The sequence below is a fragment of the Coprobacillus cateniformis genome (assembly GCF_009767585.1).
Lineage (GTDB): Bacteria > Bacillota_I > Bacilli_A > Erysipelotrichales > Coprobacillaceae > Coprobacillus > Coprobacillus cateniformis.
This window is the reverse complement of the sequence record NZ_WSNW01000001.1, coordinates 1470475-1528145: the sequence shown is the minus strand read 5'-3', so window position 1 is coordinate 1528145 and position 57671 is coordinate 1470475. Positions and strand designations below refer to the sequence as shown.

Here is a 57671-nt window from a genome sequence, read left to right as displayed (position 1 = left end):
TTTTGATATAAATGAAAATATGAATAAACATTTTAAGCTAATGGTAACAAGTTTCTTTACCGATGTAACATTATGAACTTATTTTGCTATAATGGTTAATGAAGATTAACGAAAGAGATGAGACTATGAGCAAACATGAAGTTATAATTAACAAGGAAAAGTGTATAGGATGTCAAATGTGTATAAAAGATTGTCCTGCACATAACATTGAATTCAAAGACAAGAAAGCAGCAATTATTGATAAAGAGTGTATAATGTGTGGTCATTGTGTTGCTATTTGTCCAAAAAATGCAGTTATTATAAGTGGCTACACAGATCATCCTATAATAAGGGAGAAGGATGTAAACTTAAATCCCAATGATATTTTAAATACAATACGTTTTCGAAGAACAATTAGGCAATTTCAAAAGAAAAATATTCCACAATCAGTGTTAGAGCAAATTGTAGAAGCAGGAAGGCTCACACACACAGCCAAAAATATGCAGGATATTTCAATGATAGTATTAGATAAAGAAAAGTCAAGAGTAGAAAGAATGGCAGTTCAACTCTTTAGAAGAATAAAGCCATTTGCAAATCTATTCAGCTCTATGATAAAAAGAACGAATATAACTGATGATTTCTTCTTTTTTGAAGCTCCTATAGCAATAGTCATTGCCTCAAAAGATCCAATTAATGGTGCATTGGCTGCTCAAAATATGGAATTCGTTGCAGAAGCAAATGGTTTAGGTGTTTTATATAGTGGTTTTTTTTCAATGGCAGCAAATCATTCATGGCAAATTAAAAGAATTTTGGAATTACCAAAAGGGAAAAAAGTTATAACAACCTTGGTTTTAGGTTATCCTAAAGTTAAATATCAGAGAAGTGTGCAAAGAGAAAAGAGCGACATTAAATTTTTATGAGGTGAATATATGGAAAAAGAATGTCAAGAAAGATTAGAACAAATTACTTATGGATTTAAGGAATGTCAAAAAGCACTCATAGCAATAGGAGATGAAACAAGGCAAGTTATTTTACTTGTTTTATTACAGAGTGATTTATCAGGTATACGTGTTGGAGAAATAGCTAAAAAAGCTCATTTAACAAGACCATCAGTATCTCACCATTTACAGATACTGAAAGAAGCTGGAATTGTAAATATGAGAAAAGAAGGAACGAAAAACTTTTATTATATAAGTGGAGATGAAACACGTTGGAAGGAAATTGTTGATTTGGTTGAACTTATATATGAAGGCGTTTTGCATATTAAAAAATAGGGAGGAATAAATGATGATTTTATATTTTTCGGGTACTGGTAATAGTCAGTATGTTGCTCATATCATTAGTAAAGAAATACATGATGATGTACTTAATCTATTTGATAAAATACGTACTCAAGACTACACAGCTTTAAAATCTTCCAAACCATGGATCATTGTTGCACCTACATATGCGTGGAGAATCCCACGCATAGTAAATGAATGGTTAAAGAAAACACCACTTCATGGAAATAAAGATATTTATTTTGTGATGACTTGTGCAGGTTCAAAAGGAAATGCAGGATACTATCTTAAAGAATGGTGTCAAGATAAAGGACTTCAATATAAAGGTTGCACACAAATCATTATGCCAGAAAATTATATTGCACTTTATGATACAACTTCTCCAGAATTAATTCCTGAAATTTTGGAACAAGCATATCGTTGTGTTTTAAAGAGTGTTTACTATATTAAAGAAAATAAGTCATTCCCTGAATCATCAATAACACTAAAGGACAAAGTAAGTAGTGGAATTGTTAATGATCTTTTTTATCCTTTATTTGTACAAGCTAAAAAATTCTATGGAAATGATAATTGTATCTCATGTGGCAAATGTGAAAAACTCTGTCCTTTAAGTAATATAAAACTTATAGAGGGTCAACCTATATGGGGAAATCATTGCACGCATTGTATGGCTTGTATTTCTCGCTGTCCAAAAGGTGCAATTGAATATGGAAAGAAGACAAAAGACAGAATTCGATATGTTTGTCCAAAATAACAATTAAAAGTATTATATAAAAACGGAGGCTTGATATCTTATTTATCATTTCTCCGTTTTATTTTTAATATAAATATAAGTTCGTAAATGTTAACTTTTACGAACTTATAATTTTACCACTATATTCCCATATATTTACTAATATTTTATCCTATTTAACGTATTATTACAAGGTTTTTAAAAGTTAACAATTATAAACTCAATGTTTACGAAGGTTGTATAAAGTCTCATCAGAACTCAACATTTACACAAGGACTTATAATTTAAATATACACTATATAGACGACAAAGAGAGGAAAGGTAATATATGAGAAAAAAAGTTTTATTGAAAGTATCAGCTTGTTGTTTGGTAGTAATTATGTCCTTTAATGTATTGATTCAGGGAACATTAGCTACAAAAGAGAAATCTACAATACCAATATCTCATGATGATACAGAAACAGTTAGTCATAGCAAAAATACACCTAATCCAGAAACGGATTTTGATTTTAGTTCTTCTACAGGAACTATCACAAAATATAAGGGTTCTGCTGGAACAGTTATAATTCCAGATACAATTGGTGGCATTCCAGTGAAAGTCATAGGCGATGATGCCTTTAATTATGCTAGAATTAATAAGAAAGTTCTTTCTATAACATTACCATCAACATTAAAATCCATAGGCAATTCTGCATTTTATAATCAAGATATTTCATACATTGATTTTCCAAATGGACTTGATAGAATAGAAGGACAAGCCTTTTTAAATTGTACTCAATTAAAAGAGGTTATATTACCTGATTCAGTATCAACATTGGGGGAAAGTGCTTTTAAACAATGTGAATCTATTGAAAAGGTTGTGTTATCTAGTAACTTGACTGAGATACCGAATTCATGTTTTTACTCTTGGACAAAACAAGGAGCCCTTAATGACATTATATTTAAAGAAGGTCTAGAGGTCATAGGGGCAAATGCATTTATGAATCAAAGTCTAAAAAATGTACAGCTTCCTAATTCAGTTCGTATTATTGATCAACAAGTGTTTGCAAGGCAAGCAGACGCGAGTAATCATGGAGATTTTTATATTGGAACTGGCATTGAAGAGATTCGTTCCCAAAATGGTATTCCAAATATAGCAAATGCATTTTCAGGATGGAAAGGTAGAATTATATTTCCGCTTACAAAAGATGTCATAGACTCTAGAGGAGCAAATGCTATATTAGATTATCCCAATAGTTCATTCAAGGTGTTTTATGCAAATATTGTAGATTATAATACAAATGGTGGAAATCCAGCAAGTATACCAAGTGAAACAGTTTTATTTGAAGATACTATAAAAAGTATTCCTGTTCAACCAATTAAAGATGGCTTTTCCTTTGCAGGCTGGTACAGTGATAGTGCTTTAACTAATCCATGGAACTTTACAACTTCAAAGGTAACATCAGATATGACTTTATATGCAAAATGGGATGAATCAAATTCTCATTTAACTGAAATAGATGAAAATACTATAATTGTTACAAAACCATCTAATACAAACAATAACATTAACACATCAGATAGTACCAATACTCATTTATATATTTTTTTTACAGTTTTATCTCTTTTAGCTTTTGGTATTGTTATTTTTAAAAAGAAAAACATTTAAAATATGATATAAGCTTTGTTGATGGTATTCATATTGGTGAATTTGCAGATCATTAATACAACATACTGATTAATCAGTACTTTCGTTTGAAAGAATGAAACATATATATTATAATATATATAAATGAGAAAGAGAGAAAGTCATTCGGTAAAATGTCAAGAAAATAAATAAAATCTTTTTTAGATAAATCAAAAACCATCATCTAAAAAAGAGTACACTAAAAAGAAGTATGAAAAAATTTATGAAATTGACAAATTACTCAATGACTGTGTCATGAGACACAGAAACGTATAATTTACTGTCACGTAGCAAGACATAAATTAAACGAACTAGTTTTCTTGATGTAAGGACGAGTGCTCTACGATGCTTGTGTGTAGAGGCTTCGTTATACTTCTTACGATAAAAAGAAGTCGTATAATCAAAGCCATGCATCACTGACATCTGTGTGGATTGAGTTATGTAATATTTTAAATATTTATTACATGAATTCGCTGAATGTTTTTCATCAGCAATAAAATTGCCCGAGTCATTCTTCTTCCAATGGAAACCGGCATATTTAGCCAATGAAGCATCACTTTTGAAATAGGAAATATCACCAATTTCAGAAAGTATACCTGCTGCAAAGACAGGTCCGATACCTGTTATAGACATCAGAGATTGATATCCGTTAGGATAAAGACCTTTCATTTCCTTCTCAATGGCCTTATCAACCATCTTGATTTGAGATTCAATGCATTGAATCAGGTTGATAGAAGCAGTAATTGAGATAGTTATAGGGTCATATGCAGTTTTATCAAGTCTATAGGAAGAACGAATCGCTTTATCAAAAAGAGAAGCAATTTTACCATAATCATCACATCTGTTTTGAGAAGCAGATTTGAAATATTCAATGATTTCATCCAAAGGTTTTTCAGCCAAATCAAAAGGGGAAGCATAATCAGTTAAAAATTTCGTGTTGGAAGCAGAAAAATTATCACTGAAAGGCAAATCCTTATGAGGAAGGGTCATAAGACCAGAAACCTTTAAATAGATATTGTTGAGAACGTAATTCTTTTCTCTAATAAGCTGCTCAGCTAAATGATAACGTTCACGAGTGAGACGTTTAAGAGCGATATGTTGAGCAGCTTTAAAGGGACGAAGCTTTTTACAGCGACCAACACGAGCAAAATCTGCAATCAAAAAAGCATCACCCAGATCAGTTTTTTCCATTTCAATATAAGACTTCTTATAATTGGCAATGGATTTGGCATTAACAGAATATATGATGACAGAAGTGCCGACAATCGAAAGCTGAGATGAAAGATAAGCACAAATATGATAGTCATATATAGAAGTTGATTCAGTAACGATGATGATGGAATCGAACTTTTCTTTATCAACAAAAGCCAAGACAGATGTAATGAGAAGATCACATCCATCAGGGTTATTTGGAAAAGAGAGATTAAAGAAAACATCCTGATTAAAGTTAACAGCACAGACTTGATTATTTTTGGTTGAAACATCAATACCTACAAAGAGAGTGTTCATGGGATCACCACCTTTCAAAAAAGATAAAACTAGAAACAAAATATTGGAAAGACCTCCGTTCTTTAGACATGATGCGACCTCGCCATAAGAATAGAACAATACAGATCAAAGGCTACGTATCACAAAAGTATTGAACAAACAACATTCGGTAAGCAGAGACATTCTAAAGTTGAGAAACAGACTTTCTATAGAAGATATCATGAAGATACTTCAAGGAGAATTAGAATAAATTCCAATAATAGAGTGACTAGTAACTCTATTATAACTTAGGAAAATCCAATATTGAAATAAACTTGTAAAGATGACTAGTCATCTTTACAAAATATATTATACGAGGAGATTAATTATGGAAAAAGAAGTGCTAGACTATGTGATTGAAAAAACACATGAATTAATGAATGCATCATCTTGTTGTAATGAAGCAAAAGAAGCTGCTCAATCATGGTTGGACGCTATTGGAACAGAAGATGAAGGTATTGAAACAGAAAAGTATATTGCTGAGTTAGAAGAAGATATTGGAACTATTGATGGCTTGATAGATTTTGCTGGATCTGAGTATGGTATAAAACACTTTGGAGTTGAAACTGCTAAAAGTATTTTAGAACATGCGAAGGAAATAAAGGCTCAAGGTGCAAAGTATTGCGATTGTGCTGCATGCCAAGCTGTTGCTGCAATTCTTGAAAAGAAAGATGATTTACTTTATTTGATGAAAAAAGATTAATTTGATAATAGTCATGAAAAGAGTAAAATGATACATGAACTGCCTCCAATCTGTTAGATTTTTGGTCTAAGTTTTTGGGGGCAGTTCATACAGTGGTTTACTCTTTTTATTTATAAGTATAATTATAAAGTGTTTGTGAATATATGAGAAGTATAGTAAAATATGAAAAAATAGAAAATAATAGCGAGGTTAATGAATGAATAGAAAATATCCTAAAATTATTCTTTCCGAAGAGGGAGAGAAGTGGTTAGATAATGGTCAAATGTGGATGTATAAAAACAATGCAGTTGATATTGATGAAACAATTGAAAATGGATCATTGGTAGATATTATGACAACTAGAGGAAGATATATGGGAACAGGTTTTATTTCTAAGAATAGTCATATTACTGTTCGTATTTTATCAAAGAAAAGTGATGAAATCATTGATAGAGATTTTTTTAAGAAAAGAATCCAATTTGCATATGATTTTCGTAAGACACTAGAACTAGATAATATTGAGAATTGTAGACTTATTTTTGGTGAGGCAGATCAGCTGCCAGGATTAACTGTTGATAGATATAATGACATTTTGGTCACACAAGTGAGTTCATATGGATTAGATGTTATAAAAGACATGATTTATGAACTGTTGCTTGAAGTTTTAAATGAAGATGGGCAAGATATCAAAGGGATTTATGAAAGAAATGATATAAAGATAAGGGCAAAAGAAGGGTTGTCATTAGAAAAAGGTTTTTGGAGAAATGCTCATTTACCAACAACAACAATTATCAATGAAAATGGAATTTTATTACATGTTGATGTAGAAAATGGTCAAAAGACAGGATATTTTTTAGATCAGAAAGCCAATAGAGTTTTATTAAGAAAAATGGCACATGGTAAAAAAGTATTGGATTGTTTTAGTCATACAGGAGGTTTTGCATTAAATGCTGCATATGGTAAAGCAAAAGAAGTACACGCAGTTGATGTTTCTCAAACTGCTTTGAACCAGGCCTATGAAAATGCTAAATTAAATCATTTGGAGAATAAAATGAGGTTTATAAAAGATGATGTTTTTGATTATTTAGATAAATGTAAAGTCGGGCAGTATGATATTATTGTCTTAGATCCACCTGCATTTACAAAATCAAGAAGAACAATTGATCATGCTTATAATGGATATAAAAAAATTAATATGAAAGCTATGAAATTATTAGGTAGAGGTGGATATCTCATCACATGTAGTTGTTCACGTTTTATGGAAACTGATAATTTTGAAAAGATGTTGCGTGAATCTGCTCTTGAAAGCGGAGTGACTCTAAAACAGGTATCTGTGACACAACAAAATCATGATCATCCTATTCTTTGGACAATGGAAGAAACATCTTATTTAAAGTTTTATATTTTCCAGATTATTTAGTATATTTAAATAATGAAGAAGTTTAATGTATAAACTTCTTTTTTAATGGTGCATTTTAAAAAATTCTTTTCATGTGATTGAATCACAGAACTTATCAATATATTTATATAAAATATATTTGAAAAGAGGTTATAAAAATGTTAAAGACTTTAATTATTGGTGGAGTTGCTGGCGGAGCGACAACAGCAGCTCGTTTGAGACGTCGTGATGAAGAACGAGAAATTGTTATTTTAGAACGTGGTGAATATATTTCTTATGCAAATTGTGGATTACCTTATTATATTGGTGATGTTATTAAGAGTAGAGATACTCTATTATTACAAACACCAGAAGCAATGAAGGCAAAGTTTAATATTGATGTGAGAACACAACATGAAGTTATTAAAATTAATCGTCAGAATAAAAATGTTGTTGTTAGAGATTTAAAGAATGGGACAGAGTATATTGAAGAATATGACTCTTTGGTTATTGCGACTGGCTCATCTCCTATTCAACCACCTATTCCTGGTATTCATAATGAAAATATTGTTTCGTTATGGAATGTAAAAGATACTGATTTTATTAAGAATTATATTCAAGAACATAAACCAGAAAAGGTTACTGTTGTTGGTGGGGGATTTATTGGATTAGAAATGGCTGAAAATCTACACACTCTTGGAATGAAAGTCAGCTTAGTAGAGTTACAGAATCAAGTTATGGCACCTATTGATTTTGAAATGGCACAATTATTGCATGAGAATATAACAATGAATAATGTTGATTTATATTTGAGTCATGGAGTAAAGGAGTTTATTCAAAAAGATAAACAAACGATTGTCTGTTTAAATGATGGTCAGCAGATTATTAGTGATTTGGTTATTTTGGCATTAGGAGTGAAGCCAAATAGTTCATTGGCGAAAGAAGCAGATTTGAATATCAATGAACGTGGAGGCATTATTGTTGATGAATATTTAAGAACTTCAGATAAAGATATCTATGCAGTAGGTGATGTTATTGAAGTAGACAATTTTGTGTTAAAAAATAAAACAATGATACCGTTAGCTGGACCAGCAAATAAACAGGGAAGGATCTGTGCTGATAATTTGGTTGGTGATTGTAAGATTTATCAAGGAAGTTTAGGCAGTTCAGTTGCAAAGGTTTTTGATTTAACAGTTGCTAATGTAGGAGTTAATGAGAAAATGCTGCAAGCATTAGGAAAGAAAAAAGATAAGGACTATCTAACAATCATTATTAATCAAAAATCACATGCTGGTTATTATCCTGGTGCCACTCCATTGACTTTAAAATTAATATTTGATTTTGATGGACAAATATATGGTGGACAAATCATTGGTCAGGATGGAGTTGATAAACGAATTGATACTTTAGCTACAGTGATGCGTTTAAAAGGAACTATTCATGATTTGGCAGAATTAGAACTTTCATATGCACCACCTTATTCTTCAGCAAAAGACCCCGTGAATATGCTAGGTTTCGTGGCTGAAAATGTATTAGATAATTTGGTAAAATTCATATATCCTCATGAATTTGATCAACTGGTTCAAAATCATCCAAATGATCATATAGTGTTAGATATAACGGAAGATGTCGAAAGAATGGTATATCATATCAAAGATTCTTATCATATACCATTAGGGCAATTACATGAAAGGATTAATGAATTAGATAGAAATAAAACAATTATACCTTATTGTGCTATAGGTGTACGTTCTTATAATGCTGCTAGAATTTTAATGCAGAATGGATTTTCAAAAGTAAAAGTATTAGCTGGAGGAACTGCCTTTTATAAATCAATGCATTATCTAGAAAACAATTTATCTGTTCAACAACAAAAACAGGAAATTATTCCTGAAGATAAAGAACTTAGAATTCTTGATTGTACAGGATTACAATGTCCTGGACCAATTATGAAAGTTAACGAGGTTATGGCAACTCTAGAAGCTAATGAAGTATTAAAAGTTTCAGCAACAGATATGGGATTTATAAGAGATATTGGAACATGGTGTCAACGTACAGGGCATACATTGTTAAAAAGTGAACGCAAAGGAAAAGAGAATTTTGCTTATATTAAAAAAGATATAAATGAATGCCCAATTCATCAGGCAGTTGAGATTCCACAAGGAAAAACAATGGTTGTCTTTAGTGGTGATTTAGATAAGGTATTAGCATCATTTATTATTGCTAATGGAGCAGCTGCAATGGGTAGACCAGTGACAATGTTCTTTACTTTCTGGGGATTAAATGCACTTCGTAAAACTGAAAAGCAACATATTAAGAAATCATTTATTGAAAAGATGTTTGGAATTATGATGCCTCGAGGAAGTGAGAAATTAAAACTATCCAAAATGAACATGGCGGGTATGGGAACAAGTATGATGAAAAAAGTTATGAAAAATAAAAATGTGAATTCATTAGAAGAATTAATGAGTCTCGCCCAATCTAATGGTGTTAAATTGGTAGCATGTACTATGTCTATGGATATTATGGGGATTACAAAAGAAGAGTTAATAGATGGTGTTGAACTTGCAGGTGTAGCCAGTTATTTAGGTGATGCGGAAGAGTCAAATGTAAATCTATTTATTTAAAAAACTGGAATATTCCAGTTTTTTACTTTGTTAAATTCTTTAATTTTTGATAATCAATAATTTCAATCTGACCCCTAGATAATCTTACGAAACCTTCCTCACTAAAATATTTCAACATTCTTGTGACAACTTCACGTGCACTACCAATAAGTTTGGCAATTTGTTCATGTGTTGCTTTAATTATATAATTGTTACTATGATCAGCTTCTTCAATTAAAAAGAGCGCTAAACGTTGATCAAAACTCATAAACAGAATTTGTTCCATTGCCCACATCACTTTTGAAAAACGGTCAGTTGCAGTTTTATATGCAAATAATTCTACATGGGCGTTTTCATGTGCAATTTTACCAAAATCAGTTGAATTAATTTGTAGAGTTTTACAATCAGTATTTGCGTCTATATAAATATCAAAAGTAATATTTTGTAAAATGCAAGATGCTGATAAGACGCAAATATCACTTTCATATAATCGATAAAGAGTAATCTCACGTCCATCAGGAGACAACATATAGACTCTTAGACACCCGCTTTTAACAAGAATAACACCTAGACATTCTATGTCACCATTATAGAGTGTTGTATTTTTTAAGTATGTTTTAGAAAATGCTTTTTCTTCTATGTGATTCTTTTGTTCGGGAGTTAATTGCTTCCAAAAAGGAAAACTATTCATCAATAACTTTAAGTCACTTTTTTCTAACATGAAATCACCTCTAGACTAATCATAACCAATTCGTTCTCAAATAACAAGGTGTGTGAATTAAAGATTATATCTTTATAGAGAGAATCTACTATTATTATATATATGATTTGTGATTTATGATAGAATATGAAAGATAGAGGGGAAGTATAGGAGAGGTTAATATGCAAGTTTTACTGAGTTTATTAATTGGTTATGTTGCTTTATATATTGTTATTTATCTACATGAAGTTGGACATGCTATTTGGTATTGTCGATTTGGTTGTAAAAAGCATTGGTATCATGTCACTGTTGAACCCTATTTGTTTTTTTCTACACCTTTGCCAGTGGATATAGAAAAAGCTGATAATCTGAGTTCCAACAAGGATATCATTGTTTCTTATGGGGGTATACTGAATAATCTTATTTTTACTTTTATTGCATATTTCCTTATTTGTAGAATCAATATAATGGATTATTATCTATCTTTATTTTTGTGGATGTTTTATACATTACATATTTCAGAAATAGTAAGTTATATGTTTATTGGTAATCTGTATCTAGTAAGTGATATGAAGAATATTGCAAAAAGAAAACCTTTATTGCGTTGGGTTAATTTGGTCATAGGAATCATTTTAACATTAGGGTATGTATGGATATTGACAACAATTCCACAAGAATTATTTATATATATATTAATATATAATCTACTTACAATTGTATGCATGGGATTAGGACGGATAATTTTTACTATAAAACATGGTAAGGGCTCATAAAATTTGTTTTAAAGGAGAAGAAATAACTTTTATTACATGTATATCTTCACCTTATGTAGATTTTTATGCAAAAAACAGCCCTATTACGTGTTCTAGAAATTGATTTAAAAGATACATATAATAAGATTGTTGCTATTTTAGATGAAAAAGGTAATTTTCTAAATGAGAGTGACTATGTAGATTGTAGAAGTGTATGAAAAAAATTATTGTACTCTCTATTTAATGGAAAAATATATAAGGAAAGAGGATATATAATATGAAAACAGAAAGATTGTTAATAAGAAGATTTACACCAAATGATTGGGAAGATCTTTATGAGTATTTATCACAAGAAGATGTGGTCAAATATGAACCATATGATGTTTTTACAAAAGAACAGTCCAAAGAAGAAGCAATAAAACGTTCAAAAAGCCAAAACTTCTGGGCTGTATGTTTACTTGGTAGTGGAAAAGTTATTGGAAATATATATTTAGAAAAACAAGGATTTGAAACTTGGGAACTAGGCTATGTTTTCAATAAAAAGTATCAAGGAAAGGGATATGCGACAGAAGCCACAAAGGCTTTAATAGATGATATTTTTATGAATCATCATGCTCATCGTATATTGGCTATGTGTAATCCACTTAATACGGCTTCATGGAAATTGATGGAAAGATTAAACATGCGTCGAGAGGCTCATCATATTAAAAATAACTGGTTCTTTAAGGATGAAAACGGTAGTCCAATATGGCAAGATACTTATAAATACGCTATTTTAAAAGAAGAATGGCAAACAGATTATAAATAAAAAGCAAGTTGTTTATTTTCCAGTAAATAACTTGCTTTTCATGTTTAAATGACTAATAAAATTTTGGGTTTTTATGACAACATATCTTTCTTGATATGACCATTATTAACAACAGCTAGAACATCAAAATGATGATTAACAACAATAATATCTCCATCATAACCAACTTCTAATTTTCCTTTTGGTAAGTTATATAATTGAGCTGGATTTGTAGAAGCCATAAGAACAACATCATCAATACTACAACCACAAATACGCATCATATTTTGACAAGCTTGATTTAATTTTATTGTACTGCCTGCAATTCTTCCTGTTGCTTTAACACGTGCTTTTCCATCAATGATTTCTATCTCTTTTCCAGAAAAATGATAAATACCATCTGCTAATCCTTTACATGGATTGGCATCACAAATAAGGACAATTCTCTTTGATCCAATTGATTTATAAGTTGCTTTTATGACATCCTCATGAATATGAAATCCATCTACAATAAGTTCACAAAAAAGATCTGATATCATTGCACCTGTAACAACCCCAGGATCTCTATGAAGATGTTGTCCCATAGCATTATAAAGATGAGTAATTCCTTTGGCACCATATTGTTGTGCTTGAACAACTTGACTCGCAGAGGCACTACTATGACCTACATTCATAACAATCCCCTTATTATTACCATATGTAATTAATGATAATGCGTTAGGTAATTCAGGGGCAATTGTCATGGCTTTTATTTTATGAGAATGTTTTAAATAATCATTGAATATCTCTAGTTGAGGATCTTGAATACAGTCTTCTTTCATAACACCACAATTATTTTTATTTAAGAAAGGACCTTCAATATGTACACCTAATAGATTTGAAACATCACAGGATTCATATCTGTTCAATAATTCTAACATATAAGAGTGTGTTTCACATGTTAAACTTGCCATAAAACAAGTGACACCTTCTTCTATCAAAGCATCACTAATTTTCATCATATCTTGATTTTGGCAGGTATTAAAATCATAGCCTATAATTCCATGGGTATGTGTTTCAATCAGACCTGGTATGATATAATTCCCTTTAGCATCAATAACTTTATCATAGTCAATATTGTGATAATCTTTAAATATACCAGTGATAGTGTTATCCTCAACAAGAACAGCACCATTGTCAATTCTTTTATATCCATCAATAATGAGTATTCCATTTTTAATAAGAATTTTCATATATTAGTCATCTCCTTTAATAGCAGCACGATCTACAATGAGATATGCTTGAGGATGATTATTGATGATTGTCACTGGGCACATGATATCAATATCACCATTAATAACCCTTTGAATAGGTTCATGTTTCTTAGCGCCATTTGCTTCCACAATGACTATTTGGGATTCCATAAGTTGTTTTATTCCTAAAGTTATTCCCTGAGATAGAATTTCATTTGTATCAAAATATTTTTTTCCTACTGATTGTGTGATTTCGTCTAAATTAATAATATGTGCACAATAATTTGGATTGACACCAGGTTCATTAAAGCCAAGATGTCCATTTACACCAACCCCTAATAATGTTAATGTTAAACCATTGTGAGCTGAAATATATTGATTAGCTCTTTGACATTCTTCCACTAAATTTTTTGAAAGACTATTGAAAGCATGAATATGGTCTAAAGGAATATGCGCTGGTTCAAATAAATTCTTTTTAAGATAAGCAAGACAACTTCCTGAATTTGTTTGGTCCAAACCTACCCATTCATCTAATTCAATATAATAAGCTTGTGTCAAATCAATAAGTTTCTCTTCATGAGCTTTGCATAATAATTGTAGTGTTTTTACGGGAGTATCACCTCCTGCAAAACAATATAGACCATTAGGTTGAGACTGAAATGTTTTAATAATGATTTCAGTAGCCTGTTGACTCATTTCTTCATAATTTTCTGTAACTATTAATTTCATATTTTTCTCCTTGTATTCATAATTTTATAAGCATCTGATGATTATATGAGTACTATCTATTATTATACGATATTAGTCTTTAAAGTAAATATATGTAGATTGTTTCGATACATATGTTACACATTAGAAAAAAGTAACAATTATGTTACATATTGTAACATATTGGAAAGTTTGATAAAATATAAAAAAGGAGGTGTAAGGATGTTATTCTTAGAAAAAACACCACAGTTATCAGATACTGATATTAATATTTATCAATATATTGTTACACACTTAGAAAGTGTTCAATATATGCGAATTAGGGATTTAGCGCAAGCTACTTTTGCAAGTACAGCTAGTATTTTACGTTTTTGCAATAAATTTGAGTGTAATGGATATTCAGAATTTAGAGTTCGTCTTCAGTCTTATGTTCAATCACAACAAGAAAAATTAAAAAAAGTTGATGAAACAATCTTTATTAATTTTTTACAACGTACAAATGAGGCATTATTTCAAAAAAATATCAATGATGCAACTCAACTCTTAAAAGAAAAAGAATTGGTTTTATTTGTTGGACATGGCTCTTCAAATATTATAGCTGAATATGGAGCTTTATATTTTTCTTCACTTTGCAGTGTTGCTTTATCTGTAGAAAATCCTGCAAATTATCCAATAAATTTCATTTATCAAAATATTTCAAGTAAAATATGTGTTATTGTTCTTTCTGTATCTGGTGAAACAGAAGAAATTATTGAGTATCTGCAGCATTTTAAAAGGAATAACAGTAGTATTATTTGTATAACTAATAGTACAAAGTCGACAATTGCTAAATTGTCAGATGTATGTATACCTTATTATATTACAGAGGAATCATTTGAAGGTTCCAATATTACTTCACAAGTTCCTGCTCTCTATACAGTTGAATATCTGGCAAGACAAGTTCATAGTGCTAAGTTTTATACAACAAAGAGTGAGAAACAAGATGAGAATGAATAAGATGTATATATGGAAGAATGATATATAAGGAAATTAAGTAGTCATGTAGAGTTTTTTAATCATCAAGGAGATATGAGAAGTATTGAAAGAAATTTAAATTTATGGAAATGGATGTGGTGTTTAAATGTTAAGGTTGAATGTGACTAAAATTGGTAGAATTATATAATCGTTTTCTAAAAATGAAAAATTATGTCGAAATTGCTTGTAATTGTTATAATGTATACTCAAAGGAGTGTGTATTATGATTAAATGTATTGTATGTGATTTAGATGGAACACTTATTAAAACTGATGATACTATAGAAGAAAAGACATTAGTGACTTTAAAGAACTATATAGACAAAGGCGTAGAGTTTATCATTGCGACTGGTAGGGATCATAATATGGTTATAGATTTTCTTAATCGATATGATTTGGACTGTGATTTGATACTTAATAATGGAACACAGTATTGTAATAAAACTAAGACATTTAATGATATTTATCCAATGGATAATCATTCTTTTCAAAAGATTGCAACAATTCTAGAAGAGCGTGGTTATCTATTATCTATACATACAAATCAAGGAAAATATTCTTTTAAAGATGCAGAATCATTCTGGGAACAACATGTTCAGATTTTAAAATCATCGCCAGCGTATTTAAAGAAACCTTTACCAAAGAAAACTTTTACAACAAAGGATGGTTATTTAAGAGATTTCCATTATGCTTCAAATGCTAAAGAAATGATTAATAAGGGTGTAAAAGTTTTAAAAATTGATGCTAGACATTTAGATTCCTATTCAGTTAAAGGTATTAAAGAAGAACTGAATATAGAACATCTAGATATTTCATCTTCTTATGAAGATAATATGGAAATAACAACAAATAAAACAAACAAAGGATACTTATTAGAAAAGGTTATTCAAAAGAAAGGATATTTATTAGATGAAATCGCAGTCTTTGGTGATGGTGAAAATGATTGTTATATGTTAAAGCAATTTCCATATTCATTTGCTCCAAAAAATGCCTGTCAATTAGCTAAAGAATCTGCTCAGTATATATTGAGTCAAACTAATGAAGAAGGTGCAGTTTATGAGGGAATTCAATTATTGAGAAAATCGAATTTATTATAATGTATAAATATTTCATATAGTCAACTATACTCTATAGATTGAGTAAGAAACACATATCACGTTATCTATAGAGTATTTTTGTATACTTAAACTTAACACAAAAGAAATTTATTATAATTCTCAATTTATATGAAGGTACAAGGTAAATATGTATAGAAAAAAGTTTCACAGTTGAGAATCAAGAAATAAAGTAAAGGAGGAATATAGTATGAAGTGTCCTTATTGTAAACAAGATTTAGTAAAGGGACATATCCAGACAAGAGGAGAAGTTCTCAAATGGTTACCCTATGATAGACAGATTTCAAGGTTTGAACTACGTTGGAAAGTTAGAGATGAAGACATTAGATTAGGTGATTATAAATTTTGGCATGGTGGAGATGTTGATGCGTATTGTTGTCCAAACTGCCATAAAATTATTATTGATTATAAATAAGAAGGACTTCTTTTTATGATGACTCTACGGAGCGTTTATTGTTTTTTATAATAATATATTTTATTCTATACAGGAGAGGTGAAGGTATGGATTGTCAGAAAGTTGGAGATTTAATTTATCGATTACGAAAGGAAAAACAGCTTACTCAAAAAGAGTTGGCTAATCAGATTGGAATTAGTGATAAAACTATATCTAAGTGGGAAAGAGGATTAGGCTGTCCTGATGTGTCTTTATTAAAAGATCTTTCAGAAATCTTTCAAATCAATATAGAGAAAATATTAGATGGAAAACTCACTTCTAATATAAGAAAAGGAGGAAATATGAAGAGAATAGAATTTTATGTCTGTCCACTGTGTGGAAATGTATTAACATCATCTAATTATGTAGATATATCTTGTTGTGGAAGACAATTAGATCCTTTAACAATAGTTGATCATCAAATACCATTTCAAATGAAAAACATTGATGGGGAGAGTTTATTGACATTTGATTGTCAAATGTCAAAAGAAGATTACATCAGTTTTGTTGCTTATGTAGAATATGACCGCTATTATTTTATCAAGTTATATCCAGAACAAGCTCCAGAAGTACGTTTGCCAGAATTAAGAAGAGGAAAATTATATTGTTATAGTATAAAGGAAGGGTTCATGCTTTTGAAATAAGTATGAATTCTTCTTTTTTCATATTTTGATAGAATATAGATTTAAAGTAAAAATCTTGTTACTATAGAATTATAAAGGAGTGAGGTAAGCAAATGAAAAAAGCGATTATTTTTGATATGGATGGATTAATGATTGATAGTGAGAGAGTGACTTATAATGAGTATGTTAAAAAATTAAAAATTTTAGGTTATGATGATTTTACAGAGAAAATATATAGGCAATGTTTAGGAAAAAATAAAGAAGGTATATGTCAGGTGTTTTTTAATCAGTATGGAGATGATTTTCCAATGATAGAAGTATGGAATGATGTACATGACTGGATTGATGAAAGTTTAAGAAAATATGTTCCAAAGAAAAAAGGCTTAGATAATTTATTAAAGTATCTAAAAGAAAATAATTATTTGACAATAGTTGCAACTTCAAGTGGTCGTACTCGGGTTAATGAAATTCTAAAAAATGCTCATATTATAGAATATTTTGATGATAGCATTTGTGGAGATGAAGTTTCAAAAGGAAAACCAAATCCAGAGATTTTCTTAACAGCTTGTCAAAAACTTGGTGTTAAACCCGAAGAAGCCTTAGTCTTGGAAGATAGCGAAGCAGGAATTCGAGCAGCTTATGATGGCGAAATTGATGTTATATGCATACCCGATATGAAATATCCTGAACCTGAATTTGCATGTCAAGTTACCAAAATAATGGACTCATTAGAAGATGTTATATATTATTTAGAAGATTTAAAACTTCATTGTGAAGATAAAAAAGGAGGTAAATAATGAGACCAAAGTTACATTTTACAGCTCCTCAGAATTGGATAAATGATCCTAATGGATTAATTTATTTTAGAGGAAAATATCATATTTTCTATCAGCACTTTCCATATACATGTGAATGGGGAACAATGCATTGGGGACATGCAACAAGTAATGACCTGATACATTTTGAACATTTACCAATTGCTTTATATCCTTCAAAATCATTTGATCGTAATGGCTGTTTCTCTGGATCCGCATTGATTCATCAAGATAAGTTATATCTATACTACACATCAATTCAATATGCTCAAGAGAATCCAGATTATATTCATGTACAATATAGTGATGATGACTTGATTGCTTCTCAATCATTAGTGATATCTGATGATGGATATAATTTTGATAATCATTATCAGAAACATCAAGTTATTGATGTTATAAAAGATGAAAAGTTGGGAGATGTCAGACATACAAGAGACCCTAAAGTATGGATTGGAAAGAATGGACATATTTACATGATATTAGGAAGTAAAATTCCTAGTGATAAAGGATATGATGGTGAAGTTCTTTTCTATGAAAGTGAAGATGGACTTCATTTTACATATAAAAATAGGTTTATTGATTCTCAAGTTGGAGACATGTGGGAATGTCCAGATTTATTTGAGTTAGATAATCAGTATTATATGATTTTCTCACCAGAGAATATTGACTTACCGCCACGTCCCAATAGTAATGCAGTGATTATGCCAGTTGACTTTGATGAAGAAACATGTACATTAACACGTCTTGGTCATTATATGTATTTAGATTATGGTTTAGATTTTTATGCACCTCAATCTTTCTTGGATAAAGACAATCAACGAACAATGCTTGCCTGGTTAAGAATGAGAAAACCAATAACAAATGAAAAATGGATAGGTATGTTTACAATGCCTAGGGTCTTAACAAGTTATCATCATCATATTTATCAAAGAGTTCACCCAAACATTCAAAATCAATTTACAAAAGTAACAGAGACTCTTGATTTTCAAGAACCATTTCTTATGAAAACGATACTCAAAGATAATGAAGTAATTAATCTAGGTGGTTTAAAATTATATATTCAAGATGATTGTTTATGCTGTGATCGTACAAATATTTCTATTCAGCAAAATAAAGTCTGTAATATGAATCAAACCCCACAGTTAAATCATCAGTGTCAATTAGATATCTATTATGACCACAATATTTTTGAAATCTTTATTAATGATGGATACTATGTTCTTAGTCAAATTGTCTATAAAATTTTAGAAGAACAAACACAGTACAATAAAGAAATAACAACAATATTACAAATAAGATAATTCAGGACTTTTTAAGTCCTTTTTATAATGCAACCAATAATTGCTTTTATTCAAACTAGAATATGTTGTCGCAACCACTATGATTTTTCTAAAATAGAAGTGTCAATAAATCAGGAGGTATTTTATGAAACAGCAATATATACAAGTTTTTAAAAATAAGAATTTTATGAAATTATTTATTGCAGATATCATTAGTCGTTTTGGGGATTCACTAGATGCGATTGTTATGACAATTATTGTTTATTCAATAACTCAAAGTGCTTCATGGTCAGCACTGATATTTGCAGTCAATAAATTACCAACTATTTTTATACAACCATTAGCAGGGGCTTATATTGAAAAGAAAAATAAAAAAATGATTATGGTTATAAGCGATTTGATAAGAGCTGGATTAGTAGGAATAATAGCCACTCAGCTTATGTTTGCAACATTAACGAGATGGGATTTGTTAATTATTACATTCCTTATTTCTATTGTTGAATCTTTTAGACAACCAACATCTATGCCTGTTATGGCACAGATTTTACAATCAGAAGAAATGGAAGTAGGACTCTCTTTAAGTCAAAGTAGTTCTAAAGTTGTAGAATTCATTGGTTTTGGAGTATCAGGTGTTTTCATAGCAACATTAGGAAATCATATTGTTGTGTATATAGATATGATGACATTTCTATTATCAGCACTTATTATTTTGACTATGAGTATAAAACCAATTTTTAAGGATGTTCAAGAAAAAACATATTTCTTTACAGAATTTAAGGCAGGTATTCGTATTATCTTTCAATATCCAAAAATTAAGATTTTTGTTTTTCTTGCTATATTCTTAAATGCAATTATTACTCCTTTGAGTTCTTTACAAGCCCCCCTTGTTGAAGAAGTTCTTCATTCAACAGCAATCATGCTATCTGTTATTTCTACTGCTTTAACTTTAGGTATGATTGTGGGTTCAGTTATCTATCCAATGGTTAAAGAGAAGATGAATATCAAAATGATTGTTATTTTATCAGCTTATTCGATTACAGTTGCTTATATTGGAAGTTGTTTTTCAGGTATACTTATTCAAAATATCTTTTTGCTCTATATTATGATTGCAACAGTATTCTTTGTGATGGGATTAGGAATCTCTATGATAAATATGTTTGCATTTGTAGAAATGTTAAAAGTTATTCCGCAAGATTATTTAGCAAGAGTCTCATCACTTGTCACGTCATTATGTGTGTGTATGGTTCCAGTTGTATCATTTATTTTAAGTGGATTAGCATATACATTAAGTACTTTTTCAATATTTGTGATTGTTGGTGTTATTAATATTGTTATATTTATTCTATTCTTTCAAAAGAAATTAAATATATTATAAAGTAAGTTATGAAATATTTATGTGAAAGAGATATAAATATAGTATAATGTTTTTATAAAGGGGGTATTGAGATGATTGAAGTGAATCACTTAACAAAAAGGTATGGAGATTTTAAAGCAGTCGATGATGTAAATTTGGTTGCCGAAAGTGGTAAGATAACAATTCTTTTAGGACCAAATGGTGCTGGGAAATCAACGACAATTAAAAGTATAGCTAATTTATTAAAGTTTGAAGGAGATATTCGTATTTGTAGCTATCCAAATGATACTATTGAAGCGAAACGTTGTTTTGGTTATGTTTCTGAGACACCAATTCTTTATGATAATTTAACTGTTGAAGAACATATTGATTTTATTGGTAGTGCATATCAAATTAACGATTATAAAGCAAAGGCTGAGAAATATTTGGAATTATTTAAACTTACTGAAAAAAGAAAGAAAATGGCTAAAGAATTAAGTAAGGGAATGACTCAAAAATTAAGTATGTTGTTAGCATTTATGATTGAACCAACAGCTTTGTTAGTAGATGAACCAATGGTTGGATTAGATCCTGCAAGTATTGAAGATACATTAAAAATATTAAGAGGTTTAGCTGATCAAGGATGTGCTGTTTTGATTAGTACACATATCATTGATATTGTTAGTGATATTTTTGATGAAGCGTATATTATGAATAAAGGGCATATTATTAAACATGTCAAAAAAGATGATCTTCAAGATGAATCATTGAAGGAATATTTCTTTGAATTAACGGATGGTGAATAATATGAAGACGTTATTTTATCTTTGGTATTTAAAAACTAAGGGAACAATTCGTAATTTGATGAAAAAGCCATCTAGTGCGATTTTTACAGTATTTGTTGTGTTGTTATATGGTTTCATATTTGTGAGTTTATTTATGTTTAAAGATAAGAATCCAATGATCATTACCACAGGACTACACACATCTATATTGATTTTAATTGCTTTTTTAGCACTCATGTTATTTTCTACACTCATGTCATCAAAGAAAGCGCTGTTTTATGGAGAAGATGCTTATTTCTTATTTAGTGGACCTTTTACTAGAAAACAAATTATGGCTTATTTAACTTTTCAAACCGTTATTCAAGCCATTATGCTTGGGTTCTTTGCTATGATTTTCTTTGCAGGAACAGGTGGTGCAGGAGGCTCTTTTGATGGAATATTTATTCTATTAATGTTTGTTGGAACAATTCTTACAATTATGACTTTCTTAATACTGACAGATTATATTTATATTTTATCTATTGGCGATAGAAAATATAAAGTATTATCAAAATTAATTCCAGCTATATTTATTATAAGTATATTCATTATTTTAGGATTAACATATATACAAACAGGTCAATTAAAATCAATTATGGTTGATTTTATTCAATCACCACTATTTTATTATGTTCCTATCTTTGGTTGGTTAAAATTAACTCTTGTTTCATATGTTGCTAAAGATATGATTATGTGTCTATTAGGAATAGGTTTGTTATTGTTAGGACTTATTATTGTTTATATTGTTTTTATTAATTATAAAGGTGATTTTTATGAACAGGCGTTAGCTGATTCATTAGATTTATCTAAACGTATGAAATCATTTAAAGCAGGCAATCAAGATGCTATGCGAAATACAAAAGTCAAAACAAATGTTAGTGGTAAGTTTAAACAAGGAGCTTATGCTATCCTATCTAAAAATATTCTGTTAATGAAAAAAACAAATCGTTTATTAACAATTTCTGATATTATGTCAATGGGGTTATATATTGTTATTACTATTTTTAGTGACTTAGGTTATGGCTTCTTTATATATATGCTTGTTATTTATATATTTTCATCACTTCAGCAAAGTGAACTCTATAATGAATTACAAAATTATCATATTTATTTAATTCCTGATAAACCTTTTAAGAAGTTGATAGCTGTCATGATTCCAACATTTATAAAAGTATCATTAATGACAATTATATCTATAATTATTGTTGGGATATACTATCAAGCTGGATTTTCAATGATTATGATGTACATTATTAATATGTTAGGATACATTTGTGTATTTATGTCTTCAAGTGTTCTTTCTATACGTTTCTTAAAAAGTCGTTCTTCTAAAATATTTGAAAACATAATGAGAATGTTGTTAATGATAGTTTGTTCTATACCATCTATTGCGATGACTGTTTACATAGTTATGACTGGAAATGTGAACACAACAACACTCATGATTATGTCATATTCTTCACTGATCATGAACTTTGTTATTTCAGTTATTATTATTTATTTTTGTCAAGACATGATGAATGGTAGAGAATTAAAGAGTGAGTAGGAATTTTGAAGTGCACCCCATAATTTGGGCACAAGTGATATGTACCCTCTTTACTGGCCAAACCAGTAAGGAGGGTTTTTACATGAAATATGATTATGTATTTAAGTTGAATTGTGTTGAGCTATTTAGAAATATATATTTATGTCATTGATAATTATATTGTTTAAGTATAAATAAAAAGAAACTATCAGAAGATAGTTTCAAATATATTTTCATATAATTTCTTAAGCGAATTTCCTCATAATTGTTTCTTGTTAAAAATACTCATACTTAAGAATATATTAATAATAATGATAATGACTGTAAGACCTATTGATGGAATAAAGTCTGTTAATGATACAGATTTTGTCAATAAAGCTAAATTCTGATTTGTCAAATAAATAGGACTATATTGGGCAAGTGTCTCAAATATAGAAATAATCATACTTATCACATAAGCTAGTCCAGCTAAGAGAAGTCCCCCTGCCATATTTTTGGTAAGAATACTACCTAAAATAATAAAGCTAATCATTAACAATCCAAATAACCAAACAAAACTAACAGAAGCAAATAAGCAATATACAGAAGTATCAGTCCAGAACAATAGATTATACAGAAATGTTATAGCAAAACTTAAATAATAACAAAATGTCCAAACTAAACTTATAGTTATAAATTTTGATAAGACAACTGTATGTCTAGGTAATCCTTTAGATAACATGTTGATAAGTGTACCTTTATGAAGTTCATTGGCCACAATTCCACCAAATACAATTAAGAAAATAATTAATCCCATTTGCGGAACATTCTTGAAGAATTGAGTCCATGAATCAAGTACTGTAGGTGTAGGTATATTCATTACTCCTTCTGGCATTACTAATGATACGATTTCTGGCAGATATTTTGCAGAAATAGGATTTAAAAAGCCTAATATAAGAAAAATCATAATGCTGATAAAGAGTTTATAAGTTCTTAAATATTCAATAAATTCTTTTTTAGAAAATGCTATAAAAGATTTCATTTGACAACCTCCATAAAAAGATTTTCAAGAGTTGGTTCCTCAACAATTACTTTTTCTGCTTTGATATGATTTTGATATAAATAATGGAAAACTCTCATTTCTGTAGTATATATATCCTTTGAATGTATTGTAAGGCGATGATGTTCTTCTGGAATGATTTGAAGATCAGAAAAAGTATTCATAAAATCATCAATATGAAGATGGTCATAGAACTGAATAGATAAAGCATTTACTGAATGCTTAGCTTTTACATCTTCTAAAGATCCTTGAAAAACAATTTGACCTTCATTCAATATAGCAATCTCATCACAAACTCTTTCTACATCTGAAAGAATATGAGTTGAAAATATAATCGTTGTTTTATCTTTAACTTTTTGAAGAATATCCAATATATCTTTTCTACCAATTGGATCTAATGCTGAAGTTGGTTCATCACAAATAAGCAATTTAGGATTATTTAATAAAGCTTGAGCAATTCCTAATCTCTGTTTCATTCCTCTTGAGAAACCAGAAATTCGTTTTTTAGCATGTGCAGATAATCCTACTAATTCAATTAATTCTTGACTCTTAGTTAGAATATCATGTTTTGCCATATGAGTGACTTGTCCACATAGTTCTAGATATTCTAAAGGTGTCATAAAGCTATAGAACTCTGGAACATCTGGTAGATAACCAATATATTGATTGGTTTGATTGTTTCCATAGTTTATCTGTTCATTGCAGACAGTAATATTACCACCATCTATCTTCAATAAACCAAGAATGGCTTTCATTGTTGTTGTTTTTCCTGCACCATTTTGTCCAATAAAACCAAAAATAGTATGTTCTTTTACAGAAAAATGAACATCTTTTAAAACAGTTTGTTGTCCAAAACTTTTCTTTAAATGATTAATCTCAAGAATAGCCATTAGTCTTCACCTCTACCAAATATGAAATAAATAACTGGTCCAATAAATTGAATAAATAAAACAACTAAACTCCAAATGATTTTATTTCCAAATTTATAATGAGGATGACGCAATACATGTATAAATGAGAAAATAGCTAATGTTAACTCTATTACAATAACAGGTAATAGTACTGGTAAATATTTTATAATTGTATCCATATTAGTTCTCCTTTAATTTTTTTAATTGATGAAGACAAACTTGAAAACGTTTTTCATCTTTTAATGCTGTAAACATTGGTGAATTTAAAACATCAACAACAGACTCTTTAATTAATTGTGCTCCTCTGGGTGCATTTATTCCTAACATAAGATCATTTAACCAGGGAGTTATATCTGTAAAGAATTCATCACCATGTAAACTTAAAAAGTCGAGATCTGTTTTTAAAAGTAATGATGTATATTTTTCAATCATAAGTAAAGCTTGCTCATTGTTTTGACAGGTTGTATAAAAATGTGCGGCATTCAAATATACAATAGCTGTAATATTAAAGTGCAATTCTTCAATATGAAAAATATCAATGAGTTGAAAAATTCTATCTAATATTTTTTCACAATAGTCTTGTCGAGAAATATTTACATTTAATAATGATATAGAATTTTGAATAGTCATTAAAAGATGTTGATAGACATTTGATTGATAGATTTCATTTGCTTTCTCCAAATTCCCTAGCATTTGAAAAGCAGCTCCAATCATCTCACAATCTTGAGAGATAGGTCTTGCAGTTTCACCAAGAATATCTAATATTTCGTGTGGTTTTTGAATAACAGTGTATATTGTCAATTCTAATGAAACGGCATCTTTTACAAGTGTTGGCAAGTTACATTCAGTTTCAATACGTTTACAAAGTTGTAAACATTCCTCTATAATCTCATCTTTATTCTTAAAAAGAATATAATGATTAAGATAAAGAACGGCCATATAGTATAAGAGTTCAAAACATGAATAGTATTGCTTAATCAATTGTTGACACCGCTGGTATGTTTTGATTGGGTCTTTGGCCATATCTAGAGCAAGTTCGTTATAAAGTGACTTTATTCGCTCTTTTGAGAGTTGGGGAGAATATCCCATGAGTTCATCAACAGATATATTAAATAAAGCTGCCAATTGTGGCAATAGAATAATATCTGGAAATGTAAAATTATTCTCCCATTTAGAGACAGATGATTTTGAAACACCTATATATTCAGCTAATTGATCTTGTGTTAACCCGTTTTTTCTTCTGTAATAGACAATATTTTTACCTAAATTTAATTCATTCATTTTATCACTTCACTTTCTATACTCACATTATATGTTTTTAAAAATAAAATACAATGGATTTACTAGCAACACATTGAAGAAAAGTTTCCATTTAAGAAACTTTTTCAAATATAAAAAATTAAATTAAAGTGTAAATAAGTTTGACTTATAGAATGAGGCATGTTATGATGAGCAAGTAATAAAAGGCTACAAATTATAATTCACAATGGGGATTGTTATTGAGCACTTGATGTACAAATTCCTTCTGTGAATTTTTTATATCAATGCTTCCTTTTGTTAACACAAAAAAGGAGGTATTCAAATGAATACAGGTAAAGTAAAATGGTTTAATTCTGAAAAAGGTTTTGGTTTCATTACAGTTGATGGTGGAAAAGACATCTTTGTACATTTCTCAGCAATCGCTGGTAGTGGATACAAAACATTAGAAGAAGGACAAAACGTTAGTTTTGAAATTACTGAAGGTGACAGAGGTCCTCAAGCATCTAACGTAACAGTATTATAAGAATTGAAAACAAGAGAAATCTTGTTTTTTTATTTTATTATTTAACTTGACTTATTGTCTTATCCATGTTAATGTGAGAGAGTAATAGAAGGTTATAAATTATAATTCACAAAAAAGGATTGTATTTAGCACTTGATGTACAATTTCCGATTTTGTGGTTTTTTTATATCAGAGGCTTCCTTTTGTTAACATAAAAAAAGGAGGTATTCAAATGAATACAGGTAAAGTAAAATGGTTTAATTCTGAAAAAGGTTTTGGTTTCATTACAGTTGATGGTGGTAAGGACATTTTTGTTCATTACACTTCAATTGCTGGACATGGATATAAATCTTTAGAAGAAGGACAAAATGTTAGTTTTGATGTCACTCAAGGTGATAGAGGAGATCAAGCATCTAACGTAACAGTATTATAATTCCAAAAACCCCAAGATATGTTCTTGGGGTTTTTTTGAAAACAATATCACGTCTTGTTTTATCGACATGGTTTTTAGTATGAGTGTAACGAGTTAAAATCACTTTATTAGATATAGTTTCCAAATGTGCAACCATATTGTGCCACATTTAAGGCATCATTTGAATATATGAAAAGTCATTAAGTTTCAAAGTGAGTACACTTGAAAGAAGATATCTGTAATTTTCTTATGCTATTATATTCTTATTATAATAAAAAGACTGTTGTTTAAATACTATGTCAACAGTCAGAGCCATACTTATAAAAAGCATGGCTTTTTATAAGTTATAATTTTTGTTGTATTCCCAAAGGAATATCTTTTTTAGGAAGTTCTCTTTTGATTTGTTCACTTTTATCAATCATTGACTCTTCCTTTTTCTTTTCTTTACTATCTTTCATTTTATCACCATCCTTACTTTATCTTAACCAAAATAAGGATATATTAAACAATATAGAGTCATCATTCATTTTCATTCAATGTATATGAAGTGGAATGCCTTGATATTTCTAATTGTTTTGTTATAGATATTTTAGTATCTAGGTTTTTTTGATAATTATGTAAAAATACGCAAGAATAAAGAGTATTGAGAATAAGTTCAATAGAATACTCAGTTGTAAAATTAGCAATTTTAGAATGTAATTTCTCACGCGTTGAAATAGTTAATACACATTGTGCATATTTTTTAAGGGAGTTATCACCTAAACTCGTTATAACGATGATATAGCACAATCATGAGGAGATGATGAAAAAATAGTATACATTTGATTACCAAAAGTATTTTCTAGACTGACTTTCTTTTGTATACGTAACATTTTAAATTTAAAATTTTGAGCTATACAAAGATTATTTTCAATTGCAAACATATGAATATATTCAGCTTTTATTATAAGTTGTGTTGCTTTTTGTAAGGAGTCATGATGAATAAGATTGAGTGTGTCTTTTGAAGATTCATTCATTAAAGCACTCATAATTCCAGCAACCTCCATAATATTATTGTTCTCTGTAAAAGGAATATTAGAATCTATATCTATAAAATGAGCTTGGATATACTCTAATTCCTTAATATAATCTTCTTTTAATTCGTTGAATCCTTGATAACCGAGTTTCTTGGAAAAACGTACAATTGTTGCACTGGATGTAAATGTTTCTTTAGCGATATTACGTGTAGAAAGATCTCTAAGTTCATATTTATGAGCAATAATATAATCTCCGATATCCTTTTCACTAGAGGTGAGTTGAGCCTCATTTAATCTTTGTTCAAATAACATATATGTCCCTCCTTATATTTATTATATATGAAACACTGCTTCATATAAATGGGTAATTTATGAACCAATTATAAAGCGTTGTAACAACTTTGTGATAAAAGAATGCGATATATTGGGATTTGTAATATATTGTTGTTATTGAAAGGAGGTTATTTATGAAAAATAAATATATGTTAAAAATTTCATTATTATCTGTTTCGTTATTAATGGGAACAGCAGCAGCTATTAATGGTAATATACCTGCATTAGCAGATGCATTTATTAATATTCCATTATCATTAGTAGAGATGATTTCTACTTTGCCATCTCTTTTCTTAATGATTTCTGTGTTGATAAGTACAACAATTGCTAAAAAGATTGGATATAAAAGAACAATAGCTATAGGGATAGCCCTTGTTGCTGTAGCAGGATTTATTCCTGTTGTTGTTAATAACTTTTACATTATATTAGTATCTAGAGCAATTTTTGGTTTTGGTATCGGACTTTTTAATTCTTTAGTGGTTGCATTAGTAAACTATTTTTATGATAATGAACAAAGATCTAAGATGTTTGGTTTCCAAAGTGCTTTTGAAGGTATGGGAGGACTAGCTGTCACATTTATTTCTGGGCAATTACTAAATATAAGTTGGAATGCTTCGTTTCTTGCCTATATGATTGCTTTTCCAATCTTAGTCTTATTTATAACTTTTGTTCCAAAAGTATCAACAGATAAAATCACTGAAAAAAATAAATCTCAGATATTTCAAGAAAGACAAAATACAAAGGAAGATTTTCCTTTAATGGTTTTGGGGTATGTTGGAGCTATATTCTTCATTGCTATTTTCTTTATGTTAAGTGGAATAAAAGTAGCAGGAGTTATGCAGGCAGTTGGTTATGGAGAAACAAGTTCAGGCTCGTTTGTCATTATGATGATTGGTATAGGTGGAATGATAGGTGGGTTTCTATTTTCAAAGGTTTTACGATTCTGTAAAGAATATACAATAACACTAGGGTTAAGTTTACTTACAATAGCGATGTATATCATTGCTATTGCAACAAGTATTTTACCAACTTTATTTGCTGGAATACTCATTGGTATTGCTTTTCGATTTATTTTACCTTACTTTATTGATAAAATTAATAATAGTCAACTTAGTAATCCAGGTTTAGCAACATCTTTATTATTAGTAGGATATAACCTTGGTATAGCGATATCACCATATGGAGCCATATTCTTAGAAACAATTTGTATCTTTAGAGGTCCGAGTGCAATTTTTTATATGAATGCAATTGTTTTTTTAATTATGACTTGCATAAGTTTTTTTGTTATGTTAGTTTTTCATTCTCAAAAATGTGCATGAATACAAAGAAAAATAGACAGGTGTCATGAATAGACATATTAATAAAGAATTATGATTTCCTCTTTATAAGAGGAAATTTTTTGCTTGAAAATGGAAATTTTTGTGTAAGAAAGTATTGTATAATAGATTTGGTTATATTGAGAAAGGATATATAGGTTTTATGGAAAAGAAACGAATTATTAAATTATTAAAAATTTTAAGTCAAAGTCAATGTCCTATAAGTGGACCAGAACTTTGTACGAAGTTAGATATTACTGTAAGGACACTGAGGAATGATATTAAAGAATGCAAAAATGAATTTCTACAACATGGAATACAAATTATTTCTAAACATGCAGTTGGATATACATTACAAGTTATAAATGAAGAAAGTTATTATCATTATTTAGAAGATATGATGAAAGAAGAATCAGAGAATCAGATGCTTATACCTATTTATCCAGAAGAGCGAGTGAATTATTTAATTCGTATGTTTTTAACACAAAATGATTACATTAGGATAGAAGATATATGTGATATGATTTTTGTAAGCCGTTCTACATTAAGTAATGATTTAAAAGAAGTAAGAGAAAAATTAAATTATTTTCATTTAGAATTAGAGACCAAGCCAGCCTATGGCTTGAAAATTACAGGAAGCGAATTTCATAAACGTTCTTGTATATCACAATACTTTTATCATACCAATGGTAATGATGATATGTTTTTATCACAAACGAAATCTAGTCAGCAGCAAGAAGAAATATCAAAAATATTATATGAAACAATGGTTAATCAGAAATTTAAATTGACAGATATTGGATTTCACAACCTAGTTATTCATATCATGATAGCATTATTAAGACTGAAAGAAAAAGAACAACTCACTCACTATAAATATGATGAATCTATTAAGAATACTAAAGAATATGAAATTGCTATTCAATTATGTAGAGAAATTGAACACAGTTTTCATGTAATATTTCCTGATATAGAAATTTATTATATTGCTTTACATCTTTCAGGTAAAAAAGCAGTTCAATATAGTTCTAACTCTCTTTTTATGAATCATGAATATGAAATACTTATGACACAAATTATAAAAGAAATAAAAGATAAATATAATATTGATTTTACTGCTGATATGGATTTACAAACATCTTTATCATTGCATCTCCAACCAATGATGAATAGACTAAAATATGGTATGTATATTCAAAATCCATTATTAGAACAAATTAAAACAGAAAATCCACTAGCATTTGAAATTAGTGTACTCACAGCTAATATTATTGCAAAAAATTATCAGGTAGATGTCAGTGAGAATGAAATTGGTTATATTGCTCTACATTTTGCATTAGCTATTGAAAGATATCAAAAACAAGGCCCTAAGAAAAATATTATTATTATATGTGCAAGTGGGATGGGGAGTTCACAGATTCTTTTATATAAGATTAAACAAAAATTCAAGGAAAACATAAATAGTATCTATGTAACAGAACTATATGAACTCCCTAATATAGATCAAAGTTTATATGATTTTATATTAAGTACAGTCCCTATTCCTTTTCCAACACAAATTCCTGCAATACATGTACAATATTTTTTAGATAACCAAGATATGATCTCTTTAAGTGAGTTCTTTAAAAATCAAAATGAAATGTCATTTGTTGATCAGTATTTTCATGATAATCTTTTCTTTAATGATTTGAAAGGAAAAACAAAAGAAGAATTAATTCATGAAATGTGTACATATATTAAGCAAGTTAAAGATATTCCAAATGGATTTGAAGAAGAAATTTTCAAAAGAGAAAACTATTCTGTAACTGAATTTGGGAATATGATTGCCATGCCACATCCAATGGAACCAATGACCAATGAAACATTTATAACTGTAGGTATTTTAAAAAAACCAATAAAATGGAAACATCAACAAGTGAAGTATATCTTTTTATTAAGTATTCAAAAGAATTCAAAAGATGCATTAGGGTTACTCCATGAAACACTCTCTTCTCTTGTTTATGATAAAAAAGCTATGCAGGAGTTAGAGAAAGATTCGTCATTAACAAATCTTAAAAAGATTCTTAAGAGAATTGCAGAAGAGCAAAAGGAAAATGATATAGATACATTATTTGGTTAATAATTTCCTCTTTTATAAGGGAAATGAGTTCGATTTAAGTATTTTCTAATTTAATTATAATGAAAGTAGGTAGGCGAAAGCAATGAAAAGAATTCTATTATGTTGTGCTGCTGGGATGTCATCAAGCATTCTAGTCAAAAAGATGAGGCTGGCTGCAAAAGAACATGAAATAGATGTTGTAATAGCAGCAGTCAGTGGAAATCAAGTACCACTCTATGTAAGTAAAGTAGACGTCATATTAGTAGCACCAGCATTGGTTTATGAATTTGAAAGAATTAAAAAAATTGCTGCACCCTATAAAGTTCGTGTCTTTTTAATCGGCCGTGAAGACTACGGACAAATGAATGGAGAGATTATTCTTCTAAAACTTTTAAACAAAATCGAACAAATGAAACAGGAGGAAATCAAAATGGGTTCATTTACAAGTATCATTGAATCAAAGTTAATGCCAATAGCAGTCAAACTTGGATCAAATAGATTTTTAACAATCATTCGTAACTCAATGGTTGCATCAATGGCATTATTAATTATTGGAAGTATTGCAACGTTATTGGCTAATATTCCTTATGAACCAGTTGCTCATTTCTTAGCACCAGCCAACAACTTCTTTAATACAATTTCAAGTTGTACAACAGGAGTTATGGGTTTGTTTACAGCGGCATCAATGGGGTTCTATGCATCTGATGAATTAGGTACAAAACCATTCCAAACTGCTGTGACTACAGTTTCTGCATTCTTAATTACTCAGTATGATGCTGAAACAGGATTAAATGTAGCAGGGTTTGGTTCATCTGGATTATTTACTGCACTTGTTGTAGGTTTTACAGTCGTTTATACCTTGCATTTCTTTGAGGAAAAGAATATTGCGATTAAGATGCCTGAAGGTGTTCCACCAGCGGTCTCAGACTCATTCTCTGCATTATTACCTGCAACGGCAATCTTAAGTGTATGGACATTTATTTCAGTTGTCTTAGGATTTGATGTTAATGCACAGGTTCAGACATTAATGTCACCAGTTTCATCATTAATTGCTTCTCCATGGGGATATGGAATTTATCATATGTTATGTGGATTAGTATTCTTTTGTGGTATCAATAGTGCAGTTGTGTGTAATGTTGCTTATCCATTCATTGTTGCTAATGGTGCTGCAAATGAAGCTGCCGTATTAGCTGGAAATGCCCCAATCTTTGCAACAACTTATGGTACTGATACAATGATTTGGGCAGGAGGAACTGGTGCCACTATTGGTTTGGTTTTATTAATGACATTTATTGCGAAGAGTAAGTATTTTAAAACTTTAGGAAGAATGTCTGTTGGTCCTGGTATTTTCAATATTAATGAACCAGTTATTTTTGGTGCACCAATTGCATTTAACCCAATATTCTTTATTCCATTTGTATTCCTACCAGGTTTATTAGCAACGTCTACAGTATTATTGATGGAAGCTGGAATTATTGCAATGCCTACAATTGGTATGGTTCCTTGGACTTTACCACCAGGTTTAATTGGTTTCTTTATGACAGGTGGGGCTATCTCAACAACAGTTTGGTCAATATTAATTGTTGTTATTACAATTGTCGTTTACTATCCATTCTTTAGAGTGGCTGATAAACAACAATATGAAAAGGAATTACAAGAGTCAAAAGAATTAGATAATCAAACGATTTAATATAAAGGAGATGAATATTATGAATAAGTTTCCTAAAGATTTTTTCTGGGGAGGAAGTATCGCTGCTCATCAATGTGAAGGTGCTTGGCAAGAAGGTGGAAAAGGTCCAGGAATAATGGATTACTGTACTGCTGGAAGTTATGAGGTTCCAAGAAGATTTACCAAAGAACATGAAGAAGGCACATTATACCCAACTCATGAAGCCATAGACTTTTATCATAGATATAAAGAAGATATCAAGCTGTTTGCCAAAATGGGATTCACTGCGTTACGTATATCAATTGACTGGTCACGTATTTTTCCTAATGGAGATGATAATCAACCCAATCAAGAAGGATTAGATTATTATAAAGATGTTATCCAAACATTAATTGAATACAATATTGAACCAATTGTTACATTATTCCACTTTGAAATGCCTATTCATTTAGTAAGAAAATATAATTCATGGTTGAATAGAGATTTGATTAATTTCTATTTAAAGTATGTGAAGACAGTTGTTAGAGAATATAAAGGATTAGTAAAATATTGGGTGACTTTTAATGAAATGAATCATATTGATCCCCAAAGTGAAGCATCAGATTTCTTTGTCTATATGCTTGCTGGACTGACTTATGATGAGCTTCCAGGTGATAAGAGGGAATCATTAGCGACTATTGGCTACAATATGACATTAGCAGGAGTAAAGGCTACAAAGTTAATTAGAGAAATTGATAAAAATAATATTGTAGGATGTGTCTTTGGTATTCATCCAATTTACCCCAGAGATTGCAATCCTGTTAATGTTATGAATGCATTTAAGGAAATGGATAGGGACTATTATCAAATAGATGCTATGTGTAATGGAAAATTCCCAACATATAAAATGAAGGAATATGAAGATTTTGGTATTCACTTAGAAATAAATCATGAAGATGCACAAGCATTCGCTGAAGGGAAAATAGATTTTATTGGACTTAATTATTATCAGACGGGTGTATCAAAGACAGGTGAAGGTAATGAAAATGATGAAAAACTATTTGGTGGTGTTCAAAATCCATATTTAAAACAAAGTAAATGGGGTTGGGCTATTGATCCAGTTGGAATGAGATATTTATTAAATTATACTTATCGTAAATATGGCTTACCAATCATGATTACTGAAAATGGACTTGGAGCAGTAGATGAATTTATTGATGGCAGAATCAATGATGACTATCGTATTGATTATTTAAAACAGCATCTTCGTGAAATGAAAAAAGCAATTCTTGAAGATCATATTGAATGTATTGGTTATTTAATGTGGGGTCCTATTGATTTGGTGAGTGCCACAAATGGTGAGATGAAGAAAAGATATGGTTTCATCTATGTGAATAAATATGATGATGGTAGTGGGGATTTATCAAGAATTCCAAAAGATTCATTTTATTGGTATCAAAATATTATTCAAATACAGGGAGAGGAACTGTAAAAGGTTATTTGAAAATCACTTAAAATAAATTTGACGTTATTGAACCACTCTAGGTGGTTCTTTTTTTGTTTATCATATAATAAAGCAAGTTACTTGAATAAATAAAGTTACATGTTATAATATAAGTATAAAGTCATAAAGGAGGATATATATATGAGTTTAATAACAGTAACAAATAATAATTTAGAAGAATTAAAAAACAAAGAAGTCGTCGTTGTAGAATTTTGGGCACCATGGTGTGGATATTGTAAAAGATTAGCACCTGTTTTAAAAACAGTAGCAAAAGATATAGATATTATGCAAGTCAATATTGATGATTTTGAAGAATTGAGTGAGAGTTATAGAGTTGAGACAATTCCAACATTACTTGTTTTAAGAAATGGTATAGCTAGTGAACCTTTAATAGCTCCACAAGCAAAATCATTAATTACTGATTGGTTAAAAGATAATCAAGTCTTATAGAAGAGAGGAATATATAATGAAAACATATGATGTCGTTATTATTGGTGGTGGACCTGCTGGATACAGTGCAGCTTTATATAATGCAAGAAATGCAAGATCGGTTTTGGTTATTGAACAATTATCAGCTGGCGGACAGATGGCTACAACTGGTCAAGTAGACAATTATCCTGGATTTGATAAAGGTATTGATGGGTTTGATTTGGCAGAGAAAATGCAGAATCAGGCAGAAGGTTTTGGAGCAGAAACAATGTATGAAACAGTTACAGAACTGAAATTAGAAGAAAACCCTAAACAAGTTATAACAACAGGTGGTGTTATCTTAGCCAAAAGTGTTGTTATGGCAAGTGGTGCTCATCCAAGAGAACTAGGGATAGAAAATGAATCACAACTTAGAGGAAGAGGTGTTGCTTATTGTGCAACATGTGACGGAATGATGTTTAAAGATAAAGATGTTGTCATTGTTGGTGGAGGAAATAGTGCCATTGCAGATGCATTATATCTATCAAAAATATGTCATCATGTGACTTTGATTCACCGTCGTGATAGTTTACGCGCTTCTCGTGTTTATGAAGAGCAATTAAAAAAGAGTCATATACATTTCGTGTGGAATAGTCAAGTTGTAGAAATCTTGGCAGACAAGCATGTGACAGGTGTTAAAGTACAAAATGTAGTCACAAATGAAATGACCCAAATAGATTGTGATGGACTATTTGTTGCTATTGGAAGAATTCCTGATACAGAGATTGTGAAAGGTCAATTAGAATTAGATAAAAGTGGGTATATTATAGCTGATGAATCAACATGTACAAATATCCCTGGTGTTTTTGCAATCGGTGATGTCAGAACAAAAGCTTTAAGGCAGATTGTTACAGCAGCTAGTGATGGTGCAACATGTTCATATTATATAGAGCAGTATTTATTAGATAAGGAGTGATTTTCGTGAAAATGAAAGAAAAAGTTGTTATCATTACAGGTGGTGGCAAAGGGATTGGAAGAGGTGTTGCTGAAGCTTTTGGTGAAGAAGGTGCTAACCTTGTGATTACTGGTCGCCATCAGGAATCTCTTGATCAAGCAAAACAAGAACTAGAAAATGAATTTGGAATTCAAGTTCTTGCTATTCAAGCTGATGGGGCTGTTGAGAGTGATGTAAAAAAAGTTATTGAGCAAACAGTACAAGCTTTTGGACATATTGATGTTTTGATTAATAATGCAATGGCATCACGCTCAGGTAAATTATTAATTGAACATTCAAAAGAAGATTTTGCTTTATCAGTTGATACAGGCTTATATGCAACATTCTTCTATATGCGAGAAGCTCATCCATACTTAAAAGAAAGTCAAGGAGCGATTATTAATTTTGCTTCTGGTGCTGGATTTTCAGGACGTATTGGACAATCTTCATATGCGGCTGCTAAAGAAGGTATTCGAGGATTAAGCAGAGTTGCAGCAACTGAGTGGGGAGCAGATGGTATTAATGTTAATATCATTTGTCCTTTAGTTGAGACAAAACAAATGTTACAATGGAAGAAGGAACATCCAGACCACTATGAGCAGACAATTAAAGGTATCCCATTGGGTCGTTTTGGTGATGCTAAAAAAGATGTTGGTAGAACTTGTGTATTCTTAGCAAGTGATGATGCAAGTTTTATTAGCGGTGAGACAATTGTTTTACAAGGAGGTAGTGGTCTTAGAGCATAATAAAGAAAGAACATATGATATGTTAGAGGTAGATATTTATGATTCAAGAGTTAATGAAGTTTTATAGTGAACGTTCTGATTTTCTTCTCCCTTTAATATTAGAACATTTACAAATATCAATTATTGCTATTATTATAGCAACAATGATTGGTATTGCTTTAGGTATATTTATAGCAGAAAACAAGAAAACGTCTCCGATTGTATTAGGGATTGTGAGTTTTTTATACACAATCCCTTCTATCTCTATGTTAGGTTTTTTAATACCAGTAACTGGAATTGGAAATAAGAGTGCAATTATAGCTTTGAGTCTATATGCTTTGTTACCCATTATCAGAAACACATATACAGGTATTCAAGGTGTTGATAAAGATATATTAGAAGCCGCAAAAGGAATGGGAAGTACTAGAAAACAGATTCTTTTTCAAATTAAACTCCCTTTAGCTTTTCCTGTTATATTATCTGGTTTTAAAAATATGACTGTGATGACAATTGCCTTAGCAGGTATTGCTTCTTTTATTGGAGCTGGTGGTTTAGGGGTTGCTATTTATCGTGGTATTACAACAAATAATATAACAATGACTTTAGCTGGCAGTTTAACTGTGGCTATTTTAGCGTTTTTAGCAGACTTCTTAATTGCCTTGTTTGAACGTTATATTCAAAATCGTCGTCACAGTAAGAAGAAAAAACAAAAAGTCGTCATTGTAGTATTGAGTGCTATGATTGTTTTTGCAGCAAGTTTGTTTTATGTACCCCATAAAGATAAAACAATCCATATTGCTACAAAACCTATGACTGAGGAATTTGTCATTGGTGAAATGCTGAAAATGCTGATTGAACAAAGAACAGATATTGATGTAGAACTTACAAAAGGTGTTGGAGGAGGGACAAGTAATATTCATCCTGCTATGTTAAGTGGTGAATTTGATATTTATCCTGAATATACTGGAACAGCATGGAATTTTGTGCTTAAAGAAACAGCTTTTCCGGATGAAGAAACATTGTATAAACAGTTGGTAGAAAAGTATCAAGTTCAATATCAATTAGATTGGGTTGGATTATATGGTTTTAATAATACATATGGTTTAGCAGTCACAAAAGAATTGGCTAATCGTTATAACTTAAAATCGTATTCAGATTTAGCAGCTATTTCAAGTCAATTGATATTTGGTAGTGAGTATGATTTCTATGAGCGTGATGATGGCTATAAAGCTATGAGTGAAGCTAATGACTTCCATTTTAAAAAGACAGTAGATTTAGATATTGGATTAAAATATGATGCTTTACGTAAAAATCAAGTTGATGTTATTATTGCCTTTACAACAGATGGGCAATTAAGTGATTCAGAAATTGTTTTATTAGAAGATGATCAGCATTATTTTGAAACATATTATGCTGGAAGCGTTGTGAGACAAACTGTTTTAGAAGAATATCCTGAATTAAAATCAGTTCTTATGTTAATGGATGGATTGATTAGTGAAAAAGAAATGGCAACAATGAATTATCAAGTAGAACAAGAAAAGAAAAATGATAAGGATGTTGCAAAAGCATTCCTTCAAAGCAAAGGATTATGGGAGGAGTCAAAAGATGAGTAGTATACGTTTGGAACATATTGATAAAGCATATGATGATAATCAAATTTTAAAAGATTTCTCAGTTGAGATTGACTCCCATGAAATGATTAGTGTTATTGGAGGAAGTGGTAGTGGAAAAACGACAATGTTAAAGCTCATTAATGGTTTGTTACTGCCTGATCAGGGACACGTTTATATTGATGGTATTGATATTCAAACAATCAATCAAAATGAATTAAGAAGACATATTGGTTATGTTATTCAAAATATAGGACTTTTCCCACATATGAACATTGAAGACAATATTTCTTATGTATTAAGACTTCAAAAAACAGATCCTCAAATGATTAAAGAAAGAGTTCATGAACTGATAGTTATGATGGATTTGGATCAAGATATCTTAAAAAGGTATCCTGATGAACTAAGTGGTGGACAAAAACAACGTATTGGTATTGCAAGAGCTTTAGCAGCTAATCCTCAGATTATTCTGATGGATGAAGCTTTTGGAGCTGTTGATGAAATTACCAGACATGGCTTACAAGATGAACTTTTACGTATTCATCAAAAAGTTCCATTTACACTTGTTTTTGTTACTCATAACATACAGGAAGCTCTTCGCTTAGGAGATCGTGTTATGATTATGAAAGATGGTCATATTGAGCAATTTGATACAAGCCAAAATATTTTAGATCATCCTCAAACTGACTTTGTCAAACAATTATTATCATATTTATAGAAACAAAGGTCCAATAGCCTTTGTTTTTTCTGTTATTTAACCTTATATTCTTTAATTATTATTTTTTCTACTGAATATCTTGGTTGGATATTCAATATATAGTATAATAAGTATAGATATGAATGCTTTACAATCATAAAATGAGGTAGAAAATCTCTAATGAGTAAGAGGATATTGGAAGAGGAGTATATGGCGCCATGCTGATGGCTGACTCTTTATGTGATTAGAGATTATTTCTAACCCAATATTAATCTATGCAAACTTTAAAAATATGTGAGTCATAATAAGAGGGTGAAAAAATGAAGAAACTTATTTATGGAATAGGATTTGCAATAGCTATTATCATTATAGCTATTTATATGATGATACGAATACCAAAAAACACTGAGATGAACTGGTATTCATCAGTTAAAAACTTTCAATCAAGTCTAGGAGATGACTTTTATGATTTCTATCATCCTAAGTCATATTTTGATAGTTCTGTGCTAAAGAAAACATTATCTGAGATTGATAATATAAGATTTTATGGTACATTTAAGGGTCAAGATCATTCATATTATTTTTGGTTTGATGAGAATAATGATCAATTTGGAACTCTTAAAGTGAAGTATACTGTTTCTAAGAATCATAAAGGTTATACACACCCACAAAGAAGTGATTATCAATTAATAGATAAAGAGTCAGGAATTTATTATACTACTCAAGGAGAATCAGATATAGAACTTTTACATCGTTATAATTCTAAACACTTTATAGAAGTTGCTATTGATTTTGAAAATAAGCAAAATAATGATATGAAATCCTTAAAAGATATTGCACTTGATATGATGAAAGATAGTATTCAATTAAATAAAAATAATGAACATATTGATTAAGTTTTGCATATATTTTAATAACTTCTTTTCTATAATGAGTGATAAATAATAAATTAATAAAATATTTTTTTATTGACAATTTGTTTTATCTCATTTATAGTAGTAAAAAATAAACCATTGATGTGGAGATAAAAATAGATCGTGCACTACTAGAGAGCTTGGATGGTGGAAACAAGCAGAACGCAGCCTATTAAATGGACCACTGAGGGCAAAATGAAAAGCAAATGCTGAGTATCTTTTGACGTAAAGACTTACGTTAGTAGTCAGGAATGTGATAGCATTCTATATAAAGAGTATGCTTTTTTAGCATAAAACAAGGTGGTACCGCGGGTTTATATATTGTCCGTCCTTGACAGAATTTTTCTGTCGGGACGGATTTTTTGTTTTATAAGGAGGAAGAAAATGAGTTATTCAATATTATCAGAAATTCAAAGTTATCTTGAAAAAGGTGATTATGATATCGTACCAATCTACAAAAAGTTTCCTGCAAAGGATTTAACGCCAATGAATATTCTTAAAGAACTCAAGGGAAACAATCAAGAATGTTATTTATTAGAAAGTGCTGATCATCAAAAACGTTGGAGTCGATATTCTTTCTTAGGCTATAACCCAGTTATGTCAATAGCTTGTTATGATCATCAAATCATTGTTGGTCAGGAAAAATATAGAGTTGATCACCCACATGATTATCTCCGAAATCTTTTATCCCATTATAAAACTCCATTTATCCCATCATTGCCACCTTTTACAGGGGGACTGGTTGGCTTCTTTGGGTATGAGTATTTTCATTATAATGAGCCGACATTAAAGAGGGATAAAGATGATAATGAAAAGATTCCTGATATGTATTTAATGTTATTTGATACAGTCATTTGTTTTGATCATCAGGAACATATGATTCAATTGGTCACTCATGTTCCCATTCAGAATCTAGAAGTTGAATATCAAAAAGGAATGCAAAAACTTGAAGAACTTCATTGTATGATTCAACAAAATCAAAAATCATTGATTCCAGCACTACAAATAAAAGAACCATGTCTATCCTTATTTTCAAAAGAGAAATACTGTGAAATCGTTGAACAAGCAAAAAAGCATATTTATGAAGGTGATATCTTTCAAATTGTTCTTTCTAATCGATGGGAGATTGAAGCAAAAGGAAGTCTCATTCAAATCTATGAGAACTTGAGAGAAACAAATCCATCACCCTATATGTTTTATCTTTCTACTGAGGATTTAGAGATAGTTGGTGCTTCTCCAGAAACATTAGTAAAATTAGACGATAACAAATTATATACGTATCCACTAGCAGGTACAAGACCTAGAGGTAAAACGATAGAGGAAGATAAACAAAATGAAACAGATCTATTAAATGACCAAAAAGAGTTGGCAGAACACAATATGCTTGTTGATTTAGGAAGAAATGATATAGGGAAAATCAGTCAGTTTAAGAGTGTTCGAGTTGAAGAGTATCTGAGTATTCTCAAATATTCTCATGTTATGCATATTGGTTCGACAGTGAGTGGTAAAATTTTACCAGATAAAGATGCAATAGATGCGATCGATGCATTATTACCAGCTGGAACTTTATCAGGAGCACCAAAAATCAAAGCCAGTTCTCTGATTTATGAATTAGAAGGCCATAAACGCTACCTCTATGGTGGGGCTATAGGATATATCGGCTTTTCTGGGCAAATGGATACATGTATTGCCATTAGATTTGCTTATAAAACGAAAAACAAAGTATATGTAAGCAGTGGAGCAGGCATTGTTGCTGATAGCCAGCCAGAGAAAGAATTCCAAGAGTGCTGTCAAAAAGCAGCAGCTATTATGGATGCTTTAAAGTGTTCTCAAGGAGGGAAATTATGATTTTACTGATTGATAATTATGATAGTTTTTCTTATAACCTATATCAGCTTATAGGAACTATTGAGTCAGATATTCAAGTTGTTAGAAATGATGAATTATCTCTAGAAGATATTCATAAATTGAATCCTCAAGCTATTGTGCTTTCACCAGGTCCAGGACATCCACATGAAGCAGGTATTATAGAAAGTGTTATTAAACAATTTTATCGTTCTGTACCAATATTAGGAATTTGTTTAGGTCATCAGGCAATTTGTGAAGTCTTCCAAAGTGAGATTACCTATGCAAAAGAATTAATGCATGGGAAAACATCACTCATTTATTTACAAGATGATGTTCTATTTCAGGGCTTAGAGAAATCCATTCAAGTCGCAAGATATCACTCTTTAATAGTCAAGAATATATCAAAAGATTTGAAAGTTATAGCGAAAACAAGTCAAGGTGAGATTATGGCAGTGAAGCATAATCTTTATCCTGTTTATGGATTGCAGTTTCATCCAGAATCTATTTTAACAAATGATGGATTAAGAATTATACAAAATTTTATAGGGGGAATGAAAAAATGATTAAAGAAGCGATTCAGTTATTAGCACAAGGAAATAATTTATCAAAACAACAGGCATATGAATGCATGAATGAAATTATGGCAGGTGAGGCATCACAGATACAAATGGCAAGTTATTTAACAGCACTAAGTTTAAAAGGTGAAACAATTGATGAAATCACAGGAAGTGCAGGAGGAATGCGTGAACATTGTATTAAAATATTAAACGATGAAGATGTATTAGAGATTGTTGGAACAGGTGGAGACCATTCAAATTCATTTAATATTTCTACAACGTCTTCACTTGTTATTGCAGCAAGTGGTATCAAAGTTGCAAAACATGGTAATCGGGCAGCAAGTTCAAAGTGTGGTGCAGCAGATGTATTAGAAGCATTGGGAGTAAAAATTGATATATCACCAAAACAGAGCGCAGATCTTTTGAAACAAATAGATATATGTTTTCTCTTTGCTCAAAACTATCATATTGCAATGAAATATGTTGCCCCTGTCAGAAAAGAATTGGGAATCAGAACAGTTTTTAATATTCTCGGGCCATTAACGAATCCAGCAGGAGCATCAATGCAAATCATGGGAGTCTATGATGAGACATTAGTTGAACCCCTCGCAAGAGTGCTTAATAATTTAGGAGTCAAACGTGCAATGGTTGTTTATGGAGAAGATGGCTTAGATGAGATTTCTTTATCTTCTTCAACACAAATCTGTGAGATTCATGATGGACACTATACATGTTATAAAATAACACCTGAACAATTTGGGTTTGAGCGTTGTTTAAAAGAAGAACTGGTAGGAGGGACTCCACAAGAAAATGCAAAAATCACATTAGATATATTAAAAGGACAAAAAGGTCCTAAACGAGATGCTGTTTTAATGAATGCAGGAGCAGCAATTTATATAGGCGGTAAGGCCCAGGACCTACAGGAAGGGATTGCAATAGCAAGACAAATGATTGATGAGGGGAAAGCTTTGAAGAAATTAGAGGATTTTATTCAAGCTTCACAGGTAGAAGTATGATTCTTGAGCAGATAGTCGAAAAAACGAAAATAAGATTACAAAGACAAAAGGAATTGCTTTCACTTGATATTTTAAAACAACAAGTCGAGGCTTTGGAAGTGACTCAACAATATTTATTTTATAAAGCACTACAAAGCAAAGATATGTCATTTATTCTAGAAGTGAAGAAGGCTTCGCCTTCTAAGGGATTAATCGCAAAAGAGTTTGACTATATAGAGATTGCTAAAGAGTATGAAAGAATTGGAGCAAGTGCTATTTCAGTATTAACTGAACCAACTTTCTTTCAAGGAGATAACCAATATTTAAAAGAAATTAAAGAATATGTTCATATTCCAGTTCTTCGTAAAGATTTTATTATTGATGAATATATGATTTATGAAGCAAAACAAATTGGAGCAGATGCTATTTTATTAATCTGTGCAATTCTTAATGATGAACAATTAAATTCCTATATTCAATTAGCAGAAGTCTTAGGGTTAAGTGTTCTTGTCGAGACACACAATAAACATGAGATAGAAAGAGCTATCAAAGCAAACGCCAAAATCATTGGTGTTAATAACCGCAATCTTAAAGATTTTACAGTTGATTTTCATAACAGTATAGAACTGCGAAGACATGTTCCTGAACATATCCTCTTTGTATCAGAAAGTGGTATTCATACACATGAGGATATAAAACTCTTAAAACAAAATCATGTGGATGCAGTTTTGATTGGCGAGGCTATTATGAAAGCTGAAAATAAAGAAATTGCATTTCAGCAATTAAGAGGTCAATATGAAAATTAAAATATGTGGTCTTTTTAGAAATGAAGATATTGATGCAGTCAATGAGGCTATGCCTGATTATATTGGATTTGTTTTTGCTAAAAGTCGTCGTCAAGTCACGAAAGCAGAAGCAATGAATTTAAGTCAAAGACTTCATCCTAAAATTAAAAAAGTAGGAGTTTTTGTAGATAGTGATATTCATGATATTGTAATGCTTGTACAGGAAAATATTATAGATATGGTTCAACTTCATGGACATGAGGATCAAAGTTATATCTCGAATCTTAGAAAAAATATAAATATACCTATTATAAAAGCAGTCAATGTTGATAATTTTAACTTATACACAGATATTGATTATTATCTCTTTGATTCAATAATTGCAGGAAGTGGACAATGTTTTGATTGGAGAAAGATTCCTCAAATGAAATTACCTTTCTTTTTAGCAGGTGGAATTGATTTGAATAATATTGATGATGCATTAAAGGTAGATTGTTTAGGATTGGATATAAGTAGTGGTGTAGAAACGAATGGATATAAAGATAAAGAAAAAATAAAAAGAATAGTGAGGAAAGTGAAATATGGAAACAGGTAGATATGGAATACATGGTGGACAATATATTCCAGAAACACTTATGAATGAGATTCATAAAGTAGAAGAAGCATATGAATTTTATAAAAATGATAAAGCCTTTCAAGAAGAATTAACTTTTTTGTTAAATGAATATGCAGGAAGACCTTCTTTATTATATTATGCTCAAAAAATGACAGTTGATTTAGATGGCGCAAAAGTCTATTTAAAACGTGAAGATTTAAATCATACAGGTTCACATAAAATTAATAATGTATTAGGGCAAGTATTGATGGCGAAGAAGATGGGAAAAACAAGAGTTATTGCTGAAACAGGTGCTGGACAACATGGGGTTGCGACTGCGACCGCTGCAGCGTTGCTTGGTTTGGAATGTGATATCTTTATGGGAAAAGAGGATACAGATAGGCAATCACTTAATGTCTATCGTATGGAGTTATTAGGAGCAAGGGTGCATAGTGTAACAACAGGAACAATGACATTAAAAGATGCAGTGAATGAGGCTATGCGTGAATGGACAAAGCGAGTCGATGATACACTTTATGTTTTAGGGTCTGTCATGGGACCACACCCTTTTCCAATGATAGTTCGAGACTTCCAAAGTGTTATTTCTCAGGAGGCTAAGGCTCAAATATTAGAGAAAGAAGGAAAATTACCAACTGTTGTTATGGCATGTGTTGGTGGAGGAAGCAATGCTATGGGAATGTTTGCTCATTTTATTGATGAGCCAGATGTACAATTGATTGGTTGTGAAGCGGCTGGTAAAGGCGTTGATACAGCATTAACTGCAGCAACTATAAATACTGGAACATTAGGGGTGTTTCATGGTATGAAATCATACTTTTGCCAAGATGAATATGGTCAAATTGCTCCAGTTTACTCAATATCTGCAGGATTGGATTATCCAGGTATAGGACCAGAACATGCTCATTTACATGACATCCATCGTGCTCAATATGTACCTGTAACTGATGATGAAGCCGTTGAAGCCTTTGAATATCTAGCAAAGACAGAAGGAATTATTTGTGCAATTGAGAGTGCTCATGCAGTTGCATATGCAAGGAAAATTGTCCCAACTCTTGCAAAGGATGATATAGTTATGATTTGTTTGTCAGGTAGAGGAGATAAAGATGTTGCTGCCATAGCAAAGTATAGGGGGATTGAGATCAATGAATAGAATAAAAAATGCATTTCAGGATCAAAAAGCATTTATTGCTTTTTTAACAGCTGGGGATCCAACTCAGGAAAAAACAGTGGAGTATATTTTAGAAATGGAAAAAGCTGGAGCTTCACTGATTGAAATTGGAATACCTTTTAGTGATCCCGTAGCTGAAGGTCCAGTCATTCAAGCGGCAAATATTCGTTCTTTAAAGAATAAAATGACAACGCACCAAGTATTTGATATTGTTATAAATGTCCGTCAATATTCACAAATTCCCATTTGTCTCATGACATATTTAAATCCTGTCTTTCACTATCAATATGATAAGTTCTTTCAAAAGTGTCAAGAAGTAGGAGTAGATGGTATCATTATTCCTGACTGTCCTTATGAAGAGTGCCAAGAAGTTAAAAAGGTTGCAAAAGTATATGGTATTACAGTCATTTCCATGATTGGTCCAACATCTCAAGATAGAATTAAAATGATTGCTAAAGAAGCAGAAGGATTCATTTATTTAGTTTCATCAATGGGAGTCACTGGTGTACGTCAAGATATTCATACAGATGTATCAAAGATTGTTCATGATATTAAAGCTGTTACTGATATCCCTGTTGCTATTGGATTTGGCATTCACAGTCCTGATCAAGCTCAGGAAATGAGAAAATATGCTGATGGTGTCATTGTTGGAAGTGCTATAGTGAAAATCATTGCTCAGTATGGTGAACATGCTCATAATGCGTTATATGAATATGTAAAAAGTATGCTTATTTAAAATAAAAAAGGATTCACTCCAGTATATAGGAATAAATCTTTTTTTTGATGATAAAGTTTGTATCATAACAGTTTTTGTATTTATGTCTTCATAATCACATTGCTGTGAGATGTATAGTCATGTATAAATTTGTTTGTGAGAAGATATATAAATACAGATATTAAAGATGTAATTATAGATATTTTATATAATATAGCAACGATGTCTGCATTAAAATGACATTCCATAAATTGAAGAATAACAAATGTAGGATAAAAGAGAAAGCCTTCTCCTAATAGCATTGTTATAAATTTAAGTGAAAAAGGAATATATTGATACTTTTTTTGATGTTTATAAAGAACTTCTAAATGACAAACTTTCTTACCAGGTGTTTGGCCATTGTTATAAATTGGGATAATTGCATAATATATAAAATAAACAAATAAACATATACTTATAATCATAATTCCTTGATAAAAAGAGATTTGATAAAAGTCAATTCTTGTTGTTTTGGTTTGAGTTATCATTGAATAATAAAGTAAAGTTATAAAACTATATATAAGTGAAGAAATAAACCAGTCTATAAGATAAGCAGTTAATCTTTTCGCTTTATACTTCATTTGATTCTTCCAAAATATATTTCTTATCTAATGATTTAATAAATGGATAATATATCAATCCTGAAACTATCAAAACAACAACTTGTAAAACACCACCACGCCAGTCATTACACATTAACCAGCCAGATATAGGGGCAGGTGTTGTCCAAGGAATTGTGACACCAGTTGGATAAGGAACGAGACCAGCATACATTGAAAGATAGGCAATAAGAACAGAGCATGTTGGGGCAAGAACAAATGGAACTAACATCATTGGATTTAAAACAATTGGCATCCCAAATATAACGGGTTCATTAACATTAAATAATCCTGGTAGAATAGATAATTTTCCAATTTGTTTTATACGCTTTGATTTACATTTGTAAGCCATAATAATTGTTAAAGGTAATGTAATACCAGAACCAGTTAAAAAGACAAAGAAATTAATAAAGTCCATTGTAACTATATAGGGTCTTGCTGCTGTCACAGCAGTTTGATAAATAGCTAGATTTTCTGCTCGCGTTGCATACCAAATTGGGTCCATAAAAGAATCAACTACAGATGAACCATGAATTCCAAAGAACCATATAAATGAATTCAAGAAAGAAGCAAACAATGTTCCAACTAATGATGTTGTTATACTAGCCAGTGGCATCTGTAGAACTTGAATAATAAAGTTTGTCACTGTATCATAAGGTGTTAATGAAACAACAAGACGAATAATTAAGAAAATAGGTAAAACAACAGCAGCTGGTATCAAAGCATTAAATGATCTTGAAACAAAACTTGGAACACTTTCAGGCATTTTAATAATCCAATTTTTATGAACAGTATAACTATAAATTGAAGTTGCGATTAAAGCTGTTATCATAGCTGTAAACAAGCCTTGAGCTTCAAAATTAGAAACAGCAAAACCGCCATCTTCCATCTGGGCTAATAAGATAAAGTAAGCAGATACTGAGATACCTACAGCAGATAGAGGTTCAACTTTATTTTTAAGAGCTAAGCTATTAGCAATTCCAATAATAGATAACAATGATACCAATCCAGTTGTTGCAGGAACCATAATATCCCAACACCATTGACTCCAAATATCTCCTAGTAAAGATGTCATTGTTTCTTGAAAAATAGGTAATGGAAAATCTCCTATAATAATACAAACAGATCCAACGATTAATATCGGCATAGAAAACATCAAACCATCTTGTAAAGCAGCTAAATATTTATTATTAGATAATTTGTTAGATATAGGCATTAATGTTTTATCTAACAAATGTGTTAATTTATCCATAAATTCACCTCCTATTTCAATTTAGGAAAATAGTCTTTATTCACAGAAATATAATCATCTAAAATCTTTCTTGCTAAATCTGTATCAACAACAGTTCTATTGACAACTAAAGCTTGTAAAGCTTTTTGATAAGAGCCTTCTAAAGTTGCATCAACCGTTAATTTTTCATATGCATACTGTCCTTCTAGAAGGCCTTTTTCAAAAGTTGGGACATCGCCAACATGGAAAGGCTCAGCACCATGATTTCCAACTTGGCAAGCAACTTCTAGCATCATACCATCATCCAAATTATTGACAATTCCATTGTTTTTTACCATTAATAAAAATGTATCTTTGCGATTATAAGCAATACTCATAGCAAGTTCAACAATATATGTCGCATGAGCATCATTATGAGCAACTGTAGCTTGTTCAATACCATCATGAGATTCTTGAGCATATTTTTTATCTAAATCATATTGTGTTCCTCTTATTGCATGTAAGTCTATAATACTTTGACAGTATTCTTTCACTCGTTTTTCTCTACCATCTATAACTTCATTGGCTCGTGTATAATTGGGATCTATATGATTGACCATTGTATTTGGGTAGAGATAATATTGTAAGTATGTATTGGGTAATGAGTATGGGTAGTCTTGTACCATCTTCTCTAGGTGTTTAAATGTAAAGTTCCAATAATCATCATTTTTATCAGTATAATGTAATTCATCATCACAATGACCATTCTTTAATTTATCTAACAGAACTGGTAGAACATCTTTTCCAGTTTCTTTATTATATAAATGGGTAAACCAACCAAAATGATTTAATCCAAAATATCTGGGTTCAACATCAGTACGTTTTAAACCTGCTAAAGGTGCAAAGATATCCATAATAGAAATAGGCATATCACAAATATTAAGAATTCGATAATCATCTGGAAATATTCTCTTTGTAGCTTCAGCAACAATAGCAGCAGGGTTTGAATAATTTAAAATCCAAGCATCCTTTGAGTATTGTCGAATATCATGAATCAATTCAATCATTCCTAAAACACTTCTTACACCATAAGCAAATCCTCCTGGTCCACATGTTTCTTGACCAATGACACCATATTTTAATGGGATTTTTTCATCTAGTTCTCTCATTTCTAATCCACCTTGCCTAATCTGTACTAAAGCAAAGTCAATATCAGTAAAAGCAGTTTCTTTATCACATGTAAAAACATATTCATCTAACTCTGAGTAATATTCTTGAAAAAGAATGGAACCAAATTCACCTATAGGTTTCTGTCTTTTTTCATCAATATCATATAAGACTATCTTACGTAAAGGAAATTCTTTCTTTACAAGACATAACATTTCCATCATATCAGGAGTATAAGTACTTCCACCTCCAACAATACAAATAGAAAATCTCTTACTATTCATTTTTTTCTCCTCCATTTTCTCTCAAAAATTGGCCTCTCTTTGATAGTTTCATTGTAGCAAACAAAAAACTGGCTGACAATGCAACCAGTTGATTAAAAAATATGTTAAGTATGAAAAAAACATGTTAAGATGATTCTTTTTTTAGGACCTCCGTTAATATATTTTCTATAACAAAAATAGCAGTACCTACATAATAATCAGGAGTTTCAAAAAATTTATTTTGTTGAAACTGTAACTGAATATGGTAATCAGAAAGCTTAGCTATTGTAGATTTTTGTGTTGCTGTCATAGCATATATTTTATGTCCCATCTTCTTTGATAAATTAATAATTTGGATAATATCCTCTGTTTCTCCACTCTTTGAAAAAATAATAACAACAGAAGGTTTGCTTCGAGCATTTATACAATCAATAGGAGCACCTTCATATGCAAAGATATCGAATTCTGCTAATCTTTTAAGAAAATATCCTGTAATCATACCTGAAAAACCTATTCCTACAAGATATATTTTTTGATCTCTATATGTATGAATATCATTAATGAGTTGTTGCATAGTATCCATATCTTCTTTATGAATAAACTCCTCTAATGAGTGATTGTTATGGATAGAAACCTGTTTATGAATATTATCATTAAGTATATATATCATCTGGCTATAACCAATAAAGCCTAATTTTTTAGCAAGATTTATAATTGTTGTTGTGGAAACAAAAGTTTTACTTGCTAATTCTCTAATAGAAATACGTTCATTTCCTATTGCTAATTCATTCATAATTGTTTCTACAATATTTAATTCTGTATCATTCAAAACATATCGCTTGGCTATATCTCTTAAATTCATAAAATCACTCCTTGTGATATATTGTAAGCGACATTGTTTTTCTTGTAAACACAAAGGTATATATTTAACACAAGAATTAAAATTTTTCTAACTCACACGGAAAAGTAGATAAAGTATAGTCACTTCATGATATCCTTATAAAGGATTTTTCTTTATACAATCTTAATGTCATTATCTTTTTTATTAACACCATCTTAAAATCACTTCGCATATACTATGGATATCAAAAGAAAAAGGGGGAAAAGATGATGACAATCATGATTTCAATTATTGGTTTGATTGCTATGATTTTATTATTTTACTATGTGTATATCCTTATGAAGGGAGATCAACAAAAATGAAGTCAACTCTTATACAGTATGTCCTATATTTCATTGCTCTTATTATCTTAGCTATTCCAGTAGGAGCGTATATTAAAAAAGTCATGAATGGAGAAAAAACATTTTTATCTCGAATGTTAGTTCCTTGTGAAAAAGCAGTTTATAAGATCATGCATATTGACTCACAAGAGGAAATGACTTGGAAGAAATATACAGTCAGTGTGTTAGTATTTTCACTTATTGGTTTTGTTTTCTTATTCTTATTACAATTGTTACAGGGTTATTTGATGGGAAACCCACAAGGATTATCAGGTGTAAAGTGGGATTTATCATTAAATACAGCAGCCAGCTTTATTACCAATACAAATTGGCAAGCTTACAGTGGTGAGTCAACACTTAGCTATTTGACTCAGGCATTGGGACTTACAGTTCAAAATTTCGTTTCAGCAGCGACAGGAATTGCTGTGTTATTTGCACTGATTCGAGGGTTTATGAAAGTGGAGGCTAAAGGATTAGGAAGTTTTTGGGTCGATATAACAAGAACGATTATCCACGTTTTGATTCCATTGAACTTGGTTATCTCTGTTTTATTAGTTGCTGGTGGGGTTATTCAAAATCTTGAACCTGCACAGACTGTATCATTGGTAGAACCGATTGCAGTGAATGTTGATGGTGAAATTATAGAAAATGCGCAAATAGATATTGCATCAAAAACAGTAACAGTCAATGGACAAATGGTTCCACAAGCTAAAATAATCACTGAACAATTTGTACCTATGGGACCAGCTGCTAGTCAAGTTGCGATTAAGCAAACGGGAACAAATGGTGGTGGATATATGGGTGTGAATTCAGCTCATCCATTAGAAAATCCCAACGCATATACGAACTTTATTGAAATGACATCTATATTATTAATTCCAGCAGCTTTATGTTTTGCATTTGGTTCAATGATTAAAAATAAAAAACAAGGAATGGCAATCTTTTCAGCTATGGCTATTTGCCTTGTTCTAGCAATGGGCTCTATAGCAGTAAGTGAGCAATATGCAACACCACAGTTGGCTCAAAATGGCAATGTTGATATTGGTATGGTAGAACAGTCAGGTGGAAATATGGAAGGAAAAGAGTCACGTTTTGGAATTGCCACTTCAGCAACTTGGGCAGCTTATACAACAGCCGCTTCCAATGGATCTGTGAATTCTATGCATGATAGTTATACACCTATAGGTGGAATGGTGACAATGCTATTGATGCAACTGGGTGAGGTCGTGTTTGGCGGTGTTGGTTGTGGTTTATATGGCATGTTGGCATTTGCAATACTGACTGTCTTTATTGCCGGATTAATGGTTGGACGAACTCCAGAATTCTTAGGTAAAAAAATTGAGCCATATGAAATGAAATGGGCAGTTGTTGTCTGTCTTGCAACACCAGTTGCCATATTGGTTGGGAGTGGTATAGCGGCTGCTTTACCAAGTACTGTTGATAGTCTCAACAATACTGGAGCTCATGGATTATCAGAAGTTCTTTATACGTATTCATCATGTGGTGGAAACAATGGTTCAGCTTTTGCAGGATTCAATGCGAATACAGTCTTCTTTAATGTTTCTTTAGCACTTGTGATGCTTTTTGCAAGATTTGTACCTATTATAGGAACACTTGCTATTGCAGGACATTTGGTAGAAAAAAAGAAAATCGCTGTAACAGCAGGAACACTTTCAACGACCAATGGAATGTTTGTCTTCTTATTAATTTTTATTGTTTTATTGGTAGGTGCATTGAGTTTCTTTCCAGCGTTAGCTTTAGGACCACTTGCTGAATTCTTTGGTATGTTATAGAGGGGGAAGAATTATTATGGAAAACAAAAAGAGAGCAATTGCTGATAAATCAATGATTATGCGTGCTATTAAAGATTCATTCACTAAACTGAGTCCAAAAACACAAGCTGAAAATCCAGTTATGCTTTTGGTATATATATCAGCTATATTAACAACTTTGTTGTGGCTTGTTTCTTATACTGGTTATAAAGATGCTGCATCAAGTTTTACATTTGCTATTGCACTTATCTTATGGTTAACAGTTTTATTTGCCAATTTTGCTGAAGCGATTGCTGAAGGGCGTGGAAAAGCCCAAGCAGATTCTCTAAGAGCTGCCAAGAAAGATGTAGAAGCACATAAAATTGAATCTTTATCAAATAAAGAAGAATTTGTTGATATTCCTTCAACATCTCTTGGTAAAGGTGATTTTGTTATTGTCAGAGCTGGTGAGCAAATTCCAGCAGATGGTGAAGTTATTGAAGGGGCTGCATCAGTAGATGAAAGTGCCATTACTGGTGAATCTGCACCAGTTATTCGAGAGAGTGGTGGAGACAGAAGTGCGGTCACAGGTGGAACAACAGTTTTATCTGATTGGATTGTTGTGGAGGTCACTCATGATCCAGGAGATAGTTTTTTAGACAAGATGATTGCTATGGTCGAAGGTGCAGCGAGAAAGAAAACACCTAATGAATTAGCCTTACAGATCTTTTTAATCGCACTATCTATTATCTTTATATTGGTCACTGTTTCTCTTTACACATACTCATCTTTTTCAGCAGCCCAAGTTGGGATTGATAATCCAACATCTGTTACAACGCTAGTTGCCTTATTGGTATGCTTAGCACCAACAACAATCGGAGCCTTGTTATCCGCTATTGGAATTGCTGGTATGAGTCGATTAAATCAAGCCAATGTTTTAGCAATGAGTGGACGTGCTATTGAAGCAGCAGGAGATGTTGATATCTTAATGCTTGATAAAACAGGGACAATCACTTTAGGAAATCGACAAGCTTATGAATTGATTCCAGTAGATGGTTGTCATCCTCATGACTTAGCAGATGCTGCTCAGCTTTGTTCATTAGCAGATGAAACGCCAGAAGGACGAAGTGTTGTTGTTCTTGCAAAAGAAAAGTTTAATATTCGAGCAAGACGTTTAGAAGATAAAAATATGAAGTTTATTCCCTTTACTGCAAAAACAAGAATGAGTGGTGTTGATTTTGCTGGTCATGAAATTCGTAAAGGTGCAGCAGATTCAATCAAGGAATATGTATTGGGTTATGGTGGAACATATAGTCATGAATGTGAACAGGCAGTCAACATGATAGCTAATCAGGGAGGAACTCCTTTGGTTGTTGCTAAAGATCATAAAATCATGGGTGTTATTCATTTGAAGGATATTATTAAAAGTGGAGTTCAGGAAAAGTTCTCGGATTTAAGAAAAATGGGAATTAAGACAATTATGATTACGGGTGATAACCCACTTACTGCTGCAGCAATTGCAGCAGAGGCAGGCGTTGATGACTTTTTAGCAGAAGCGACTCCTGAAGGTAAATTAGAAATGATTCGTGATTTCCAAGCCAAAGGGCATTTGGTTGCGATGACAGGTGATGGAACAAATGATGCTCCTGCTCTCGCTCAGGCTGATGTTGCTGTTGCCATGAATAGTGGAACGCAGGCAGCCAAAGAGGCAGGGAACATGGTGGATCTAGATTCTTCTCCAACGAAATTAATTGATATTGTGCGTATTGGTAAGCAATTATTAATGACACGTGGAAGTTTAACAACTTTTTCAATAGCCAATGATGTGGCAAAATACTTTGCGATTATTCCAGCCTTGTTTATTGGCTTATATCCTGAATTACAAGCATTAAATGTCATGTCTTTGCATTCTTCTCAAAGTGCTATTCTATCAGCAATTATTTATAATGCATTGATTATAGTAGCTTTAATTCCTTTGGCGTTAAAAGGTGTGAAATATCGTGAAGTATCAGCCAGTAAGTTGTTATCAAGAAATTTATTAGTATATGGGATTGGTGGAATTATCACTCCGTTTATATGTATTAAGGTCATTGATATGCTACTAGTTGTATGCCATTTGGTATAGGAGGGTTATAGAATGAAAATGGTTAAGAATGTATTTCCCAAAGCAGTTCTTATTTTTGTTATCTTTACAGTGTTATGTGGTATTATTTATACAGGTGTTATTACAGGCATTGCACAAGTCTTTTTTCCAGAACAGGCAAATGGCAGCATTATAGAAATCAATGGAAAAAAATATGGAAGCGAGTTATTAGGTCAGCAATATACTGATATTAAGCACATGTGGGGTCGTATCATGAACATAGATGTAACAACATATGTTGATGATAAAGGACAACCTGTTATGTATGCCTCACCATCAAATTTAAGTCCAGCAAGTGAACAATATCAAGAAATTGTAGCTGAACGTGTTGAAAAAATACGTGCTTCACATCCTAATCAGGGGAATATGCCTATACCTGAAGATTTGGTAACATGTTCAGGGAGTGGGTTAGATCCTCATATCTCTGTAGCCGCAGCAAAATATCAAATTCAACGTATTGCAAAAGCACAGGATATGACAGATTCACAAGTTCAAGAGATTGTTGATAAATGTACTGATGGACGTTTCTTAGGCATATTTGGTGAGGAGACTGTTAATGTTTTAAAAGTGAATCTAATGCTTGATGGTATTTTAAAATAGAACCTATTATGAGGTTCTTTATCTTTAAAATCTTTATACTATTTTAATAGGAAGAATGCTAGAATGATGATGGGGTGATAGATGATGTTTCAAAGAACTGAACCAGATGAAATTTTAAAAAAAATTCATGATGAAGAAAGAAAACAAGGACGTGGATATTTAAAAATATTTTTTGGTTATGCTGCGGGAGTTGGAAAGACATATACAATGCTAGAAGCTGCTCATACAGCAAAAAGCCGTGGTGTAGATGTCGTTGTCGGATACGTAGAACCACATGCCAGACCAGAAACAACAAGACTGGTTCAAGGATTAGAAAGCTTATCTCCAAGAATTATTGAACATAATCACATTCAACTCAAGGAATTTGATTTAGATGCAGCACTTGCAAGAAAACCAGAGTTAATTCTTGTTGATGAATTGGCTCATACAAACGCAACTGGTTTAAGACATCATAAGCGTTATCAGGATATTAGAGAATTATTAGCAGCTGGAATTAATGTTTATACCACTGTAAATGTTCAACATATTGAAAGTTTAAATGATATGGTTGCATCTATTACTGGTGTTTTGGTTAGAGAACGTATTCCTGATTATGTTTTTGATGATGCAGATCAAGTTGAATTGGTAGATATAGAACCTAATGATTTGATTGAAAGATTAGAAGCAGGTAAAGTCTATCAACCAAATCAAGCCAAAAAAGCTTTATCAAATTTTTTTAATAGAGATAATCTCATTGCATTAAGAGAAATAGCGTTAAGAAGATGTGCCGATCGTATTAATAAAATGACTGAACTTGCAAAAGCAGATAAGGGGATAGATTATTTTACTGGGGAACATATATTGGTATGTATTTCATCTTCTCCAACCAATGCGAAAGTTATTCGTACAGCTGCACGTATGGCAGCTGCTTTCAAAGGGCGTTTAACTGCATTATATATTGAAACTTCAGATTACATCCGTATGGATCAAAAAAGTTTAAATACATTAAGTGAAAATATGCATTTGGCACAACAATTTGGTGCACGAGTTGAGGCAGTATGTGGTGATGATATTGCTTATCAGATTTCAGAGTATGCACGTTTATCTAATGTTTCAAAGATAGTCTTGGGAAGAAGTCAAACAAAAAAGCATCTTTTTTCAAAGCCATCACTCGTTGAACAACTCACTTTTGCAGCTCCTAATTTAGATATTTATATTATTCCAGTCAAAGGAACATCGGTTTATCGTTATCAAAAATATAAAGAAAAACCTCAATTTGTATTGAAAGATTTCCTGATTTGTATTTGTGTGATTATAGCTATTACTTTCATAGGATACTTATTTCAAAATTTTGGATTTAGTGAAGCTAATATTATAACTGTTTATATATTAGGTGTTTTAATGATTTCAATTATGACATCCCAAAGAATTTATAGTATTGTTTCTTCATTTTTAAGTGTACTGGTTTTTAATTTCTTTTTTACAAATCCTTATTTTACATTTCAGGCATATGATTCTGGTTATCCAGTAACTTTTGTGATTATGTTTTTAGCGGCTTTTATTACAAGTGGTTTAGCAGTTCAAATGAAAAACAGTGCGAAACGTGCCGCACAAACAGCATATCGCACAAAAAT

55 protein-coding genes and 1 other annotated feature (1 of these 56 running past the window's edge) are annotated in these 57671 nt (G+C 31.0%); of the genes, 42 read left to right on the top strand and 13 right to left on the bottom strand.

Annotated features, from left to right (window positions below):
• Nucleotides 1–125 precede the first annotated feature (125 nt).
• The 4 genes from GQF29_RS07740 (at nt 126) to GQF29_RS07725 (ending at nt 3640) form a co-directional block, all read left to right on the top strand.
• Entirely contained in the window at nt 126–899 is a 774-nt protein-coding gene (locus GQF29_RS07740) for a nitroreductase family protein (protein WP_054688733.1), read from the top strand.
• Between the two features lie 9 nt (nt 900–908).
• On the top strand, nt 909–1253 hold the full coding sequence (locus GQF29_RS07735) for an ArsR/SmtB family transcription factor (protein ID WP_008789110.1): 345 nt from the start codon (nt 909–911) through the stop codon (nt 1251–1253).
• Nucleotides 1254–1263: 10 nt separating this feature from the next.
• Entirely contained in the window at nt 1264–2013 is a 750-nt protein-coding gene (locus GQF29_RS07730; RefSeq protein WP_008789111.1) for an EFR1 family ferrodoxin, read from the top strand.
• 307 nt (nt 2014–2320) lie between these two features.
• Nucleotides 2321–3640 carry a leucine-rich repeat protein gene (locus GQF29_RS07725; protein WP_160340773.1) on the top strand — a complete coding sequence of 440 codons (1320 nt, stop codon included), beginning with the start codon at nt 2321–2323 and terminating at the stop codon, nt 3638–3640.
• A 255-nt stretch (nt 3641–3895) separates the two neighbouring features.
• Here the strand turns inward: GQF29_RS07725 and GQF29_RS07720 are convergent, their stop codons facing one another.
• Nucleotides 3896–5167: an IS110 family RNA-guided transposase gene (locus GQF29_RS07720; protein WP_008790900.1), complete on the bottom strand. Its 1272-nt coding sequence runs from the start codon at nt 5165–5167 to the stop codon at nt 3896–3898.
• 346 nt (nt 5168–5513) lie between these two features.
• On the opposite strand from GQF29_RS07720, the gene GQF29_RS07715 reads away from it, so the two are divergent.
• The 3 genes from GQF29_RS07715 (at nt 5514) to GQF29_RS07705 (ending at nt 9872) form a co-directional block, all read left to right on the top strand.
• Nucleotides 5514–5888: a hypothetical protein gene (locus GQF29_RS07715; protein ID WP_008789114.1), complete on the top strand. Its 375-nt coding sequence runs from the start codon at nt 5514–5516 to the stop codon at nt 5886–5888.
• 196 nt (nt 5889–6084) lie between these two features.
• Nucleotides 6085–7287 carry a class I SAM-dependent rRNA methyltransferase gene (locus tag GQF29_RS07710; protein WP_054689409.1) on the top strand — a complete coding sequence of 401 codons (1203 nt, stop codon included), beginning with the start codon at nt 6085–6087 and terminating at the stop codon, nt 7285–7287.
• A gap of 137 nt (nt 7288–7424) precedes the next feature.
• The gene (locus tag GQF29_RS07705) at nt 7425–9872 is read left to right on the top strand and encodes a DsrE/DsrF/DrsH-like family protein (protein WP_054325463.1); all 2448 of its coding nucleotides are present in this window, start codon (nt 7425–7427) and stop codon (nt 9870–9872) included.
• Between the two features lie 22 nt (nt 9873–9894).
• Here GQF29_RS07705 and GQF29_RS07700 read toward each other — a convergent pair whose 3' ends face one another.
• A complete protein-coding gene (locus tag GQF29_RS07700; protein WP_008789117.1) occupies nt 9895–10572 on the bottom strand; it encodes a Crp/Fnr family transcriptional regulator in 678 nt (225 codons plus the stop codon).
• A 161-nt stretch (nt 10573–10733) separates the two neighbouring features.
• Between GQF29_RS07700 and GQF29_RS07695 the strand changes: the two genes are divergently transcribed.
• The 3 genes from GQF29_RS07695 to GQF29_RS07685 all read left to right on the top strand — a co-directional run bounded on the left by GQF29_RS07695 (nt 10734) and on the right by GQF29_RS07685 (nt 12111).
• Nucleotides 10734–11324, top strand: coding sequence for a site-2 protease family protein (locus tag GQF29_RS07695; RefSeq protein ID WP_054689406.1), 591 nt, complete (start codon nt 10734–10736; stop codon nt 11322–11324).
• 65 nt (nt 11325–11389) lie between these two features.
• Nucleotides 11390–11521, top strand: a complete 132-nt coding sequence (locus tag GQF29_RS18825; RefSeq protein WP_270601778.1) for a hypothetical protein — start codon at nt 11390–11392, stop codon at nt 11519–11521.
• 59 nt (nt 11522–11580) lie between these two features.
• Nucleotides 11581–12111, top strand: coding sequence for a GNAT family N-acetyltransferase (locus GQF29_RS07685; protein WP_054325462.1), 531 nt, complete (start codon nt 11581–11583; stop codon nt 12109–12111).
• Nucleotides 12112–12182: 71 nt separating this feature from the next.
• On the opposite strand, the gene nagA is transcribed toward GQF29_RS07685, so the two are convergent.
• Both nagA and GQF29_RS07675 read right to left on the bottom strand, forming a co-directional pair.
• Complete coding sequence (gene nagA / locus GQF29_RS07680; RefSeq protein ID WP_117769098.1) at nt 12183–13322, bottom strand: N-acetylglucosamine-6-phosphate deacetylase; 1140 nt, start codon at nt 13320–13322, stop codon at nt 12183–12185.
• Nucleotides 13323–13325: 3 nt separating this feature from the next.
• A complete protein-coding gene (locus tag GQF29_RS07675) occupies nt 13326–14051 on the bottom strand; it encodes a glucosamine-6-phosphate deaminase (protein WP_008789122.1) in 726 nt (241 codons plus the stop codon).
• Nucleotides 14052–14252: 201 nt separating this feature from the next.
• Between GQF29_RS07675 and GQF29_RS07670 the strand changes: the two genes are divergently transcribed.
• The 9 genes from GQF29_RS07670 to GQF29_RS07630 all read left to right on the top strand — a co-directional run bounded on the left by GQF29_RS07670 (nt 14253) and on the right by GQF29_RS07630 (nt 23015).
• On the top strand, nt 14253–15026 hold the full coding sequence (locus GQF29_RS07670; RefSeq protein WP_008789123.1) for a MurR/RpiR family transcriptional regulator: 774 nt from the start codon (nt 14253–14255) through the stop codon (nt 15024–15026).
• Between the two features lie 241 nt (nt 15027–15267).
• Nucleotides 15268–16140, top strand: coding sequence for a Cof-type HAD-IIB family hydrolase (locus tag GQF29_RS07665; RefSeq protein WP_054325460.1), 873 nt, complete (start codon nt 15268–15270; stop codon nt 16138–16140).
• Nucleotides 16141–16348: 208 nt separating this feature from the next.
• Entirely contained in the window at nt 16349–16573 is a 225-nt protein-coding gene (locus GQF29_RS07660; RefSeq protein ID WP_008789125.1) for a PF20097 family protein, read from the top strand.
• Nucleotides 16574–16659: 86 nt separating this feature from the next.
• Nucleotides 16660–17235 carry a helix-turn-helix domain-containing protein gene (locus GQF29_RS07655; protein WP_008789126.1) on the top strand — a complete coding sequence of 192 codons (576 nt, stop codon included), beginning with the start codon at nt 16660–16662 and terminating at the stop codon, nt 17233–17235.
• A 92-nt stretch (nt 17236–17327) separates the two neighbouring features.
• Nucleotides 17328–18011 (top strand): HAD family hydrolase, encoded by a 684-nt coding sequence (locus GQF29_RS07650; RefSeq protein ID WP_008789127.1) that lies wholly within the window; start codon nt 17328–17330, stop codon nt 18009–18011.
• A complete protein-coding gene (locus GQF29_RS07645) occupies nt 18011–19333 on the top strand; it encodes a glycoside hydrolase family 32 protein (RefSeq protein WP_008789128.1) in 1323 nt (440 codons plus the stop codon). Before GQF29_RS07650 ends, GQF29_RS07645 begins: the two co-directional genes overlap by 1 nt.
• Nucleotides 19334–19457: 124 nt before the next feature.
• Nucleotides 19458–20687: an MFS transporter gene (locus GQF29_RS07640; protein ID WP_117769097.1), complete on the top strand. Its 1230-nt coding sequence runs from the start codon at nt 19458–19460 to the stop codon at nt 20685–20687.
• A gap of 71 nt (nt 20688–20758) precedes the next feature.
• Nucleotides 20759–21451, top strand: a complete 693-nt coding sequence (locus GQF29_RS07635) for an ABC transporter ATP-binding protein (protein ID WP_008789130.1) — start codon at nt 20759–20761, stop codon at nt 21449–21451.
• 1 nt (nt 21452) lies between these two features.
• Nucleotides 21453–23015: a putative ABC exporter domain-containing protein gene (locus GQF29_RS07630; protein WP_008789131.1), complete on the top strand. Its 1563-nt coding sequence runs from the start codon at nt 21453–21455 to the stop codon at nt 23013–23015.
• Between the two features lie 238 nt (nt 23016–23253).
• On the opposite strand, the gene GQF29_RS07625 is transcribed toward GQF29_RS07630, so the two are convergent.
• Genes GQF29_RS07625 through GQF29_RS07610 form a run of 4 tightly spaced genes read right to left on the bottom strand, consistent with a single transcriptional unit; the run spans nt 23254 to nt 26225 of the window.
• Nucleotides 23254–24015, bottom strand: a complete 762-nt coding sequence (locus GQF29_RS07625; protein ID WP_054325459.1) for an ABC transporter permease — start codon at nt 24013–24015, stop codon at nt 23254–23256.
• Nucleotides 24012–24923 carry an ABC transporter ATP-binding protein gene (locus tag GQF29_RS07620; RefSeq protein ID WP_054325458.1) on the bottom strand — a complete coding sequence of 304 codons (912 nt, stop codon included), beginning with the start codon at nt 24921–24923 and terminating at the stop codon, nt 24012–24014. Before GQF29_RS07620 ends, GQF29_RS07625 begins: the two co-directional genes overlap by 4 nt.
• Nucleotides 24923–25123 carry a PLDc N-terminal domain-containing protein gene (locus GQF29_RS07615; RefSeq protein WP_008789134.1) on the bottom strand — a complete coding sequence of 67 codons (201 nt, stop codon included), beginning with the start codon at nt 25121–25123 and terminating at the stop codon, nt 24923–24925. The genes GQF29_RS07620 and GQF29_RS07615 overlap by 1 nt, the downstream gene beginning before the upstream one ends.
• A 1-nt stretch (nt 25124) precedes the next feature.
• Nucleotides 25125–26225 (bottom strand): helix-turn-helix domain-containing protein, encoded by a 1101-nt coding sequence (locus tag GQF29_RS07610; protein WP_008789135.1) that lies wholly within the window; start codon nt 26223–26225, stop codon nt 25125–25127.
• Between the two features lie 301 nt (nt 26226–26526).
• Between GQF29_RS07610 and GQF29_RS07605 the strand changes: the two genes are divergently transcribed.
• Nucleotides 26527–26727 carry a cold-shock protein gene (locus GQF29_RS07605; protein WP_008789136.1) on the top strand — a complete coding sequence of 67 codons (201 nt, stop codon included), beginning with the start codon at nt 26527–26529 and terminating at the stop codon, nt 26725–26727.
• A gap of 211 nt (nt 26728–26938) precedes the next feature.
• Nucleotides 26939–27139, top strand: a complete 201-nt coding sequence (locus GQF29_RS07600) for a cold-shock protein (protein ID WP_008789137.1) — start codon at nt 26939–26941, stop codon at nt 27137–27139.
• A gap of 746 nt (nt 27140–27885) precedes the next feature.
• Here the strand turns inward: GQF29_RS07600 and GQF29_RS07595 are convergent.
• Nucleotides 27886–28446, bottom strand: coding sequence for a MurR/RpiR family transcriptional regulator (locus GQF29_RS07595; protein WP_236916403.1), 561 nt, complete (start codon nt 28444–28446; stop codon nt 27886–27888).
• A 155-nt stretch (nt 28447–28601) separates the two neighbouring features.
• Here GQF29_RS07595 and GQF29_RS07590 point away from each other — a divergent pair, with 155 nt between their 5' ends.
• The 17 genes from GQF29_RS07590 to trpA all read left to right on the top strand — a co-directional run bounded on the left by GQF29_RS07590 (nt 28602) and on the right by trpA (nt 47086).
• Entirely contained in the window at nt 28602–29786 is a 1185-nt protein-coding gene (locus tag GQF29_RS07590; RefSeq protein ID WP_117598879.1) for an MFS transporter, read from the top strand.
• 160 nt (nt 29787–29946) lie between these two features.
• Nucleotides 29947–31902, top strand: coding sequence for a BglG family transcription antiterminator (locus GQF29_RS07585; RefSeq protein WP_008789140.1), 1956 nt, complete (start codon nt 29947–29949; stop codon nt 31900–31902).
• Between the two features lie 82 nt (nt 31903–31984).
• On the top strand, nt 31985–33571 hold the full coding sequence (locus GQF29_RS07580; protein ID WP_008789141.1) for a PTS transporter subunit EIIC: 1587 nt from the start codon (nt 31985–31987) through the stop codon (nt 33569–33571).
• A gap of 19 nt (nt 33572–33590) precedes the next feature.
• Nucleotides 33591–35021, top strand: coding sequence for a glycoside hydrolase family 1 protein (locus GQF29_RS07575; RefSeq protein ID WP_008789142.1), 1431 nt, complete (start codon nt 33591–33593; stop codon nt 35019–35021).
• A gap of 153 nt (nt 35022–35174) precedes the next feature.
• Nucleotides 35175–35483, top strand: a complete 309-nt coding sequence (locus tag GQF29_RS07570) for a thioredoxin family protein (RefSeq protein WP_008789143.1) — start codon at nt 35175–35177, stop codon at nt 35481–35483.
• 16 nt (nt 35484–35499) lie between these two features.
• A complete protein-coding gene (gene trxB / locus GQF29_RS07565; RefSeq protein WP_008789144.1) occupies nt 35500–36417 on the top strand; it encodes a thioredoxin-disulfide reductase in 918 nt (305 codons plus the stop codon).
• Nucleotides 36418–36422: 5 nt separating this feature from the next.
• The gene (locus GQF29_RS07560) at nt 36423–37181 is read left to right on the top strand and encodes an SDR family NAD(P)-dependent oxidoreductase (protein WP_008789145.1); all 759 of its coding nucleotides are present in this window, start codon (nt 36423–36425) and stop codon (nt 37179–37181) included.
• A gap of 38 nt (nt 37182–37219) precedes the next feature.
• Nucleotides 37220–38773 (top strand): ABC transporter permease/substrate-binding protein, encoded by a 1554-nt coding sequence (locus tag GQF29_RS07555; protein ID WP_117769096.1) that lies wholly within the window; start codon nt 37220–37222, stop codon nt 38771–38773.
• The gene (locus GQF29_RS07550; protein WP_017144036.1) at nt 38766–39488 is read left to right on the top strand and encodes an ATP-binding cassette domain-containing protein; all 723 of its coding nucleotides are present in this window, start codon (nt 38766–38768) and stop codon (nt 39486–39488) included. The genes GQF29_RS07555 and GQF29_RS07550 overlap by 8 nt, the downstream gene beginning before the upstream one ends.
• Nucleotides 39489–39787: 299 nt before the next feature.
• Nucleotides 39788–40363: a lipoprotein 17-related variable surface protein gene (locus GQF29_RS07545; RefSeq protein ID WP_008789148.1), complete on the top strand. Its 576-nt coding sequence runs from the start codon at nt 39788–39790 to the stop codon at nt 40361–40363.
• A 108-nt stretch (nt 40364–40471) separates the two neighbouring features.
• Nucleotides 40472–40717, top strand: a binding site (T-box leader).
• 48 nt (nt 40718–40765) lie between these two features.
• Nucleotides 40766–42229: an anthranilate synthase component I gene (gene trpE / locus GQF29_RS07540; protein WP_008789149.1), complete on the top strand. Its 1464-nt coding sequence runs from the start codon at nt 40766–40768 to the stop codon at nt 42227–42229.
• Nucleotides 42226–42792, top strand: coding sequence for an anthranilate synthase component II (locus tag GQF29_RS07535; protein WP_008789150.1), 567 nt, complete (start codon nt 42226–42228; stop codon nt 42790–42792). Before trpE ends, GQF29_RS07535 begins: the two co-directional genes overlap by 4 nt.
• Nucleotides 42789–43802 (top strand): anthranilate phosphoribosyltransferase, encoded by a 1014-nt coding sequence (trpD, locus tag GQF29_RS07530; protein ID WP_008789151.1) that lies wholly within the window; start codon nt 42789–42791, stop codon nt 43800–43802. The genes GQF29_RS07535 and trpD overlap by 4 nt, the downstream gene beginning before the upstream one ends.
• Complete coding sequence (trpC, locus tag GQF29_RS07525) at nt 43799–44587, top strand: indole-3-glycerol phosphate synthase TrpC (protein ID WP_008789152.1); 789 nt, start codon at nt 43799–43801, stop codon at nt 44585–44587. The genes trpD and trpC overlap by 4 nt, the downstream gene beginning before the upstream one ends.
• A complete protein-coding gene (locus tag GQF29_RS07520) occupies nt 44577–45161 on the top strand; it encodes a phosphoribosylanthranilate isomerase (protein ID WP_008789153.1) in 585 nt (194 codons plus the stop codon). Before trpC ends, GQF29_RS07520 begins: the two co-directional genes overlap by 11 nt.
• Nucleotides 45148–46332 (top strand): tryptophan synthase subunit beta, encoded by a 1185-nt coding sequence (gene trpB / locus GQF29_RS07515; RefSeq protein WP_054325455.1) that lies wholly within the window; start codon nt 45148–45150, stop codon nt 46330–46332. Before GQF29_RS07520 ends, trpB begins: the two co-directional genes overlap by 14 nt.
• Complete coding sequence (gene trpA / locus GQF29_RS07510) at nt 46325–47086, top strand: tryptophan synthase subunit alpha (protein ID WP_054325454.1); 762 nt, start codon at nt 46325–46327, stop codon at nt 47084–47086. The genes trpB and trpA overlap by 8 nt, the downstream gene beginning before the upstream one ends.
• Before the next feature lie 80 nt (nt 47087–47166).
• On the opposite strand, the gene GQF29_RS07505 is transcribed toward trpA, so the two are convergent.
• The 4 genes from GQF29_RS07505 to GQF29_RS07490 all read right to left on the bottom strand — a co-directional run bounded on the left by GQF29_RS07505 (nt 47167) and on the right by GQF29_RS07490 (nt 51205).
• The gene (locus tag GQF29_RS07505; protein WP_054325453.1) at nt 47167–47685 is read right to left on the bottom strand and encodes an RDD family protein; all 519 of its coding nucleotides are present in this window, start codon (nt 47683–47685) and stop codon (nt 47167–47169) included.
• Complete coding sequence (locus GQF29_RS07500; protein ID WP_008789157.1) at nt 47675–48955, bottom strand: PTS sugar transporter subunit IIC; 1281 nt, start codon at nt 48953–48955, stop codon at nt 47675–47677. Before GQF29_RS07500 ends, GQF29_RS07505 begins: the two co-directional genes overlap by 11 nt.
• 11 nt (nt 48956–48966) lie before the next feature.
• Entirely contained in the window at nt 48967–50364 is a 1398-nt protein-coding gene (locus GQF29_RS07495) for a family 4 glycosyl hydrolase (protein WP_008789158.1), read from the bottom strand.
• Between the two features lie 124 nt (nt 50365–50488).
• The gene (locus GQF29_RS07490) at nt 50489–51205 is read right to left on the bottom strand and encodes a MurR/RpiR family transcriptional regulator (RefSeq protein WP_008789159.1); all 717 of its coding nucleotides are present in this window, start codon (nt 51203–51205) and stop codon (nt 50489–50491) included.
• A 337-nt stretch (nt 51206–51542) separates the two neighbouring features.
• Here GQF29_RS07490 and kdpA point away from each other — a divergent pair, with 337 nt between their 5' ends.
• From kdpA to GQF29_RS07465, 4 genes are all read left to right on the top strand, one after another.
• Nucleotides 51543–53357 carry a potassium-transporting ATPase subunit KdpA gene (gene kdpA / locus GQF29_RS07480; protein WP_008789160.1) on the top strand — a complete coding sequence of 605 codons (1815 nt, stop codon included), beginning with the start codon at nt 51543–51545 and terminating at the stop codon, nt 53355–53357.
• A 16-nt stretch (nt 53358–53373) separates the two neighbouring features.
• Nucleotides 53374–55440, top strand: a complete 2067-nt coding sequence (gene kdpB, locus GQF29_RS07475; RefSeq protein WP_008789161.1) for a potassium-transporting ATPase subunit KdpB — start codon at nt 53374–53376, stop codon at nt 55438–55440.
• A gap of 12 nt (nt 55441–55452) precedes the next feature.
• The gene (gene kdpC / locus GQF29_RS07470) at nt 55453–56058 is read left to right on the top strand and encodes a potassium-transporting ATPase subunit KdpC (RefSeq protein ID WP_117598883.1); all 606 of its coding nucleotides are present in this window, start codon (nt 55453–55455) and stop codon (nt 56056–56058) included.
• Nucleotides 56059–56139: 81 nt separating this feature from the next.
• A protein-coding gene (locus GQF29_RS07465; RefSeq protein ID WP_029158229.1) for an ATP-binding protein crosses the window boundary here: on the top strand, nt 56140–57671 show its 5' portion. 1156 nt of this gene lie beyond the right edge of the window; the window shows 1532 of its 2688 coding nt (coding positions 1–1532); the start codon lies at nt 56140–56142; its stop codon lies off the right edge, out of view.

What these genes read in the sequence shown, in the direction of transcription:
- GQF29_RS07585 (WP_008789140.1), top strand. Translation starts at nt 29,947, where the DNA reads ATGGAAAAGAAACGAATTATTAAATTATTAAAAATTTTAAGTCAAAGT.
- GQF29_RS07570 (WP_008789143.1), top strand. Translation starts at nt 35,175, where the DNA reads ATGAGTTTAATAACAGTAACAAATAATAATTTAGAAGAATTAAAAAAC.
- GQF29_RS07490 (WP_008789159.1), bottom strand. Translation starts at nt 51,205, where the DNA reads ATGAATTTAAGAGATATAGCCAAGCGATATGTTTTGAATGATACAGAA.
- GQF29_RS07705 (WP_054325463.1), top strand. Translation starts at nt 7,425, where the DNA reads ATGTTAAAGACTTTAATTATTGGTGGAGTTGCTGGCGGAGCGACAACA.
- kdpC (WP_117598883.1), top strand. Translation starts at nt 55,453, where the DNA reads ATGAAAATGGTTAAGAATGTATTTCCCAAAGCAGTTCTTATTTTTGTT.
- nagA (WP_117769098.1), bottom strand. Translation starts at nt 13,322, where the DNA reads ATGAAAATTCTTATTAAAAATGGAATACTCATTATTGATGGATATAAA.
- GQF29_RS07700 (WP_008789117.1), bottom strand. Translation starts at nt 10,572, where the DNA reads ATGTTAGAAAAAAGTGACTTAAAGTTATTGATGAATAGTTTTCCTTTT.
- GQF29_RS07495 (WP_008789158.1), bottom strand. Translation starts at nt 50,364, where the DNA reads ATGAATAGTAAGAGATTTTCTATTTGTATTGTTGGAGGTGGAAGTACT.
- GQF29_RS18825 (WP_270601778.1), top strand. Translation starts at nt 11,390, where the DNA reads ATGCAAAAAACAGCCCTATTACGTGTTCTAGAAATTGATTTAAAAGAT.
- GQF29_RS07640 (WP_117769097.1), top strand. Translation starts at nt 19,458, where the DNA reads ATGAAACAGCAATATATACAAGTTTTTAAAAATAAGAATTTTATGAAA.
- trxB (WP_008789144.1), top strand. Translation starts at nt 35,500, where the DNA reads ATGAAAACATATGATGTCGTTATTATTGGTGGTGGACCTGCTGGATAC.
- GQF29_RS07550 (WP_017144036.1), top strand. Translation starts at nt 38,766, where the DNA reads ATGAGTAGTATACGTTTGGAACATATTGATAAAGCATATGATGATAAT.
- GQF29_RS07645 (WP_008789128.1), top strand. Translation starts at nt 18,011, where the DNA reads ATGAGACCAAAGTTACATTTTACAGCTCCTCAGAATTGGATAAATGAT.
- GQF29_RS07620 (WP_054325458.1), bottom strand. Translation starts at nt 24,923, where the DNA reads ATGGCTATTCTTGAGATTAATCATTTAAAGAAAAGTTTTGGACAACAA.
- trpE (WP_008789149.1), top strand. Translation starts at nt 40,766, where the DNA reads ATGAGTTATTCAATATTATCAGAAATTCAAAGTTATCTTGAAAAAGGT.
- GQF29_RS07595 (WP_236916403.1), bottom strand. Translation starts at nt 28,446, where the DNA reads ATGTTATTTGAACAAAGATTAAATGAGGCTCAACTCACCTCTAGTGAA.
- GQF29_RS07590 (WP_117598879.1), top strand. Translation starts at nt 28,602, where the DNA reads ATGAAAAATAAATATATGTTAAAAATTTCATTATTATCTGTTTCGTTA.
- GQF29_RS07660 (WP_008789125.1), top strand. Translation starts at nt 16,349, where the DNA reads ATGAAGTGTCCTTATTGTAAACAAGATTTAGTAAAGGGACATATCCAG.
- GQF29_RS07610 (WP_008789135.1), bottom strand. Translation starts at nt 26,225, where the DNA reads ATGAATGAATTAAATTTAGGTAAAAATATTGTCTATTACAGAAGAAAA.
- GQF29_RS07730 (WP_008789111.1), top strand. Translation starts at nt 1,264, where the DNA reads ATGATGATTTTATATTTTTCGGGTACTGGTAATAGTCAGTATGTTGCT.
- trpA (WP_054325454.1), top strand. Translation starts at nt 46,325, where the DNA reads ATGAATAGAATAAAAAATGCATTTCAGGATCAAAAAGCATTTATTGCT.
- GQF29_RS07520 (WP_008789153.1), top strand. Translation starts at nt 44,577, where the DNA reads ATGAAAATTAAAATATGTGGTCTTTTTAGAAATGAAGATATTGATGCA.
- GQF29_RS07720 (WP_008790900.1), bottom strand. Translation starts at nt 5,167, where the DNA reads ATGAACACTCTCTTTGTAGGTATTGATGTTTCAACCAAAAATAATCAA.
- GQF29_RS07575 (WP_008789142.1), top strand. Translation starts at nt 33,591, where the DNA reads ATGAATAAGTTTCCTAAAGATTTTTTCTGGGGAGGAAGTATCGCTGCT.
- GQF29_RS07665 (WP_054325460.1), top strand. Translation starts at nt 15,268, where the DNA reads ATGATTAAATGTATTGTATGTGATTTAGATGGAACACTTATTAAAACT.
- trpC (WP_008789152.1), top strand. Translation starts at nt 43,799, where the DNA reads ATGATTCTTGAGCAGATAGTCGAAAAAACGAAAATAAGATTACAAAGA.
- GQF29_RS07725 (WP_160340773.1), top strand. Translation starts at nt 2,321, where the DNA reads ATGAGAAAAAAAGTTTTATTGAAAGTATCAGCTTGTTGTTTGGTAGTA.
- GQF29_RS07630 (WP_008789131.1), top strand. Translation starts at nt 21,453, where the DNA reads ATGAAGACGTTATTTTATCTTTGGTATTTAAAAACTAAGGGAACAATT.
- trpB (WP_054325455.1), top strand. Translation starts at nt 45,148, where the DNA reads ATGGAAACAGGTAGATATGGAATACATGGTGGACAATATATTCCAGAA.
- GQF29_RS07635 (WP_008789130.1), top strand. Translation starts at nt 20,759, where the DNA reads ATGATTGAAGTGAATCACTTAACAAAAAGGTATGGAGATTTTAAAGCA.
- GQF29_RS07555 (WP_117769096.1), top strand. Translation starts at nt 37,220, where the DNA reads ATGATTCAAGAGTTAATGAAGTTTTATAGTGAACGTTCTGATTTTCTT.
- GQF29_RS07655 (WP_008789126.1), top strand. Translation starts at nt 16,660, where the DNA reads ATGGATTGTCAGAAAGTTGGAGATTTAATTTATCGATTACGAAAGGAA.
- kdpB (WP_008789161.1), top strand. Translation starts at nt 53,374, where the DNA reads ATGGAAAACAAAAAGAGAGCAATTGCTGATAAATCAATGATTATGCGT.
- trpD (WP_008789151.1), top strand. Translation starts at nt 42,789, where the DNA reads ATGATTAAAGAAGCGATTCAGTTATTAGCACAAGGAAATAATTTATCA.
- GQF29_RS07715 (WP_008789114.1), top strand. Translation starts at nt 5,514, where the DNA reads ATGGAAAAAGAAGTGCTAGACTATGTGATTGAAAAAACACATGAATTA.
- GQF29_RS07600 (WP_008789137.1), top strand. Translation starts at nt 26,939, where the DNA reads ATGAATACAGGTAAAGTAAAATGGTTTAATTCTGAAAAAGGTTTTGGT.
- GQF29_RS07505 (WP_054325453.1), bottom strand. Translation starts at nt 47,685, where the DNA reads ATGAAGTATAAAGCGAAAAGATTAACTGCTTATCTTATAGACTGGTTT.
- GQF29_RS07615 (WP_008789134.1), bottom strand. Translation starts at nt 25,123, where the DNA reads ATGGATACAATTATAAAATATTTACCAGTACTATTACCTGTTATTGTA.
- GQF29_RS07735 (WP_008789110.1), top strand. Translation starts at nt 909, where the DNA reads ATGGAAAAAGAATGTCAAGAAAGATTAGAACAAATTACTTATGGATTT.
- GQF29_RS07500 (WP_008789157.1), bottom strand. Translation starts at nt 48,955, where the DNA reads ATGGATAAATTAACACATTTGTTAGATAAAACATTAATGCCTATATCT.
- GQF29_RS07605 (WP_008789136.1), top strand. Translation starts at nt 26,527, where the DNA reads ATGAATACAGGTAAAGTAAAATGGTTTAATTCTGAAAAAGGTTTTGGT.
- GQF29_RS07675 (WP_008789122.1), bottom strand. Translation starts at nt 14,051, where the DNA reads ATGAAATTAATAGTTACAGAAAATTATGAAGAAATGAGTCAACAGGCT.
- GQF29_RS07695 (WP_054689406.1), top strand. Translation starts at nt 10,734, where the DNA reads ATGCAAGTTTTACTGAGTTTATTAATTGGTTATGTTGCTTTATATATT.
- GQF29_RS07670 (WP_008789123.1), top strand. Translation starts at nt 14,253, where the DNA reads ATGTTATTCTTAGAAAAAACACCACAGTTATCAGATACTGATATTAAT.
- GQF29_RS07535 (WP_008789150.1), top strand. Translation starts at nt 42,226, where the DNA reads ATGATTTTACTGATTGATAATTATGATAGTTTTTCTTATAACCTATAT.
- GQF29_RS07740 (WP_054688733.1), top strand. Translation starts at nt 126, where the DNA reads ATGAGCAAACATGAAGTTATAATTAACAAGGAAAAGTGTATAGGATGT.
- GQF29_RS07545 (WP_008789148.1), top strand. Translation starts at nt 39,788, where the DNA reads ATGAAGAAACTTATTTATGGAATAGGATTTGCAATAGCTATTATCATT.
- kdpA (WP_008789160.1), top strand. Translation starts at nt 51,543, where the DNA reads ATGAAGTCAACTCTTATACAGTATGTCCTATATTTCATTGCTCTTATT.
- GQF29_RS07710 (WP_054689409.1), top strand. Translation starts at nt 6,085, where the DNA reads ATGAATAGAAAATATCCTAAAATTATTCTTTCCGAAGAGGGAGAGAAG.
- GQF29_RS07650 (WP_008789127.1), top strand. Translation starts at nt 17,328, where the DNA reads ATGAAAAAAGCGATTATTTTTGATATGGATGGATTAATGATTGATAGT.
- GQF29_RS07685 (WP_054325462.1), top strand. Translation starts at nt 11,581, where the DNA reads ATGAAAACAGAAAGATTGTTAATAAGAAGATTTACACCAAATGATTGG.
- GQF29_RS07580 (WP_008789141.1), top strand. Translation starts at nt 31,985, where the DNA reads ATGAAAAGAATTCTATTATGTTGTGCTGCTGGGATGTCATCAAGCATT.
- GQF29_RS07625 (WP_054325459.1), bottom strand. Translation starts at nt 24,015, where the DNA reads ATGAAATCTTTTATAGCATTTTCTAAAAAAGAATTTATTGAATATTTA.